Source organism: Clostridium isatidis, from assembly GCF_002285495.1.
Classification (GTDB): Bacteria; Bacillota; Clostridia; order Clostridiales; family Clostridiaceae; genus Clostridium; species Clostridium isatidis.
The window spans coordinates 200001-257671 of record NZ_CP016786.1; the positions used below are offsets into that span (position 1 = coordinate 200001).

Annotated in this window: 61 protein-coding genes, 3 tRNA genes, 2 rRNA genes and 1 other annotated feature (2 of these 67 cut by a window edge); of the genes, 59 read left to right on the forward strand and 7 right to left on the reverse strand. The window is 32.2% G+C overall.

Annotation, left to right across the window (positions count from 1 at the left end; all coding sequences use genetic code 11):
• From BEN51_RS00945 to BEN51_RS00960, 4 genes are all read left to right on the forward strand, one after another.
• Positions 1-2217: ribosomal RNA gene (locus BEN51_RS00945) — 23S ribosomal RNA — on the forward strand (it extends 689 nt beyond the left edge of the window).
• Between the two features lie 52 nt (positions 2218-2269).
• Positions 2270-2386: ribosomal RNA gene (gene rrf, locus BEN51_RS00950) — 5S ribosomal RNA — on the forward strand.
• A gap of 7 nt (positions 2387-2393) precedes the next feature.
• Positions 2394-2469: transfer RNA gene (locus BEN51_RS00955), tRNA-Phe, on the forward strand.
• 5 nt (positions 2470-2474) lie between these two features.
• Positions 2475-2548: transfer RNA gene (locus tag BEN51_RS00960), tRNA-Cys, on the forward strand.
• Positions 2549-2582: 34 nt separating this feature from the next.
• Here BEN51_RS00960 and BEN51_RS00965 read toward each other — a convergent pair.
• From BEN51_RS00965 to BEN51_RS00975, 3 genes are all read right to left on the reverse strand, one after another.
• A complete protein-coding gene (locus tag BEN51_RS00965) occupies positions 2583-3491 on the reverse strand; it encodes a S66 peptidase family protein (RefSeq protein ID WP_119864240.1) in 909 nt (302 codons plus the stop codon).
• Positions 3492-3556: 65 nt separating this feature from the next.
• Positions 3557-4504 (reverse strand): magnesium transporter CorA family protein, encoded by a 948-nt coding sequence (locus tag BEN51_RS00970; RefSeq protein ID WP_119864241.1) that lies wholly within the window; start codon positions 4502-4504, stop codon positions 3557-3559.
• 131 nt (positions 4505-4635) lie between these two features.
• On the reverse strand, positions 4636-5787 hold the full coding sequence (locus BEN51_RS00975) for a zinc-binding metallopeptidase family protein (RefSeq protein WP_119864242.1): 1152 nt from the start codon (positions 5785-5787) through the stop codon (positions 4636-4638).
• Positions 5788-5894: 107 nt separating this feature from the next.
• On the opposite strand from BEN51_RS00975, the gene BEN51_RS00980 reads away from it, so the two are divergent.
• The 7 genes from BEN51_RS00980 (at position 5895) to BEN51_RS01010 (ending at position 9528) form a co-directional block, all read left to right on the forward strand.
• Complete coding sequence (locus BEN51_RS00980; protein ID WP_119864243.1) at positions 5895-6107, forward strand: sigma factor G inhibitor Gin; 213 nt, start codon at positions 5895-5897, stop codon at positions 6105-6107.
• 11 nt (positions 6108-6118) lie between these two features.
• The gene (gene tmk, locus BEN51_RS00985) at positions 6119-6748 is read left to right on the forward strand and encodes a dTMP kinase (RefSeq protein WP_119864244.1); all 630 of its coding nucleotides are present in this window, start codon (positions 6119-6121) and stop codon (positions 6746-6748) included.
• A 111-nt stretch (positions 6749-6859) separates the two neighbouring features.
• Complete coding sequence (locus BEN51_RS00990; protein WP_119864245.1) at positions 6860-7189, forward strand: cyclic-di-AMP receptor; 330 nt, start codon at positions 6860-6862, stop codon at positions 7187-7189.
• A 20-nt stretch (positions 7190-7209) separates the two neighbouring features.
• Positions 7210-8148 carry a DNA polymerase III subunit delta' gene (locus BEN51_RS00995; protein WP_119864246.1) on the forward strand — a complete coding sequence of 313 codons (939 nt, stop codon included), beginning with the start codon at positions 7210-7212 and terminating at the stop codon, positions 8146-8148.
• The gene (locus BEN51_RS01000; protein ID WP_119864247.1) at positions 8148-9053 is read left to right on the forward strand and encodes a PSP1 domain-containing protein; all 906 of its coding nucleotides are present in this window, start codon (positions 8148-8150) and stop codon (positions 9051-9053) included. Before BEN51_RS00995 ends, BEN51_RS01000 begins: the two co-directional genes overlap by 1 nt.
• Before the next feature lie 13 nt (positions 9054-9066).
• Entirely contained in the window at positions 9067-9270 is a 204-nt protein-coding gene (locus tag BEN51_RS01005; RefSeq protein WP_119864248.1) for a heavy-metal-associated domain-containing protein, read from the forward strand.
• An 87-nt stretch (positions 9271-9357) separates the two neighbouring features.
• Positions 9358-9528 (forward strand): DUF362 domain-containing protein, encoded by a 171-nt coding sequence (locus BEN51_RS01010; protein WP_119864249.1) that lies wholly within the window; start codon positions 9358-9360, stop codon positions 9526-9528.
• Between the two features lie 33 nt (positions 9529-9561).
• On the opposite strand, the gene BEN51_RS01015 is transcribed toward BEN51_RS01010, so the two are convergent.
• Positions 9562-10203, reverse strand: coding sequence for an MBL fold metallo-hydrolase (locus BEN51_RS01015; protein WP_119864250.1), 642 nt, complete (start codon positions 10201-10203; stop codon positions 9562-9564).
• A gap of 128 nt (positions 10204-10331) precedes the next feature.
• On the opposite strand from BEN51_RS01015, the gene BEN51_RS01020 reads away from it, so the two are divergent.
• The 7 genes from BEN51_RS01020 to BEN51_RS01050 all read left to right on the forward strand — a co-directional run bounded on the left by BEN51_RS01020 (position 10332) and on the right by BEN51_RS01050 (position 20069).
• On the forward strand, positions 10332-10787 hold the full coding sequence (locus BEN51_RS01020; protein WP_119864251.1) for a CtsR family transcriptional regulator: 456 nt from the start codon (positions 10332-10334) through the stop codon (positions 10785-10787).
• A gap of 48 nt (positions 10788-10835) precedes the next feature.
• Positions 10836-13283: an ATP-dependent Clp protease ATP-binding subunit gene (locus BEN51_RS01025; RefSeq protein ID WP_119864252.1), complete on the forward strand. Its 2448-nt coding sequence runs from the start codon at positions 10836-10838 to the stop codon at positions 13281-13283.
• A 267-nt stretch (positions 13284-13550) separates the two neighbouring features.
• Positions 13551-14489 (forward strand): thioredoxin-disulfide reductase, encoded by a 939-nt coding sequence (trxB, locus tag BEN51_RS01030; protein WP_119864253.1) that lies wholly within the window; start codon positions 13551-13553, stop codon positions 14487-14489.
• A gap of 22 nt (positions 14490-14511) precedes the next feature.
• Positions 14512-14739 (forward strand): glutaredoxin family protein, encoded by a 228-nt coding sequence (locus tag BEN51_RS01035; protein WP_119864254.1) that lies wholly within the window; start codon positions 14512-14514, stop codon positions 14737-14739.
• 15 nt (positions 14740-14754) lie between these two features.
• A complete protein-coding gene (locus BEN51_RS01040) occupies positions 14755-16224 on the forward strand; it encodes an NADP-dependent glyceraldehyde-3-phosphate dehydrogenase (protein ID WP_119864255.1) in 1470 nt (489 codons plus the stop codon).
• Between the two features lie 303 nt (positions 16225-16527).
• Complete coding sequence (locus BEN51_RS01045; RefSeq protein ID WP_119864256.1) at positions 16528-18360, forward strand: NAD(P)-binding protein; 1833 nt, start codon at positions 16528-16530, stop codon at positions 18358-18360.
• Entirely contained in the window at positions 18354-20069 is a 1716-nt protein-coding gene (locus BEN51_RS01050; protein ID WP_119864257.1) for an NADH-dependent [FeFe] hydrogenase, group A6, read from the forward strand. Before BEN51_RS01045 ends, BEN51_RS01050 begins: the two co-directional genes overlap by 7 nt.
• Before the next feature lie 35 nt (positions 20070-20104).
• Here BEN51_RS01050 and BEN51_RS01055 read toward each other — a convergent pair whose 3' ends face one another.
• Complete coding sequence (locus tag BEN51_RS01055; protein ID WP_119864258.1) at positions 20105-20332, reverse strand: glutaredoxin family protein; 228 nt, start codon at positions 20330-20332, stop codon at positions 20105-20107.
• A 108-nt stretch (positions 20333-20440) separates the two neighbouring features.
• Positions 20441-20602: a hypothetical protein gene (locus tag BEN51_RS13715; protein ID WP_164704059.1), complete on the reverse strand. Its 162-nt coding sequence runs from the start codon at positions 20600-20602 to the stop codon at positions 20441-20443.
• Between the two features lie 136 nt (positions 20603-20738).
• On the opposite strand from BEN51_RS13715, the gene BEN51_RS01060 reads away from it, so the two are divergent.
• From BEN51_RS01060 to disA, 4 genes are all read left to right on the forward strand, one after another.
• The gene (locus BEN51_RS01060; RefSeq protein ID WP_119864259.1) at positions 20739-21461 is read left to right on the forward strand and encodes a GntR family transcriptional regulator; all 723 of its coding nucleotides are present in this window, start codon (positions 20739-20741) and stop codon (positions 21459-21461) included.
• Entirely contained in the window at positions 21458-22189 is a 732-nt protein-coding gene (nagB, locus tag BEN51_RS01065; RefSeq protein WP_119864260.1) for a glucosamine-6-phosphate deaminase, read from the forward strand. Before BEN51_RS01060 ends, nagB begins: the two co-directional genes overlap by 4 nt.
• A 225-nt stretch (positions 22190-22414) precedes the next feature.
• A complete protein-coding gene (gene radA / locus BEN51_RS01070) occupies positions 22415-23782 on the forward strand; it encodes a DNA repair protein RadA (RefSeq protein WP_119864261.1) in 1368 nt (455 codons plus the stop codon).
• A gap of 18 nt (positions 23783-23800) precedes the next feature.
• Positions 23801-24865 carry a DNA integrity scanning diadenylate cyclase DisA gene (disA, locus tag BEN51_RS01075; RefSeq protein ID WP_119864262.1) on the forward strand — a complete coding sequence of 355 codons (1065 nt, stop codon included), beginning with the start codon at positions 23801-23803 and terminating at the stop codon, positions 24863-24865.
• A gap of 69 nt (positions 24866-24934) precedes the next feature.
• Here disA and BEN51_RS01080 read toward each other — a convergent pair whose 3' ends face one another.
• Positions 24935-25324, reverse strand: a complete 390-nt coding sequence (locus tag BEN51_RS01080; RefSeq protein WP_119864263.1) for a nucleoside triphosphate pyrophosphohydrolase family protein — start codon at positions 25322-25324, stop codon at positions 24935-24937.
• Between the two features lie 246 nt (positions 25325-25570).
• Here BEN51_RS01080 and BEN51_RS01085 point away from each other — a divergent pair, with 246 nt between their 5' ends.
• The 37 genes from BEN51_RS01085 to rplE form a co-directional block, all read left to right on the forward strand.
• The gene (locus BEN51_RS01085; protein WP_119864264.1) at positions 25571-26665 is read left to right on the forward strand and encodes a PIN/TRAM domain-containing protein; all 1095 of its coding nucleotides are present in this window, start codon (positions 25571-25573) and stop codon (positions 26663-26665) included.
• A 15-nt stretch (positions 26666-26680) separates the two neighbouring features.
• Positions 26681-27349, forward strand: a complete 669-nt coding sequence (ispD, locus tag BEN51_RS01090; RefSeq protein ID WP_119864265.1) for a 2-C-methyl-D-erythritol 4-phosphate cytidylyltransferase — start codon at positions 26681-26683, stop codon at positions 27347-27349.
• A 329-nt stretch (positions 27350-27678) separates the two neighbouring features.
• Positions 27679-29391, forward strand: a complete 1713-nt coding sequence (locus tag BEN51_RS01095; protein ID WP_119864266.1) for a proline--tRNA ligase — start codon at positions 27679-27681, stop codon at positions 29389-29391.
• A gap of 12 nt (positions 29392-29403) precedes the next feature.
• The gene (gene cysS, locus BEN51_RS01100) at positions 29404-30804 is read left to right on the forward strand and encodes a cysteine--tRNA ligase (protein ID WP_119864267.1); all 1401 of its coding nucleotides are present in this window, start codon (positions 29404-29406) and stop codon (positions 30802-30804) included.
• 48 nt (positions 30805-30852) lie between these two features.
• On the forward strand, positions 30853-31263 hold the full coding sequence (locus tag BEN51_RS01105) for a Mini-ribonuclease 3 (protein WP_119864268.1): 411 nt from the start codon (positions 30853-30855) through the stop codon (positions 31261-31263).
• 32 nt (positions 31264-31295) lie between these two features.
• Positions 31296-32174, forward strand: a complete 879-nt coding sequence (gene rlmB, locus BEN51_RS01110; RefSeq protein ID WP_119864269.1) for a 23S rRNA (guanosine(2251)-2'-O)-methyltransferase RlmB — start codon at positions 31296-31298, stop codon at positions 32172-32174.
• 15 nt (positions 32175-32189) lie between these two features.
• A complete protein-coding gene (locus tag BEN51_RS01115; RefSeq protein WP_119864270.1) occupies positions 32190-32702 on the forward strand; it encodes an NYN domain-containing protein in 513 nt (170 codons plus the stop codon).
• 84 nt (positions 32703-32786) lie between these two features.
• Positions 32787-33431 carry an RNA polymerase sporulation sigma factor SigH gene (gene sigH / locus BEN51_RS01120; protein WP_119864271.1) on the forward strand — a complete coding sequence of 215 codons (645 nt, stop codon included), beginning with the start codon at positions 32787-32789 and terminating at the stop codon, positions 33429-33431.
• A gap of 75 nt (positions 33432-33506) precedes the next feature.
• A tRNA-Thr gene (locus BEN51_RS01125) sits at positions 33507-33582 on the forward strand.
• 57 nt (positions 33583-33639) lie between these two features.
• Positions 33640-34833: an elongation factor Tu gene (gene tuf, locus BEN51_RS01130; RefSeq protein ID WP_119864272.1), complete on the forward strand. Its 1194-nt coding sequence runs from the start codon at positions 33640-33642 to the stop codon at positions 34831-34833.
• Between the two features lie 173 nt (positions 34834-35006).
• Positions 35007-35156 (forward strand): 50S ribosomal protein L33, encoded by a 150-nt coding sequence (gene rpmG, locus BEN51_RS01135; protein ID WP_066889817.1) that lies wholly within the window; start codon positions 35007-35009, stop codon positions 35154-35156.
• Positions 35157-35207: 51 nt separating this feature from the next.
• The gene (gene secE, locus BEN51_RS01140; protein WP_119864273.1) at positions 35208-35441 is read left to right on the forward strand and encodes a preprotein translocase subunit SecE; all 234 of its coding nucleotides are present in this window, start codon (positions 35208-35210) and stop codon (positions 35439-35441) included.
• 32 nt (positions 35442-35473) lie between these two features.
• Positions 35474-35995, forward strand: a complete 522-nt coding sequence (nusG, locus tag BEN51_RS01145) for a transcription termination/antitermination protein NusG (RefSeq protein WP_119864274.1) — start codon at positions 35474-35476, stop codon at positions 35993-35995.
• A 69-nt stretch (positions 35996-36064) separates the two neighbouring features.
• Positions 36065-36490, forward strand: a complete 426-nt coding sequence (gene rplK / locus BEN51_RS01150; protein ID WP_119864275.1) for a 50S ribosomal protein L11 — start codon at positions 36065-36067, stop codon at positions 36488-36490.
• A 53-nt stretch (positions 36491-36543) separates the two neighbouring features.
• A complete protein-coding gene (rplA, locus tag BEN51_RS01155) occupies positions 36544-37233 on the forward strand; it encodes a 50S ribosomal protein L1 (protein WP_119864276.1) in 690 nt (229 codons plus the stop codon).
• Between the two features lie 43 nt (positions 37234-37276).
• Positions 37277-37413: a sequence feature (ribosomal protein L10 leader region), on the forward strand.
• Positions 37414-37450: 37 nt separating this feature from the next.
• Entirely contained in the window at positions 37451-37954 is a 504-nt protein-coding gene (gene rplJ / locus BEN51_RS01160; protein WP_119864277.1) for a 50S ribosomal protein L10, read from the forward strand.
• A 31-nt stretch (positions 37955-37985) separates the two neighbouring features.
• Positions 37986-38354 (forward strand): 50S ribosomal protein L7/L12, encoded by a 369-nt coding sequence (rplL, locus tag BEN51_RS01165; RefSeq protein ID WP_119864278.1) that lies wholly within the window; start codon positions 37986-37988, stop codon positions 38352-38354.
• A gap of 326 nt (positions 38355-38680) precedes the next feature.
• Positions 38681-42391: a DNA-directed RNA polymerase subunit beta gene (gene rpoB / locus BEN51_RS01170; RefSeq protein WP_119864279.1), complete on the forward strand. Its 3711-nt coding sequence runs from the start codon at positions 38681-38683 to the stop codon at positions 42389-42391.
• A gap of 21 nt (positions 42392-42412) precedes the next feature.
• Positions 42413-45946, forward strand: a complete 3534-nt coding sequence (gene rpoC, locus BEN51_RS01175; protein WP_119864280.1) for a DNA-directed RNA polymerase subunit beta' — start codon at positions 42413-42415, stop codon at positions 45944-45946.
• Between the two features lie 301 nt (positions 45947-46247).
• Positions 46248-46628: a 30S ribosomal protein S12 gene (gene rpsL, locus BEN51_RS01180; RefSeq protein ID WP_119864281.1), complete on the forward strand. Its 381-nt coding sequence runs from the start codon at positions 46248-46250 to the stop codon at positions 46626-46628.
• 149 nt (positions 46629-46777) lie between these two features.
• Complete coding sequence (rpsG, locus tag BEN51_RS01185) at positions 46778-47248, forward strand: 30S ribosomal protein S7 (RefSeq protein WP_119864282.1); 471 nt, start codon at positions 46778-46780, stop codon at positions 47246-47248.
• A 79-nt stretch (positions 47249-47327) separates the two neighbouring features.
• Positions 47328-49391, forward strand: a complete 2064-nt coding sequence (gene fusA / locus BEN51_RS01190; protein ID WP_119864283.1) for an elongation factor G — start codon at positions 47328-47330, stop codon at positions 49389-49391.
• 166 nt (positions 49392-49557) lie between these two features.
• Positions 49558-50751, forward strand: a complete 1194-nt coding sequence (gene tuf, locus BEN51_RS01195) for an elongation factor Tu (protein WP_119864272.1) — start codon at positions 49558-49560, stop codon at positions 50749-50751.
• Between the two features lie 466 nt (positions 50752-51217).
• The gene (gene rpsJ / locus BEN51_RS01200; protein WP_119864284.1) at positions 51218-51526 is read left to right on the forward strand and encodes a 30S ribosomal protein S10; all 309 of its coding nucleotides are present in this window, start codon (positions 51218-51220) and stop codon (positions 51524-51526) included.
• A gap of 74 nt (positions 51527-51600) precedes the next feature.
• Positions 51601-52230, forward strand: coding sequence for a 50S ribosomal protein L3 (gene rplC / locus BEN51_RS01205; RefSeq protein ID WP_119864285.1), 630 nt, complete (start codon positions 51601-51603; stop codon positions 52228-52230).
• 23 nt (positions 52231-52253) lie between these two features.
• On the forward strand, positions 52254-52874 hold the full coding sequence (gene rplD, locus BEN51_RS01210) for a 50S ribosomal protein L4 (protein WP_119864286.1): 621 nt from the start codon (positions 52254-52256) through the stop codon (positions 52872-52874).
• Positions 52874-53161: a 50S ribosomal protein L23 gene (gene rplW, locus BEN51_RS01215; RefSeq protein WP_119864287.1), complete on the forward strand. Its 288-nt coding sequence runs from the start codon at positions 52874-52876 to the stop codon at positions 53159-53161. The genes rplD and rplW overlap by 1 nt, the downstream gene beginning before the upstream one ends.
• A 66-nt stretch (positions 53162-53227) precedes the next feature.
• The gene (gene rplB / locus BEN51_RS01220; RefSeq protein WP_119864288.1) at positions 53228-54061 is read left to right on the forward strand and encodes a 50S ribosomal protein L2; all 834 of its coding nucleotides are present in this window, start codon (positions 53228-53230) and stop codon (positions 54059-54061) included.
• Positions 54062-54126: 65 nt separating this feature from the next.
• Positions 54127-54411 (forward strand): 30S ribosomal protein S19, encoded by a 285-nt coding sequence (gene rpsS, locus BEN51_RS01225; protein WP_119864289.1) that lies wholly within the window; start codon positions 54127-54129, stop codon positions 54409-54411.
• 21 nt (positions 54412-54432) lie between these two features.
• Positions 54433-54768, forward strand: a complete 336-nt coding sequence (gene rplV / locus BEN51_RS01230; RefSeq protein ID WP_119864290.1) for a 50S ribosomal protein L22 — start codon at positions 54433-54435, stop codon at positions 54766-54768.
• A 17-nt stretch (positions 54769-54785) separates the two neighbouring features.
• Positions 54786-55457, forward strand: coding sequence for a 30S ribosomal protein S3 (gene rpsC / locus BEN51_RS01235; protein ID WP_119864291.1), 672 nt, complete (start codon positions 54786-54788; stop codon positions 55455-55457).
• Between the two features lie 17 nt (positions 55458-55474).
• Positions 55475-55909 (forward strand): 50S ribosomal protein L16, encoded by a 435-nt coding sequence (gene rplP / locus BEN51_RS01240; RefSeq protein ID WP_119864292.1) that lies wholly within the window; start codon positions 55475-55477, stop codon positions 55907-55909.
• Positions 55909-56121, forward strand: a complete 213-nt coding sequence (gene rpmC / locus BEN51_RS01245; RefSeq protein WP_119864293.1) for a 50S ribosomal protein L29 — start codon at positions 55909-55911, stop codon at positions 56119-56121. Before rplP ends, rpmC begins: the two co-directional genes overlap by 1 nt.
• A gap of 25 nt (positions 56122-56146) precedes the next feature.
• On the forward strand, positions 56147-56401 hold the full coding sequence (gene rpsQ / locus BEN51_RS01250; RefSeq protein WP_119864294.1) for a 30S ribosomal protein S17: 255 nt from the start codon (positions 56147-56149) through the stop codon (positions 56399-56401).
• Between the two features lie 28 nt (positions 56402-56429).
• Entirely contained in the window at positions 56430-56798 is a 369-nt protein-coding gene (gene rplN / locus BEN51_RS01255; RefSeq protein ID WP_119864295.1) for a 50S ribosomal protein L14, read from the forward strand.
• A 15-nt stretch (positions 56799-56813) separates the two neighbouring features.
• The gene (gene rplX / locus BEN51_RS01260; RefSeq protein WP_119864296.1) at positions 56814-57128 is read left to right on the forward strand and encodes a 50S ribosomal protein L24; all 315 of its coding nucleotides are present in this window, start codon (positions 56814-56816) and stop codon (positions 57126-57128) included.
• A 23-nt stretch (positions 57129-57151) separates the two neighbouring features.
• Positions 57152-57671, forward strand: partial view of a 50S ribosomal protein L5 gene (gene rplE, locus BEN51_RS01265; RefSeq protein WP_119864297.1) — the 5' portion only. 23 nt of this gene lie beyond the right edge of the window; 520 of the gene's 543 nt are visible here — the first part of the coding sequence; it begins with the start codon at positions 57152-57154; the stop codon falls past the right edge of the window.

Consider the following 57671-nt stretch of genomic DNA (forward strand, 5'->3'; position numbering starts at 1 on the left):
CTAGTTGCATGCCGTAGACCCGAAACCGGGTGACCTATCCATGGCCAGGTTGAAGCGGGGGTAAAACCCCGTGGAGGACCGAACCACGTTGCTGTTGAAAAAGCATGGGATGAGCTGTGGATAGCGGAGAAATTCCAATCGAACTCGGAGATAGCTGGTTCTCCTCGAAATAGCTTTAGGGCTAGCGTCGGATATGAGTAATGGAGGTAGAGCACTGAATGGGCTAGGGGGCATATTGCTTACCGAACCTTATCAAACTCCGAATGCCATATACTATTAGTCCGGCAGTCAGACTGCGAATGATAAGGTCCGTAGTCAAAAGGGAAAAAGCCCAGATCGTCAGCTAAGGTCCCAAAGTGTAAGTTAAGTGGTAAAGGATGTGGGATTTCTAAGACAACTAGGATGTTGGCTTAGAAGCAGCCACTCATTTAAAGAGTGCGTAATAGCTCACTAGTCGAGAGATCCTGCGCCGAAAATGTCCGGGGCTCAAACTTACCACCGAAGCTACGGGTTCACACTTCGTGTGAGCGGTAGAGGAGCGTCGTAATCGGGCTGAAGTCGTACCGTAAGGAGCGGTGGACTGATTACGAGTGAGAATGTTGGCATCAGTAGCGAGATGTAAGTGAGAATCTTACAGGCCGAAAATCTAAGGTTTCCTGGGGAAGGCTCGTCCGCCCAGGGTTAGTCGGGACCTAAGCCCAGGCCGAAAGGCGTAGGTGATGGACAATTGGTTGATATTCCAATACCACTATTATCGTTATTATCGATGGTGTGACGGAGAAGGATAGGATGTGCTAGCCGTTGGTCGTGCTAGTCTAAGCATTTAGGGAGTCAGGATAGGCAAATCCGTTCTGACAATCCTGAGGTGTGATGGGGAAGGTCATTATGACCGAAGTATCTGATTCCATGCTTCCAAGAAAAGCATCTAGAGAGAGAAGTAGTGCCCGTACCGCAAACCGACACAGGTAGATGAGGAGAGAATCCTAAGGCCATCGGAAGAATTGCAGTTAAGGAACTAGGCAAATTGACCCCGTAAGTTCGCGAGAAGGGGTGCCTGCGAGAGCAGGCCGCAGAGAATAGGCCCAAGCAACTGTTTAGCAAAAACACAGGTCTCTGCTAAAGCGTAAGCTGATGTATAGGGGCTGACGCCTGCCCGGTGCTGGAAGGTTAAGGGGAACACTTAGCGCAAGCGAAGGTGTGAACTTAAGCCCCAGTAAACGGCGGCCGTAACTATAACGGTCCTAAGGTAGCGAAATTCCTTGTCAGGTAAGTTCTGACCCGCACGAATGGCGTAATGACTTGGGCACTGTCTCAACTGCAAATCCGGCGAAGTTGTAGTGCGAGTGAAGATGCTCGCTACCCGCGATTGGACGGAAAGACCCCGTAGAGCTTTACTGTAGCTTAGCATTGAGTTTCGATATTGTCTGTACAGGATAGGTGGGAGACTGGGAAACTGGGGCGTCAGCCTCAGTGGAGTCGTCCTTGGGATACCACCCTGATAGTATTGGGATTCTAACTGGACGCCATGAAGCTGGTGACAGGACATTGTTAGGTGGGCAGTTTGACTGGGGCGGTCGCCTCCTAAAAAGTAACGGAGGCGCCCAAAGGTTCCCTCAGAACGGTCGGAAATCGTTCGTAGAGTGTAAAGGCAGAAGGGAGCCTGACTGCGACACCCACAAGTGGAGCAGGGACGAAAGTCGGGCTTAGTGATCCGGTGGTACCTCGTGGGAGGGCCATCGCTCAACGGATAAAAGCTACCTCGGGGATAACAGGCTGATCTCCCCCAAGAGTCCACATCGACGGGGAGGTTTGGCACCTCGATGTCGGCTCGTCGCATCCTGGGGCTGAAGTAGGTCCCAAGGGTTGGGCTGTTCGCCCATTAAAGCGGCACGCGAGCTGGGTTCAGAACGTCGTGAGACAGTTCGGTCCCTATCCGTCGCGGGCGTAGGAAATTTGAGAGGAGCTGTCCTTAGTACGAGAGGACCGGGATGGACTGACCTCTGGTGTACCAGTTGTTCTGCCAAGAGCATAGCTGGGTAGCTAAGTCGGGAAGGGATAAACGCTGAAAGCATCTAAGCGTGAAGCCCCCCTCAAGATGAGATTTCCCATAGCATAAGCTAGTAAGACCCCTTGAAGAACACAAGGTTGATAGGTTAGAGGTGTAAGTATGGTAACATATTTAGCTGACTAATACTAATAGGTCGAGGGCTTGACCAAAATAATAATGGCTATATTCATGTGCAATTTTCAGAGAACAATTTCTCTGAAATCTGGTGACAATGGCGTAGAGGAAACACTCCTTCCCATTCCGAACAGGACAGTTAAGCTCTACAGCGTCGATGGTACTGCAGGGGAAGCCCTGTGGGAGAGTAGAACGTTGCCAGGTTATATATGCCTCGATAGCTCAGTCGGTAGAGCAGAGGACTGAAAATCCTCGTGTCACTGGTTCGATTCCAGTTCGAGGCACCATTTATGGCGCTATAGCCAAGTGGTAAGGCAGAGGTCTGCAAAACCTTTATCCCCGGTTCAAATCCGGGTGGCGCCTCCAAAAAAATCCTACAAGTTTTCTTGTAGGATTTTTTTTATTCTTGAATTAATAAATATTTTTTTGAATCATATCTGAATTTAACTCCAATAGGCATGGTAATATTAGGATAATCGTGACCGAAAGGGAAATATTTTATTATAGGTATATTAAGAGGTAGTAATTTTTCTTCGATAATTTCTTCAATTGTAAGAGTATTTTTAGTACTAGTACAATCTGTAAAATGACCAAGAATTATAGCTTGTAGCTTATCAAGTTTTCTGCTGCATATAAGTTGAGATAACATTCTATCAATAACATAGGGACTTTCGTTAACTTCTTCTATTAATAGTATATTATTTTTAAATTTTATTTCATAAGGAGTTCCTATTGTAGAGCAAATAATAGATAAGTTACCGCCTACTAACCTTCCTTTGAAATCTCTTGAGTTATAAACTTTTAAATTATTATTACAAATACTTTTTAAATTGTAGGTTATTTTATTGTTGATGTTTTCTAATATATTTGTAAAGTAATGCTCTGTTATAGGATCATCAAAATCTGAATTAATCATTGGTCCATGAAAAGTTGGAAATTTACATTTTTTATTTATATAGTTTAGTAGTAAGGTAATATCACTATAACCACAAAAGATTTTAGGGTTTTTTTTGATGGTATTTAGGTCTAAATAATTAGCTATTCTAATAGATCCATATCCACCCCTATAACAAATAATAGCATCTACTTCTTTGTCAGCAAACATTCTATTAATATCATCTGCTCTTTCTTTATCAGTACCTGCTAGATATCCATAAGAATTGAATATGTTTTTTCCTAATTTTATTTTATAGCCAAGTTTTTTAAATAGAGTAATATTTTTATTTGCTTTTTCAATATCATCTGTAGAGGCTGGAGCTATAATTCCAATAGTCGAACTTTCTTTATTAATAGATTTTAGCTTAATCAAGGTTTCACCTACTTATATTATTTTATAATATTATATATTATAAAATAAAAAGGATATGTTCCTTTTTATGAGAACATATCCTTTTTGTAAAGAAGATAAGCTGTACCAATAGTTAAAAATAGTATTATGACACTAATTATCTCAAAGCCATAAGGATGATTTATTAGAGGCATTTTGTCAAAGTTCATACCAAATATTCCACCAAATATTTCTGGTATAGCCATTAATATAGTAACAGAGGCTAGAACCTTCATCACTATATTTAAATTATTAGATATAACAGAAGCAAAGAAATCCATTGTACTAGCTAATATATTGCTATATATCTCTGTCATTTCAATAGCTTGTTTATTTTCTATAATAACATCTTCCAAGACATCTTTATCTTCTTCATACTTTTGCATAATATCGAGTTTTAACATTTTTTCCAAAGTTATTTCATTAGCTTTTAGTGAAGTAGAAAAGTAAACTAAAGATTTTTCTAATGAATGTAATTGAATAAGCTCCCTGTTTTTCATTGATTTATGGAGACGCTTCTCTATCATTAAGCTTTTTTTATCTATTTGTCTTAAATAAAGTAAGTAATTTGATGCAATCTTACTTAATATTTGAAGAATAAATCTAGATTTTTTAAAGGTAAAAAAGGATTTAACTTTTCCGTTAATAAAATCTGATAATATTCTGCTGTTTTTTAAACAAACTGTTATTATTTGCTTGTCAGTATGTATTATTGCTAGAGGATAGGTATCATAGGTAAGTGAATTTTCCTCCATTTCAGTAAAGGGAATATCAACTACAACTAATAAGCAATTATCTTCTATATCTATACGAGAGGTTTCTTCGTCATCTAAAGGTGCTTTTAAAAATTCTAAAGGAACATTAGTCTTTTTAGAAATTAATATTAATTCTTCATCAGATGGAGCAACAATATTAATCCAGCAGCCATTCTCTATATTTTTTAATGTTTTTAAGGTTGGATTTTCCTCGCTTACACTTTTATAAATTTGAATCATATTTGACCTCCATATATGAATTACTCCTTTAATTATACTATAATATAAAATATTAAATAAGGGAAATGATTAATTTAATAATTATAATAAACAGTAAGGGGAAATATAAAAGTAGGCTCTAGTTTAAGAGCCTACTTATTGTAAAATTCATTTTTTACTTCTGCTAATAAATTTTCATTAACTATAATATCATATCCAGTAAAGGCAAGAGATAGAGCAGCTTTCATAGCTTCATTAAAGCCATGTTCAGAAATTGTAGCCTTTGCAAATTCTTTTGTTCCATATTTAATTGATTCATCTTTTATTATTGAGAAATATGGATGAATTGTAGGAACTTTTTTACTTACAATTCCAAGACTTAAACCTGATTTAATATCTCTAGGTGCTTGAATATTTATTATTCCATTTTCTTTAAGATTATGGCTAAACAACCTATTTAATGTTCTATTTGTACGTAATTCTTCGCTTTCTGGTTCGTATAATGATATAGAATATTGAATTCTAATCAGTTTTGATACATATATTACTATTTCTCTAATTTTATTTTCTACTACCCGTACTACATCCATTTCTTTTCCCCTAATATAAAATTTTGCTTCAGCTTCTGGAGGAACTAAAAGCGGGGTGTATCCTCCTTTAGATAATATTGAGTTTATTTCAATATCTTTGGGAAATCCTTTTTGTAAAGAATTTAGTATGTTAAAGGTTAATAAAATTCCGTCTAGAGAGTTATAATCTTCTTTATTTAAAAAACTAAATCCATTACTGCTTAAGAATTTAACTTGCATAGGAACTATTGCTGAAGAACTGCCGCTTTCAGAAGTAATTACATCTGGGTGCGATACTAAAACAGCATCTATATCATCAAAAACTCCTTGTTTTGTCATTATAGACTTTGTTCCACCTAAATATTCTCCTGGGCATCCAATTATTATTACAGAGCCATTAATTTTATGTATAATTTCTCCTAAAACAATAGCGGCAGCAATGGAGGTGGCGGTTAGGAGATTATGACCTGTTAAGTGACCTTCATTTAATACTGCATCATATTCACATAAAAAGCATATTTTTGGATGTCCATTTCCCTTAGAAGCAAAAAAGGATGTATTTAAATCTAAGAAGTTTTTTTCTATTTTAAAATTATGTTTACTTAAAAATTCACATATATAATTGCTGCTATTTACTTCTTTATAGCTGGCTTCCGGATTATTAAATAAAAATTCATTTAATGATTTAATATCTGTTTTAGATTTTTCTAAAGCAGAAATCATACAATTTTTCATATTACACTCCTCCTAACTTTCCATATATTTATTTTTCTTTAAATGATTATAAATATACCTAAGTGTCGAGAATAATAATAAATTTATGATTAGGAAGGGATTATAATATGGATTTATTAATTAAGGGAATAGATAATAACGAAAATAAATGTATAATTTGTGGAAAGGAAATATATAGTGATATAATTATTAATAAAAGTTTAGTATGTAATTCATGTTATGATAATATTTCTCTATTAAATGTAGATGATTTTGAATATAATTATTATAAAAATAAAATAAAAGTGTGGTTAAAAAGAAAATATAAAATAAACATATGAGGGAGATATAAATGAAAAAAGGAAAGTTTATAGCCTTTGAAGGTGGAGAAGGCTCAGGGAAAAGTACAATATTAGAGATGATTTATAATTATTTTATTGAAAATAATGTAGAGTGTATAAAAACAAGGGAACCTGGTGGAATTAAAATTTCAGAGGATATTAGAAAAATAATTCTTGATAAAAATAATACTCAAATGGATGCTAAAACAGAAGCTCTTTTATATGCAGCAGCAAGAAGACAGCATCTAGTAGAAAAAGTTATTAAAGAATTAGAGCAAGGAAAAATAGTTCTTTGTGATAGATTTGTTTACTCTTCATTGGTTTATCAAGGTTATGCTAGAGGATTGGGCATAGAAGAAATATATAATATTAATAAGTTTGCAATAGATGAGTACATGCCTGATTTAAATATTTTTTTTGATGTAAGTCCTGAGGTGGGACTAGCAAGAATAAATAAAAACAAAGATAGAGAAGTAAATAGACTGGATTTAGAAAAGATGGATTTTCATTATAAGGTGAGAGAAGGCTATATTAAACTATGTGAAGCAAATAAAGAAACTTTTATAAAAATTGATGCAGAAAAATCAATTGATGAAGTTTTTGAAAGTGTAAAAAGTAAAATAATTAAATTTATAAAATAAGATAGCATATTCAGGAAGTTTTTGCTGGCAATTAGATTATAAATTTTTGCTTAATTTATAATCTAATTATGATAAAATATAGATGATAGTATTATTTATGGAGGGTTATATATGAAATTAGTAATAGCCATAGTTCAAGATGATGATTCAGCAGAATTAATTGATTCTGTAACAGAAGCAGGTTTTAGGGTTACAAAACTAGCTACTACTGGGGGATTTTTAAAAGCTGGTAATACAACTTTAATTATTGGAGTTGAAGAAGAAAAGGTAAACTATGTTATTAGTTTGATAGAAGATACATGCAAAAAACGCAAGCAGATAATAAATACTACAACACCTATTACTGGTAATGTGGATATCTTTATGTCTTATCCTATAGAAGTTGAAGTAGGTGGAGCAACTATATTTGTTTTAGATGTAGATCAATTTATTAGGGTATAAATAAATTATTGGAGGATATCATGGGGGAATTTATTGGACATAGCAGAATATTAAATAATTTAAATTTAAGAATCAGCAGTGGAGAAATCTCCCATGCCCACATAATAGTTGGAGAAGACGGAATTGGAAAGAGCCCTTTAGCTATTATAACAGCTAAAAATATATTAGGGCTTAGGAATAATAGGGAATCTGTAGATATTATAAATTATAGATTAAAAAAAGCTTCTTTTGGGGTTGATGAAGCTAGGGAAATTATAAATGAGATTAATAAAAAGCCCTATGAGGGAGATAAGAAGATAATTATAATTCATGATGGAAATAAATTAACCGTTCAAGCTCAAAATGCTCTTTTAAAAACTATAGAGGAGCCTCCTAAGGGTGTTTATATTATTTTATTATGTGAGAGTTTAGAGCTGATTCTAGATACAATAAAATCTAGATGTGAAATACATAAGCTAACTCCTTTATCAAATGAAGAAGTGAATTTATATCTAAAAAATATAGGCATTTCTGAATATAAAGAAGAAGAAGTAAGCGCAGCTATTTCATATGCAGAAGGAATACCTGGAAAAGCTGAAGCTTTTTTAAAGGATTCATCATTAAAGAATTTACGGGATATATTGATTGATTTATTATATAAAATTGTAAAAGGTGATATTAGTAATTTATTAGAATTTGAAGATAAATTTTCATCATATAAAGAGAAAAAAGAAGAGATATTAAATATTTTATCATCCTTTGTAAGAGACATAATGGTTTTCAAAGAAATAAATAATGAAAAGGGAATAATAAACAAAGATAAAATAAATGATATTAAGCAATTAGCTATTGAAATGTCCTATAAGAAACTTACTAAGATTATTGATAAAATAGGAGAGTGTAGATACAATCTGTTAAAAAACTCTAATTTTTTATTAACCGTTAGAGTTATGCTTATAGGTTTTATGGAGGTTAAATAATGATAGAAGTTGTAGGTGTAAGATTTAAGAAGGCAGGTAAAATATATTATTTCGATCCAAATAATTTAGAAATAAATGCTGGGGATTTTGTCATAGTAGAAACTGCAAGAGGAATAGAATTTGGAGAATGTGTTATTGGAATTAAGGAAATACCTGAATCTGATATTGTAGCACCTTTAAAAAGCGTAATAAGAGTTGCAGAAAAAGAAGATATTAAAAAACATAAAGAAAATAAAGTTAAAGAAAAAGATGCTCTAGAAATTTGTTTAAAGAAAGTAGAAGAGCATGGATTAAATATGAAACTAATTGATGTAGAATATACATTTGATAATAATAAAGTAATATTTTATTTTACAGCAGATGGAAGAGTAGATTTTAGGGAATTAGTAAAGGATTTAGCTACTATCTTTAAAACTAGAATAGAGCTTAGACAAATTGGTGTAAGAGATGAGGCTAAGATGTTAGGCGGATTAGGAGCTTGTGGAAGAACTCTTTGCTGCTCAACATTTTTAGGAGATTTTGCATCGGTTTCTATAAAAATGGCTAAGGAACAAAATCTTTCATTAAATCCAACAAAAATATCTGGAATATGTGGAAGATTAATGTGCTGCTTAAATTATGAGCAAAGTACATATGAAGATATAAGACAAAGATTACCTAAAGTGGGGTCTATTGTGAGGATAGATGATATAGAGGGGGAAGTTGTATCTAATAGTACAGTAAAAGAAAGTGTAAAAGTAAAATATAAAAGGATAGACGAAGAAATAATAGAAGAATTTAAAATAGATAATATTGAATTAGTAGAAGGAAGTTATGAAGATGCTGTTGATGATACAGAAATAAAATTAGAAGTTGAGTCACCAGAAGATAAAAATTTACTTAAGGATCTTATAGAGGAAAATTAGGGGGAGAATAGATATGAAGTCCTTTTTAAAGGTTCCTAATATGAAAGATAATAAAGATGTTGCTATTATTAGAGAAGCAATAGCTAAAAATATTGGTGTAATAGCCTGTGAAATATTACTATCTAAAAAAGAAGTTACTATATTCTATGATGAATCTAGTATAACCTTAGATGATTTAATTTCTTCAATAGAAGATATGGGATATACGGTAATTTAAATTAAATATAAAACTTAACACTTTAAAATTTATAATCCCTATGTTAGAATAGTAATGAAATATTCTTATTTGTAGGAGGTGCTTTATATGGCATATAGAATAGAAGATTCATGCATAAGCTGTGGTGCATGCGCTGCAGAATGCCCTGTTGAAGCTATAACTCAAGGAGATACTCAATTCATCATTGATGAAGATACTTGCATAGATTGTGGAAACTGTGCAAATGTTTGTCCAGTAGGAGCTCCAGTAGAAGCTTAATTTAAATAAAGAACCGCTAGTAATAGCGGTTCTTTATTTTTGTTTTGATAACACTATTATAGTGCATGGTTCATCAAATAATAGCTCATCAGTATGTATTATATCTTTTTCTATTAAAGGAGTATTTTTCATTGATGATAGAAACTTATGAGGTCCATCAAGAAAAAAATAATCTGAAGAACTTTTATAAGCCATTGGAATTACATATTTAGGATTAATATTCTTTGCTAGTTTAGCTGCTTGTAAACCATCTAAACAAAAGTGCCCGCCAATAGGAATAAATAAAAAATCACAGCCATATATTTTAGACAATAAATCAGCATCTAAACAATGGCCTAATGAACCCAAATGACACACTTTATAATCATCAATATTAAAGTAATATATAATATTTTCTCCTCTTTTATACCCATTTAGGTCATCTCTATAACTTTTATAGCCTTCAATTGTTATAAATTCATTAGTAAAGTTACAGGGAGAAGTTATAACAGTAGAATTATTATTTATAAAGTCATTAATAATTTCATTATTATGTAAATGACTAAAAGTAATTATATCTGGATTAAAATCATACTTTTCTATTAAAGGGTGAATTTGTATAGGATCTAAAAGAATTTTCTTGCCCAGAGAAGTTTTTATTAAGAAACTTGTGTTACCTATCCACTTAATCTCCATATTTTTATCACCTCAATTATAGTTTTGACAAAAGTTGATAGAATTAACAAATAGACAATTAAAAAATAATAATATATAATAAAAGTCAAAGAAGGTCAATAAAAATTTTAGTTTAAGAAGGTGAGAAAATGGCAAGAATTTCTGATGTAATAGAAAATTTTATAAAAGATATGATAAGTGAAGAGGAAAAAAGTATAGTTTCTATTCGTAGAAACGAATTAGCAGATAAATTTTCCTGTGCACCATCTCAAATTAATTATGTTTTATCAACAAGATTTACTTATGAGAAAGGATATGTTATAGAAAGTAAAAGAGGTGGTGGTGGATGCATTGTTATAAAGAGAATTAATTATCATGACAATAGAGAAAAATTAAAGTTAATAGGTGATTCAATTGGGAATAGCATCACCTATAATGGAGCTTTATCTATATTAAATCATTTAAAGGAAATAAATTTAATTACCAAAAGAGAATATGAAATAATGAAAATAACTTTAAATGATAGAACAATAGCATCCTCTGATTACAAGAATGAACTTAGAGCTGATATTCTTAAGGGAATGTTAGCTATTATCTTATCATAATTTATAAAATTTAATAGTGTAATAAAATAATGTGGATTGGAGGTATATATGGTTTTTGGGAATTTTACAGAGAGGTCTCAGCAGGTTTTAGTAGAAGCTCAAAGGGAATCACAATATTTTAAACATGGTTATATAGGAACAGAGCATATTCTTTTAGGGATATTAAAGGAAGGCGGATATGCAAAGGAAGTTCTTTATAATAATAAAATAACAATTGATGATGTTAGAAGGGTAATAGAAGATTATTTGGGATTTGGAGATATTGATATTTCTATTGGAGAGATGTTATTAAATCCCAAAACAAAAAAAGTTCTTGATGATAGCTTAATTAAAGCAAAAGCCTTTAATCACAACAATGTAAAACCAGAACATATTTTATTATCATTATTAGATGATAAAGAGGGAGTAGCTTATTATATTTTAGAAACTTTAAAGTTTAATTTTAACTTAGCAAAAAATAAATTGCAAACCTATCTTTATGAAAACAAATTAGGAGAAGCTAATATTGAAAATAAAGCTAAGAAAAAAAATTCTAAATTAGCAATGCTTAATCAATATGGGGTAAATCTTACTGAACTTGCAAGAGAAGGGAAACTTGATCCTGTAATTGGAAGAGAAAAAGAAAATCAAAGAATATTAGAAATATTATGCAGGAGAATAAAAAATAATCCTTGTCTTATTGGTGAACCGGGAGTAGGAAAAACAGCTGTTGTTGAAGGTCTAGCTCAAAGAATAGTTAATAATAATGTTCCTGATATTTTAATAGATAAGGAAATAATATCTTTAGACCTAACCTCTATGATTGCTGGAGCAAAATATAGAGGAGAATTTGAGGAAAGATTAAAACGAGTAATGGAAGAAATTAAAATGTCTCAAGATATTATAATTTTTATAGATGAAATACACACAATAGTAGGTGCTGGAGCAGCAGAAGGAGCCATAGACGCTTCTAATATTTTAAAGCCGGCTCTAGCAAGAGGTGAAATAAAATGTATTGGAGCCACTACTATAGATGAATATAGAAAGTATATAGAAAAAGATCCTGCCTTAGAGAGACGATTTCAGCAAGTAAGGATTGATGAACCAACAAAAAAAGATACACTTCTAATTCTTAAGGGTATAAGAGAGAAATATGAAATACACCATAATGTAAAGATAGAAGATGAAGCTTTAGAAGCTGCTGTAGAATTAGCAGATAGATATATTACAGATAGATACTTGCCAGATAAAGCAATTGATTTAATAGATGAAGCTTCAGCAAAAGTAAGAATAGAGAACTTAAATAATTCTGCAGATATTAAAAATATAGAAGATATAAAATTCGAAATAGAAAATATAGTTAAGGAAAAGGAAAATTCAATAATAAATCAAGATTTTGAAAAAGCAGCTTATTTAAGGGATAAAGAGCAGGAGTTAAGAGAGAGATTAAATAATTATAGAGTTAATTCAAATAATGAAATAAATTGTAATTATATAGTCAATAGAGAAAAAATAGCTAAGGTTGTATCTGCCTGGACAAAGGTTCCATTAGAAAAACTTACAGAGAAGGAATCTGAGAAGTTATTACGTCTAGAAGAAACTTTACAAAAAAGAGTAATAGGCCAAAAGGAAGCTATTTTAGCAGTTTCTAGAGCTATAAGAAGGGCAAGGGTTGGTTTAAAAGATCCTAACAGACCTATAGGAACATTTATATTCTGCGGACCAACAGGTGTTGGAAAAACTGAGTTATGTAATGCCTTAGCTGAAGCTATGTTTGGAAATAAAAGAAATTTAATAAGAATAGATATGTCTGAATATATGGAAAAACATTCTGTTTCAAGGCTTATTGGGGCTCCTCCAGGCTACGTTGGATATAATGAAGGGGGGCAGCTAACAGAAGCTGTAAGGAGAAATCCATACTCAGTAATATTACTTGATGAAATTGAAAAGGCCCATGAAGATATATATAATATATTGCTTCAGATAATGGAAGATGGACGATTAACAGATAATATGGGAAGAAATATCAACTTTAGAAATTCAATAATAATAATGACATCTAATATTGGAGCCCATAATATTAAGAAGCAAAGTTCTGTTGGTTTTTTAATTAGTAATGACTTAGAAAAAGATGAATATGAAAAAATGAAAAGAAATATTATGGAAGAAGTTAAAAAGAAATTTAAGCCAGAATTTCTAAATAGAGTTGATGATATAATAGTATTTCATAAGCTAAAAGAAAATGACATATTAAAAATAGTTAATTTAATGCTAAACAATACAATAAGTAAGCTTAAAGAGAGAGAAATAACCTTGAGTTTAGACGAGGAAAGTAAAAGGTTCTTAGTAAGTAAAGGTGTCGATACAACTTATGGGGCAAGGCCTTTAAGAAGGGTAATTACTAAGGAATTAGAAGATAAATTAAGTGAAGAAATGTTAAAGGGCTTTATAAAAGTTGGAGATAATTTAGAAGTTTATTGTGGAGAAAATGGACTTAAGTTTAAACACATCTCATAAACAATTACAATGGAGAATTGGCAATGGGCAATTAAGGAGGAACTTCAAATAAAAAAATTTAAAATTATTTTCAAGTTGTTTTTGGCTGTTACGCAGTTTTGTGTAACGGCTTATTTTTTAATAATAATTTGTTTATTAGTGAGAATAATAAAAATATAAAATGACTAATAAAATGAGAAAAAATATTAATTATTAGTTGCATTTTATATATAGTAACTATATAATGGAAATAAGATATACCCCTGGGGGGTAGAAAGAGGAGGGAATATGAGTAAGGAAGTTAGAAATAAAGATTTAGTAATCATAGGCGGCGGTCCAGCAGGATTAACAGCAGCCATATATGCAACTAGAGCAAAACTAGATATGATTTTATTAGAAGATCAAATAGTAGGCGGTCAAGTTAGAAATAGCTACACTATTGAAAATTATCCTGGATTTAAAGAGGTTTCAGGTTCAGAATTAGCTGATAAAATGCAGGAGCAAGCAGAGGCTCTTGGAGCTGAAATAGATGAGTTTGATATGATTGAAAAGGTAGATTTTAGTGTAGATCCCAAAATAATTGAGACTACTAATTATATATATAAAACAAAAGCAGTAATAATAGCTACTGGTGCAACTCCTAGAAAGCTACCTATACCAAATGAAGAGAGATTTTCAGGAAAGGGAGTACATTATTGCGCAGTATGTGATGGAGCAATGTATGAAAATAAAATAATAGGAGTTGTAGGTGGAGGAAATTCTGCTTTAGAAGAAGCCTTGTTTTTAAGTAAATTTGCTTCAAAGGTAGTTATGATAAGAAGATATGACTACTTTAGAGGAGAAAAATCTACTCTTGATGAGGTAATGAAAAACCCAAAAATAGAAATTCTATTTAATGAAGATTTAGTAGATGTAAGGGGAGAAAATTTTGTTGAAAAGGCCTTAATTAGAAATGTAAAAAATAATACTGAAAAAGAAATTCCAATGGATGCTGTATTTGGATATATTGGAACAGAGCCTAAAACAGTACAATTTAAGGATTATATAAATTTAACTCCTAATGGTTATATTATAACTGATGAATTAATGAACACTAATATAAAGGGAGTTTATGCAGCAGGAGATGTTAGGGAAAAGCAGCATAGACAAATAACAACAGCAGTTGCTGATGGTACAATAGCAGCCCTTGAAGCAGAAAAATATATAGTAGAAAGTAAAAGAAAATAACTAAAATCTAGAGGTGATAAATATGATAAGAATTTATTCAACATCATGGTGCCCATCATGTATAAAAGCTAAAAAGTTTTTTAAAATGAAAGGATGGGATTATACAGAAATTAATGTTGCAGATGCAAAAGAAGATAGAGAAGAAGTGTTTAAGGTTTCTGGACAAAGAACAGTTCCAGTAATTGATATAGATGGCAAAGTAATAGTTGGCTTCGATCAAAAAGCTATAGAAGCAGCTATACAAAAATAAAGGGCAGGTGATAGTATGTTTAGTAATATTAAGGATCAGGAATTAATATTTAGAAATTTAATAAATGGTAACTGGACAAATAGTAAAAGTGGAAAGTTTATTGAAATATATTCACCAATAGACAATAGCCTTGTAGGTAAAGTTCCAGCTATGACTACAGAAGAAGTTGACTATACTTTTGAATGTGCTAGAAAGGCACAAGAGAATTGGAAAAATACACCTATAAATAAAAGAGCAGAAGTTCTTTATAAAGCAGCAGATATATTAGAAGATAAGGTTAAGGATTTAACTTATATAATGATGTTGGAAATAGGTAAGGATAATAAAAGCTGTGAATCAGAAATTTTAAGAACAGCAGATTTTATTAGATTTACTGCAGATGCATCAAAGAGTTTATCAGGAGAAAGTATCCCAGGAGATAGTTTCCCAGGATTTAAGAGAAATAAGATATCAGTGGTTACAAGAGAACCTTTAGGTGTAGTATTAGCGATATCTCCTTTTAACTATCCAATTAACTTAGCTGCATCTAAAATTGCCCCTGCAATAGTAGCAGGAAATACAGTGGTTTTAAAGCCTGCAACTCAAGGAAGTCTTTGTGGATTATATTTAGCAAAAGTTTTTGAAGAAGCAGGAGTTCCAGCAGGAGTTTTAAATACAGTTACAGGAAAAGGAAGCGAAATAGGAGATTATATAGTAACTCATAGGGATGTAGATTTTATAAACTTTACAGGTAGTACAGAAATAGGAACAAGAATCTCTAAGATAACATCAATGGTACCATTACTAATGGAATTAGGTGGTAAGGATGCTGCTATAGTATTAGAAGATGCAGATTTAGATTTAACAGCTTCTAATATAGTATCAGGTGCTTATTCTTATTCTGGTCAAAGATGTACAGCAGTTAAGAGAGTTTTAGTTGTTGATAAGGTTGCTGATGCTTTAGTTGAGAAGATAAAAGAAAAGGTTGAAAAATTATCAATTGGAAATCCTTTAGAGATTGATGATGTAAATATAGTTCCTTTAATTAATAGCAAAGCAGCAGATTTTGTAGTTGAACTTATAGAAGAAGCAAAAGAAAAAGGAGCTAAGTTATTAGTTGGAGGAAATAGAGAAGGAAATCTTGTTTATCCAACATTATTTGACTATGTAACTACAGATATGAGATTAGCTTGGGAAGAACCATTTGGTCCAGTATTACCAATAATAAGAGTAAAAGATAAAGATGAAGCTATAGCTATAGCAAATGAATCAAAATATGGTTTACAATCAGCAGTGTTTACAGAAAATATAAATGAAGCATTTTATGTAGCTGATAGGTTAGAAGTAGGTACTGTTCAAGTTAACAATAAAACTGAAAGAGGACCAGATCATTTCCCATTCTTAGGAGTTAAAGCTTCGGGTATTGGAACTCAAGGAATTAAATATTCAATAGAAGCAATGACTAGACCTAAGGCTACTATTATTAATTTAGTGGAAAGAAAATAATATGATAATATATTAAAGGTTTTTTTGTAAAAAAGAAGGTTGTTATCAATCTTCTTTTTTTATTATTGAGCCTTTATTAATTAATGTTCAAAACGATTACATGTTTTATTTTTATATAAGTCATAGTATAATGAAATAAAAGTAAAGTTGACTAAAATTTAACAATATATTCAATAAGAACATATCTATAAAGTTTCTAACGTAATATATATTCTCCAATAAATATAAAACAGTCGAGTAGTATCTATAGTAAAGATTTGTTCGTTAATTAATAAACAAACAATATTTAAGGGGGAAGTTTAAATGAGTAGACTCAGTATTATTACCAAGGACAGAGCTCAGCAAACTATTGAAAATCTTTACAAAGACCTTGAAAGACGTATTGTAGCAAGTCCTCCGGGACTATGTCCTATAGACTTAACAGCATCATTTTTAAAGATGTGTCATGCTCAAACCTGTGGGAAATGTGTTCCTTGTAGAATTGGTTTGGGAAAATTAACTACTTTATTAGAAGATGTATTAGATGGTAAAGGGGATTTAAAAACTATTGACCTTATTGAAAAGACTGCAGAAACTATTTATTATTCAGCAGACTGTGCTATAGGTTATGAAGCAGCAAATTTAGTATTACAGGGAATTGAAGGCTTTAGGAAAGATTTTGAAGAACACATTTTGCGTGGTAGGTGTACTTGTGAATTGAAACAAGCAGTTCCTTGTGTATCTCTTTGTCCAGCTGGAGTGGATGTGCCAGGTTATATTGCATTGATAAAGGAAGGAAGATATGCAGATGCAGTTAGACTAATTAGAAAAGATAATCCTATGCCTGTTGTTTGTGCTTTAGTTTGTGAACATCCTTGCGAGAGAAGATGTAGAAGAAATATGATTGACGATGCTATTAATATTAGAGGTCTAAAACGTTATGCAGTAGAAAATGCAGGAGATGTTACTGTTCCAAAAAGAGCAGCTTCTACAGGAAAGAAAATTGCTATCATAGGAGCAGGTCCAAGTGGATTAAGTGCAGGATATTATTTATCTTTAATGGGACATGATGTAGAGATATTTGAACAAAGAAAACATTTAGGCGGAATGTTAAGGTATGGCATACCTAATTATAGACTTCCTAGAGAAACCTTACAAAAAGAAATTGATTCAATTCTTTCAACAGGAATTAAAGTTCATACAGAGGTTTCTGTAGGTAAAGATATATCTTTAGAGGAATTAAGGGATAAGTTTGATGCTGTTTATATAGCTATTGGAGCTCATATAGATAAAAAGATAAATCTTGGAGATGGAGAAACTAAAGGAATGATTTCTGCTGTTGAGTTACTAAGAAAGAGCGGAGATAATATACCTGTTAATTTAGAGGGTAAGAATGTTGTAGTAATAGGCGGTGGAAATGTAGCAATGGATGCGGCACGTTCTGCTGTTAGACTTGGAGCTAAAAAGGTAAGTATTGTATACCGTAGAAGAAAAGTGGATATGACAGCAATGCCAGAAGAAGTAGAAGGAGCTATAGCTGAAGGTTGTGAAGTGTTTGATTTATATACTCCTGGAAAAGTTGAAAAAGATGAGAATAATAATATAACAGCTCTATGGGTTCAACCTCAAATAATTGGAAAGATATCTAAAGGTAGACCGGTTCCTAATGATGCATCAGTAGAAGCTATAAGAATTGAGTGTGATGTGCTAATTACAGCTGTAGGACAAGGAGTAGAATCTAAGAGTTTTGAAAAGTATGGAATTCCAGTAGTATGGGGAGTAATTGATGCACTAGAATGGAGTGGAGTAAGAGATGTTCCAGGCTTTTATGCAGGTGGTGACTGTGTATCAGGGCCTGCAACTGTAATAAGGGCTATAGCAGCAGGAAAAGTAGCAGCTGCCAATATTGATGAATATTTAGGCTTTAATCATATTATTGAATCTGATGTAGAAATACCAGCACCTAGATTAGATGATAGAATACCTTGTGGTCGTGTTAATTTAAGAGAAAGAGATGCAGCTGAAAGAGTTAGAGATTTTGAGCAAATTGAAATTGGCATGACAGATGAGGAAGCTAAACAAGAAGCCAATAGATGCTTAAGATGTGATCACTTTGGACTTGGAGTATTTAAGGGAGGTAGAACATTAAGATGGTAAGTTTGATTATTGATAATAAAAAAATAGAGGTGGCTGAAAATACAACAATTCTTGATGCTGCAAATGAAAATGGAATAAATATTCCAACCCTTTGTTATTTAAAAAATTTAAATGAGATAGGTGCTTGTAGAGTTTGTGTAGTTGAAGTAGAAGGAATTAATAGGCTTATTACAGCTTGCAATAATACAGTAAAAGAAGGAATGGTAGTTTATACAAATAGCCCAAAGGTTAGAGAAGCTAGAAGGACTAATGTAGAGTTAATACTTTCCGAGCATAATTCAAAATGCGCTGTATGTGTTAGAAGTGGAAATTGTAGTTTACAGGCAATATCAAATGATTTAGGAATAATTGACATCCCTTATGAAGAAAAGTTATCTCATAGAAAATGGTCCAAAGATTTTCCTTTAATTAGGGATTCGGAAAAATGTATTAAATGTATGAGATGCATTCAAGTCTGTGATAAAATTCAGGGCTTAAATGTATGGGATCTATCCTATACAGGTTCAAGAACCAATGTAGATGTTTCTCGTAATAGAAGAATTGAAGAGGCAGATTGCGCACTTTGCGGTCAATGTATTACTCATTGTCCAGTTGGAGCTTTACGTGAAAGAGATGATTTAGACAAGGTATTTAAAGCATTAGCTCAGAAGGATAAAATTACAGTTGTTCAAATTGCACCAGCTGTTAGAGCTGCTTGGGGAGAAACTTTAGGAATAGATAGAGAATATGCAACAGTGAATAGACTAGTTGCTGCATTAAGGCAAATTGGTTTCGATTATATATTTGATACTAATTTTGGAGCAGACCTTACTATTATGGAAGAAGGAAGTGAGTTCTTACAAAGATTTAAGAATAAGGAAAATGAGAAATGGCCAATGTTTACTTCTTGCTGTCCAGGCTGGGTACGATTTATTAAAACTCAATATCCAGATATGGTAGGTCAACTTTCAACTGCAAAATCACCTCAACAAATGTTTGGAGCAATATCAAAAAGCTATTATGCTGAATTACTTGGAGTCGATCCATCAAGAATATTTAATGTTTCAATAATGCCATGTACTGCTAAAAAATATGAAGCTGGAGTTTCAGTATTAAAAGATGCAGGAGTTGGTCAAGATATAGATGTTGTTTTAACAACTAGAGAAGTTGCTAGAATGATTCGTTCAGAGCATATTAATCTAGAGGGACTAGAAGAAGAGGAATTTGATATGCCTTTAGGTGTAAGTACAGGGGCTGCAGTTATATTTGGTGCAACAGGCGGAGTTATGGAAGCTGCCTTAAGATCAGCTTATTATTTAGCAACAAAAGAAAATCCAGATCCAGATGCATTTAAAGAGGTAAGAGGAAGAGATGGCTGGAGGGAAGCAAGCTTTGATTTGGCAGGTTCAAAAGTAAGGGTAGCTGTAGCAAGTGGGCTTGGTGATACTAGAAAATTGATTGAAGCAATTAGAGCAGGAAAGGTTCATTATGATTTTGTTGAAATCATGGCATGTCCTGGTGGATGTGCTGGCGGCGGTGGACAGCCTATTAAAGATGGTAGTGAATTAGCAGGAGAAAGAGCAGATGTATTATATGGATTAGATAAGATAAATAATCTTCGTTTTTCACATGAGAACCCATCTGTTATAAAATGTTATGAAGATTATTTAGGAGAACCACTATCACATAAATCTCATATATTACTTCATACTAATCAAAAGGATTGGTAATTAAAAGGTGCTGTCTTAAGACAGCACCTTTTAAATTAAAGCTTTAAAGCCTCATCTATAGCAGGCTTATCGAAACCAACAATGATTTTTCCGTTTATATCTAAAACAGGAACTCCCATTTGTTTTGATTTATTAATCATTTCTTCTCTTGCTTCCATATCATCTTGTACATTATATTCTTCAAATTCAATATTCATTGATTTTAAATAATTTTTAGCTTTCACACACCAAGGACATGAAGATGTACTATATACTTTAACCATTTAAATTCACTCCTTCAAAAGTAATTAATATTATTTAATATTAATTTTATACTAATTATTAGATATTTACAATACACATATTATGTTATCCGGAAATAAAAAAATTTTCTATCTTATTAAGTTATCGTTATTTAGATTAGAATTTAAAATCATATTGCTTAAAAGGTCTGTTGAAGATATATTGTTAAGGTCTTTGGACAATATTTTTTTATCTTCTTCTCTAATAGTATTTTTAGGTGGAATATTTTTTAAATAATTTTTATTAATCATAGAATCATCTCCTTGTATAATAGAATCAAGTATATTTTTTGTAAAAATATTTTTTTTATAACAATAAATAAAATTTTACAACTGGTCTAGACATCTATAACAATTATGAGTATAATATGATTAGGAGGATTAATAAATGATAGACAAAAATAGTCCAATTCCCGTTTATTATCAATTAAAAAACGATTTAATTAAAAAAATATCTGAAGGATTATGGAAGCCTGGTGATTGTATAGCTAGTGAAAGGGAGTTATGTGAACTTTATGGAGTAAGCAGAATGACAATAAGGCAGGCTATAGGTGAGTTAGTACAAGAGGGCATCCTTATGAGGATAAAAGGCAAGGGTACCTTTGTATGTGACCAAACCTTAAAGCAACAGGATATTATGAGTTTTACAGATATAATTAAGAAAACTGGAAAGACTTTAGAATCAGAGGTTTTAGAATTTATTGAAATAGATACCCCTGAAAAATATCAATCAATATTTTCGTCAGATAAACTATTTAAAATTAAAAGAAAAAGAATAGTTGATAATGAATGTATAGCTTTAGAAACAGTTTATATTCCTAAGGAATACTGTGAAAAAATAGATAAAAGTATGTTAAAGAATTCTTTATTTAAAATTTTAGAGAGCTCTGGTTATAGTATTGAGTACTCAGAATCATCTATTGGAGCTATTTTAATGGATGATGAATTAGGAAGAATATTTAATGTAGAAAACATGGTACCAATGTTAAAAATATCAAGTAAGACATTTGACCAAAGGAATAAGATAATCTTTTTAGAAGAAGCTATTTATAGGTCAGATAAATTCTTATTAGAAGTTAATATATCAAGAAGAGAGGGAAAGATAACATGAGATTAATAATTACAAAAAATTATGATGAATTAAGCAAAAAGGCTGCTGAAATAATAGCAGAAACAATAAAGGAAAAACCAAATGCAGTATTAGGTTTAGCAACAGGTAGTTCACCAGTTGGTTTATATAAAGAATTAATAAAAATGCATAAAGATGGAGAAGTAGATTTTTCAAAGGTAACAACAGTTAACTTAGATGAATATGTAGGTCTATCCGGAGAACATCCTCAAAGTTACAGATACTTTATGAATGAAAATTTATTTAATCATGTTAATATTGATAAAAACAATACTTACGTTCCAAATGGTCTTGCAGAAGATGCAGAAGAAGAAGGAAGAAGATATGATGCTAAAATAGAAGAGCTTGGAGGAACAGATCTTCAATTATTAGGTATTGGGAATAATGGGCATATTGCCTTTAATGAACCTGCTGAAGAACTTGTTTTTGGAACACATTTAACAGATTTAACTGAAGAAACAATTAAGGCTAATTCAAGATTTTTTGCTTCAATTAAAGATGTACCAACTCAGGCATTTTCAATGGGAATCGGCGGAATAATGAAGGCTAAGAAAATATTACTAATTGCAAGTGGTGAAGAAAAAGCAGAAGCAGTAAAAGGTATGATAGAAGGAAATATTACTACTAAGCTTCCAGGATCACTTCTACAATTACATCATGATGTAATTGTTATAGTAGATGAAGCTGCAGCAAAATTACTTTCAAAATAATAATTAATTAGTAAAATAACAAAGATTAATATAAGATTAGCTAGAGATTAGATAATTAATAAGAATTGTCTAATCTCTTTTTATTGTAAAGATTATTTTTACATAAAAATTGGTATTAAAAAAATACTTATGGTATATTAAATATTAGTGTTAAATTTTGTACAAATAAGGTTATAATAATAAATAGCAATAAAAGTAAAAATATAAGATAGGTAGGTAGATAAAATGCCTAAAATAAAATCGGTATATGTTTGTCAGGAATGCGGATACGAGTCGGCAAAATGGCTTGGGAAATGCCCGGATTGTAATAATTGGAATACTTTGGTGGAGGAAGTTAGAGATAATAAAAAAGAACTAAAAAGTGCAATAAATACAGTAAGAATATTAGAAAATTCTCCTAAAAGCATAGGAGATATACAATCAGGTGAAAAGAAAAGATATAATACTGGATTAGAAGAATTAAATAGAGTGTTGGGAGGAGGACTTGTGAGAGGATCTTTAACCTTGATTTCAGGAGATCCCGGAATAGGTAAGTCAACACTTTTACTTCAAACATCAAATTATATTGCCAGCAATTATGGTAAAGTTTTATATGTATCAGGGGAGGAATCTGAGGAACAAATAAAAATTCGAGGCGATAGGCTTGGTGTTAATTCAAATAATTTATACATACTATCAGAAACAAACCTAGATTTAATAGAAGCACATATAGAAGAATTAAAACCTGTCTTTGTAATAATAGATTCGATACAAACAGTATATAAGGAAAGCATAACTTCAGCACCAGGAAGTGTATCTCAAGTAAGAGAATGTTCAAATGCAATAATGAGAATAGGAAAAAACAATAATATTCCTTTATTTATAGTTGCTCATGTAACAAAGCAGGGAGAACTTGCAGGGCCAAGGGTATTAGAGCATATAGTAGATACTGTATTGTATTTTGAAGGAGAACGTACTGAAGAATTTAGGGTTTTAAGAACAATGAAAAATAGGTTTGGTACAACTAGTGAAATTGGCGTCTTTGAAATGTCTGAGGAAGGTTTAGTGGAAATATATGATCCGTCAAAGATATTTTTAGAGGAAACAAATTTCAATCAGGAAGGTTCATCAGTTATAGGAATAATGGAAGGTACAAGACCTATTTTAGTAGAAATGCAGGCTTTAGCTACTGAAACTAAGATGAACATTCCAATAAGAACTGGTATAGGAATAGATTTTCAAAGGCTTAGACTAATAATAGCCGTTTTAGAAAAAAAGCTAAGAGTACCTTTTTATAAATATGATGTATATGCAAATGTTGTTGGTGGCCTTAGATTAGAAGGAACAACAGGTGATTTAGGGTTAGCATTATCTTTGATATCAAGTATTAAAAATAAACCTTTTAAATTAGAGAAAGTTTTAATAATAGGAGAAGTTGGACTTACTGGAGAAATTAGACCAGTTGCATCTTGTGATAGGCTTATAAGAGAAGCAGAAAAAATGGGTTTTAAACATGCTATTATTCCAGAGAGAAATAAAGATAAGGTAAAAAGTAAAACAATAAGCATAATTGGAGTAAATAATTTAACTGAGGCAATTAATAATATATTCTAAAAAAGATTAGGTGAGTATATGAGAATAAAAGATGATGAAAAAATGAAAGATATTTTGAAAATTATGAGTCCCGGTACACCATTAAGAGAAGGTTTAGAAAATATTTTAAGAGCTAAAACGGGAGGATTAATTTTAATTGGTGATAGTGAGGAAGTAATGAATTTAGTTGATGGCGGCTTTAAAATAGATGCAGACTATTCACCAGCTTATATATACGAATTAGCTAAAATGGATGGTGCCATTGTAATAAGTGAAGATTTAAAAAAGATTATAAGAGCTAACACTCATCTAGTTCCAGAGCATTCTATTACTACTTATGAAACAGGAACTAGACATAGAACTGCCCATAGAATGGCGAAGCAGACAGGAAAAATTGTAATTGCTATTTCTCAAAGAAGAAATATTATAACTGTCTATAAGGGAGATTTAAAATATGTCCTTCAAGATACTAGTGTTATTTTAAGTAGAGCTAATCAAGCCATTCAAACTTTAGAAAAGTATGTAAAAGTATTAGATAAAGTAATAAGTAATTTAGACATACTAGAATTTCAAGATTTAACAACTGTCTTTGATGTAGTTACAGCTATACAAAGAACAGAAATGGTAATGAGGATTGTAGAGGAAATTGAAAGGTATATTGTAGAACTTGGAAATGAAGGTAGACTTGTTTCTATGCAGTTAAATGAATCTATTAGATTTATAGAAAGAGATGGAATACTACTTATTAGAGATTATTGTAGGTCTGATTTAGATTATTGCGAAGTATATGAAGAAATACAAAAGTTAAGCTCAAGCGAATTATTAGACTTAGAGACAATAGCAAAGATTATAGGCAGACAGGGAACTTCCTTAGTGGATTCTTTAATATCTCCAAGGGGATACAGAATACTTTTCAAATTACAAAGAATTCCTATATCTGTTATAGAAAACTTAGTAAAGCATTTTAAAAAATTAAAATATGTATTAGAAGCCGATATTGAAGAATTAGATAATGTAGAAGGTATAGGAGAAGCAAGAGCTAAAATGATAAAAAGCGGCTTAAAAAGAATAAAGGAGCAAATCTACTTAAAAAGTGAAATTTGACAAAATTATGAATAATAACTAATAATATGGTTAATAATATGAAAGCAGGTTTAAAACCTGCTTATAATTTTATTCTAAATTAAATTTTCCAAGAATATTAAGTTTAGCAGATTCCTTTAGTAGAACATCATATAAACTAATATCTAATGTATTGCACAGAGCACTTAGATAAAATAGGCTATTTCCTATTTCAGCTTCTATAATTTCTCTGCAATTATCACATATTTTCCCCTTTAAGTGGCTTTCAAGGGAAAATCTAAAATCGTCTAAGTTTTCAGGTAATTCTTGTTTTTTTGCAGAGATTTTAATACAGCCGCAGTTAGTTACGGATTTAGCAACTGCCCTGTTTACCCTTGAAGAAGCTTCACTATATTTAGTTATAATATCCAAAATGCTTTTATGACGAAGTAGCAATTCATTTACATCATTTTGAAAAGCATCAAAAATTATGTCTTTCATAAGTTCCTATCTCCTTAATAAAAGAATTATTAGTTATATAAGTTAATTTATAAAATAAATAAGGTAAATAAATTTCTTTGTGGATTAGCTTAATATAATAATATAAAATAATCCTAATATTTTATAGGGGGTATTTTAAATTAATAAGATTTTAATAATTTATAAGTGTAGGGAATGGCTTTATATGGTATAATAATAAGGAATTTTATAGTTATTAATTATAAAAATAAATAGGAGGTGAAATTTATGCTAAAAAAGATTATAAGAGCTATATTTACTATTATAGGCTTAATAAGCGGCTATATTGTAAGTGGATTAATATCTGAAATTGCTGCTTTACAAGAAATATCTTTTTTATCTAAATCAATTGGAATTATATCTTTACGTATCTTTATAACTGTATTATTTGGAATTATGTTTTATATTATATCTCCACGTATATATAGCTCTATTCTAAAACTAATAGAATATGCTGAAAAAAGTGTTCAAAACTTCACAGTTGCGGAACTAATTTTTGGGGGAATAGGAGCTTTAATATCATTAATAATAACATCTTTAATAGCACTACCCTTAAATAGTATAGATTTATATGGGTTGGGGCCAATACTTTTTGTTTTAGTTAACCTGATTTTTGCAATAATATCAGCTAATATATTTATTGAAAAGAAAGATGATATTACAAATATTCTTAGTAATATGAAAAAAGGTACAAGTAATAAAGAAAAAAAAGGAAAAGCAAATATAAAAGGCATTCCTAAGGTGTTAGATACATCAGTAATAATAGATGGTAGAATTTTTGATATATGTCAAACAGGATTTATAGAAGGACCTCTTGTAATACCAAGTTTTGTATTAGATGAGCTTAGACATATTTCTGATTCAGCAGATGCCTTAAAAAGAAATAGAGGAAGAAGAGGTCTTGATATATTAAATAAAATTCAAAAGGAATTAGAGATAGAAACTCAAATTTGGGAAGGTGATTTCCCTGAAATTACAGAAGTAGATAGTAAATTATTGAAACTTGCTCAAAAACTAAAAGGAAAAGTTATAACAAATGATTTTAACTTAAATAAAGTGGCAGAATTTCAAGGAGTTCCAGTTCTTAATATTAATGAATTAGCCAATTCCATAAAACCAGTAGTTTTACCTGGCGAAGAAATGAAAGTTATAGTTGTAAAAGACGGAAAAGAAGCATCTCAAGGTATTGGCTATTTAGATGATGGAACTATGATAGTAGTTGAAGATGGAAGAAGGTTTATAGGAGATCAAATAGTAGTAATAGTTACATCTGTACTTCAAACTGCAGCAGGAAGAATGATATTTGCTAAACCAAAGGAATAGTTAGTAGGTGTTAAGATGGTAAGTGCTATAATTTTGGCAGGGGGAAAAGGTAAAAGAATGGGATCCAAGGTGAGTAAGCAATATATACAGTTAAAAGGAAAACCCATTTTATATTATACCCTAACAAAATTTATTAATTCCCATTATATAGATAAAATAATTTTAGTTTTACCAAAAGATGAAATAGAATATTGTAAAGAGAATGTTTTAGATAAGTATTCCTTGAAGATTGATAAAATAGTTGAAGGTGGAAAAGAGAGACAAGATTCTGTTTATAATGCCTTGAAGGAAGTTGATGATTCAGAAATTATTTTAATTCATGACGGTGCAAGACCTTTTACAAAAAACAGCATAATAGAAGATGGAATAAAATATGCAAGGCGATATGGGGCGGCAGCTCCAGGAGTTACGCCAAAGGATACTATTAAGATAATTGATGAAAATGGATTTTCTAAATTCACACCAGTAAGAAATACTTTAGTGGCTATACAAACTCCTCAGGTATTTAAGGCAGAAATAATAAAGGAATGTCATAAAAGAATAAAAGAAGAGGGCATATCCGTTACCGATGATACTATGGTTGTTGAAAGATATAACAATAAAGTATATTTATATGAAGGTGACTATGAAAATATAAAGGTTACTACTCCAGAAGACTTGATTTTAGCGGAAAAGCTAATATAATGGTAATAACTTTATTGACAAGATTTTTTGTAAAATATATAATAAATTAAGCTAAAAGTTAATATTACCAAAACGTTGAAGAAGAATAGTAGAATCCGATGTTCAGAGAGAAAATTCATAGGCTGAAAAATTTTCAATAGGGTTTGAACCAGCTTTGGAGTATAGGTAAAAACTATCGGTTTAATACCGTTATCATTTTAGAGAACAAATTTAGGTGGTACCGCGATACAAGTTCGCCCTAATGCATTAGGGTGAACTTTTTTTATTATACTGTATTTTAAATAAATGATTTAAATTTATATAAAAATATACATTAGGAGGAAGCAAATATGAAAATGTCCAATATGTTAATATCAACATTAAGAGAAGTTCCAGCAGAAGCAGAAATAGATAGCCATAAACTAATGCTAAGAGCTGGTATGATAAGAAAAATGGCTTCAGGAATATATAATTATATGCCATTAGGTTTAAAGGTTTTAAAGAATGTTGAAGATATAATAAGGGAAGAAATGAATAATGCAGGAGCTCAAGAATTTTTAGCATCAGCAATTATTCCAGCAGAACTTTGGCAAGAATCAGGAAGATGGGGAGCTTATGGAGCAGAAATGTTTAGGTTAAAAGATAGAAATGATAGAGATTTTTGTCTTGGACCAACTCATGAAGAAGTATTTACTGATATAGCAAGAAATGAAATAAAATCCTATAAACAATTACCATTAAATCTTTATCAAATACAAACTAAGTATAGAGATGAAAGAAGACCAAGATTTGGCGTTATGAGATCAAGAGAGTTTGTAATGAAGGACGCATATAGCTTTGATAAGGATCAAGATGGATTAGATATTTCTTACAATAAAATGAGAGATGCTTATATCAAAATTTTTGAAAGATGCGGAATAGTAGCTAAGCCAGTTGATGCTGATACAGGAGCTATTGGAGGATCTGGTTCTGCTGAATTTATGGTTAAATCAGAAGTTGGAGAAGATGATGTAGTGTTCTGTACAAATTGCGATTATGCAGCCAATATAGAAAAGGCACCATCAACTCCAGAAAAAGCTGAAAAGGAAGCTTATAAAGAAATAAACAAGATAGAAACACCTAATGTAAGAACTATAGAAGATTTAATTAAATTCTTTAATACAACAGAAAAGAAATTTGCTAAAACCTTGATATACAATGCAGATGGTAAAATAGTTGCAGTTATGGTTAGGGGAGACAGAGAAGTTAACGAAGTTAAGCTTTCTAATGCCTTAGGCGGAGTTGTTGATTTAAGTATGGCAAGTGCTGAAGAAGTTATGAAGGCCACAAGTGCACAAGTAGGATTTGCAGGCCCTATAAATTTAAAGGTTGATACTTTATTAGTAGATAAAGAAGTAGCTAATATGTATAATTTTATTGTAGGAGCTAATGAAACTGGATATCACTTTGAAAATGTTAACTATGGAAGAGATTTTGAAGGTATAGTTGGGGATTATAGAAATATAACAGAAGGTGAAAATTGTCCTGTTTGTGGTGGAAAAATAACAATATCAAAGGGAACAGAAGTTGGTCATATATTTAAGCTTGGAACAAAGTATTCTGAAGCTATGAATGCAAAGTTTATAGATGAAAATGGAAAGGAAGTTCCATTTGTAATGGGCTGCTATGGAATAGGTGTAACAAGAACAATGGCATCAATAATAGAACAAAATCATGATGAAAATGGAATAATATGGCCATTATCAGTAGCTCCATATCATGTTAATGTTATAGCAGTAAACATAAAAGATGAAATGCAGATGAAGGTTGCAAATGAAATATATGAAGAACTAAAGGCTTTAGGAGTAGATGTTATTTTTGATGATAGAAATGAAAGAGCTGGAGTAAAATTTAAAGATTCAGATCTTATGGGAATCCCAATGAGAATAACTGTTGGTAAGAAGGTAACAGAAGGTCAAGTAGAATTTAAATTAAGAACTTCAGAAGTTGAAAATATTAAGATAGAAGAAGTTGTAGCTAGGGTAAAAGAAGAGTTTGAGAAAAATAAAATATCTATTAGATAGGGGGTATTAAAAATGAAGATTTATAATAGTTTAACTAGAAAAAAAGAAGAGTTCGTCCCTATTACTCCAGGAGAAATAAAGATGTATGTTTGTGGCCCAACTGTATATAATTATTTTCATATAGGGAATGGAAGAACTTTTATAATTTTTGATACTATTAGAAGATATTTTGAGTATAGAGGTTATAAGGTTAAATATGTACAAAACTTTACTGATATTGATGATAAAATGATAAAGAGAGCAAATGAAGAAGGTACGACTGTAAAGGATGTTGGAGATAAATATATTCAGGAGTACTATAAAGATGCAGATGGCTTAAATATAAAGAGGGCTTCTATTAATCCTAGAGCAACAGAATTTGTAGAAGATATTATTGAATTTATTAGTGGCTTAATTGAAAAAGGCTATGCTTATGAAGTAGATGGAGATGTATATTTTAGAACTAATAAATTTGAAAGTTATGGTCAGTTAATAGGTCAAAATCTTGAAGATTTAAAAGTAGGAGCAAGAATTAATGTAGATGAAAGAAAAGAAGACCCAATGGATTTTGCATTATGGAAAGCTCAAAAGCCTGGTGAACCAGCTTGGGATAGTCCATGGGGAAAAGGAAGACCAGGATGGCATATAGAATGCTCCTGCATGGCAAAAAAATTATTAGGAGAAACTATAGATATTCATGCTGGAGGAGTAGATTTAACCTTCCCTCATCATGAAAATGAAATAGCTCAAAGTGAAGCTCTAACAGGTAAAAAGTTTGCAAACTACTGGATGCATGGTGCTTTCTTAAATATAAACAATCAAAAAATGTCTAAGTCTTTAAATAACTTTTTAACTGCAAGAGAAATATTAAAAGATTATAGTGCAGATGTTGTAAGATTTTTAATGTTATCAGGTCACTATAGATCACCTTTAAATTTTAGCGATGATCTTCTTGAATCAGCTAAATCATCAGTAGAGAGAATGTATAATGCTATAAGTAATTTAGAAAACCTAATAGATGAAGTTGAAAAAGAAAAAATGGATGATAATGAAAGAGAATATCTAAAATCTCTAGATGTATATAGACAAAAATATATAGAAAAGATGGACGATGATTTTAATACAGCAGATGCTATAACAGCCATTTTTGATTTAATTAAAGATATAAATACAAATATTTCAATCAATTCTTCAAAGGAACTTTGCCAAGAAGTGTTAAGCCTAATTAGAGAATTAGGATCTCCTCTTGGAATACTTCAAAACTCAACAAAATTAAGTTTAGAAGATGAAGTGGAGGAACTAATAAGACAAAGACAAGAAGCAAGAAAAAATAAAAATTTTGCTTTAGCTGATAAAATAAGAGATGATTTAAAAGCTAGAAATATAATTTTAGAAGATACTCCACAAGGAGTAAGATGGAAAATTATAAAGTAATGCTAAGAAGGCTGCAATATTGCAGCCTTTATTTAGAGGAGTGATAAAATGCTGGATGATTTAAGAACAAGAGAATTTACAAAAGAAGAAGCCAGGAGATTAAACCCCCTGCAGTTAGCTTTAATAGGAGATGCAGTTTTTGAAATCTTTATAAGGAATTATATCTTATCCAATAATGTAGAGTTATCTGTTCATAAAATTCATGTTAAGGCAATCCATTATGTTAAAGCTCAAGCTCAATCAAAGATAATTAAAACTATCGAAGAAAGCTTGGAGGAAGATGAATTATATATTTATAAAAGAGGAAGAAATACAAAATCAGCAACAATCCCCAAAAATGCAGATGTAATAGATTATAGAAATGCAACCGGTTTTGAAGCATTAATTGGATATCTTTATTTAAGTGGAAATAAAACAAGATTATCAGAAATATTAGAAAAAAGCTTGGAAATAATATAAGCAGATGAAAATAATATGAAGGAGTGATTATAATGACAAAAGGTAATAGAGAAGCTAGACTTAGGGCTAGAATGGAAAGAGAGCTTTCAGAAGGAAAGACAAAAGTGAAAGGTCAAAGAGGAAGAGATATAGAAAATCAATTTGATGATAATTTAACTTCAATAGATACAAGAGAAGATTTAGTAATTGGTAGAAATGCAGTTATGGAACTATTAAAGGGGAATAGAACTATAGAATGTATTTATATTGCTAGTGGAAATATGGAAGGTTCTATAAAAGCAATTATTAATATAGCAAAAGAAAAAAAGGTAGTATTAAAAGAAGTTGATAGGAAAAAGCTTGATGCAATGAGCAATGGAATGAGTCATCAAGGTGTTATAGCACAAGTTACTCCTTTTGTTTATTCTGAAGTAGAAGATATGATTAAGCTTGCAGAGAAAAGAAATGAGGATCCGTTTATAGTTATTCTAGATGAAATAGAAGATCCTCATAATTTAGGATCTATAATAAGAACTGCAGAATTATGCGGGGTTCATGGAATTATCATTCCAAAGAGAAGAAATGTAGGAATAACTGCAACAGTTTATAAATCTTCTGTTGGTGCTATTGAGCATATGAAAATAGCAAAGGTTACAAATATAAATTCTACAATTGATAAATTAAAGGAAAATGGACTTTGGATATATGGAGCAGATATAGAAGGAAAAGAATATAGTTATGAAGTAAACTTTTCAGGACCTTGCGCAGTAGTTATTGGAAGTGAAGGAAGAGGGATATCAAAACTTACCTTAAAAAAATGTGACAAACTTGTGAAAATCCCTATGATAGGAAAAATTAACTCTTTAAATGCTTCAGTTGCAGGTGGTATAATGATGTATGAAGTATTAAAAGGAAGATTATTAAATAAGTAAGGCAAAGAGGTAAACGTGAGAATTATATTTGTTGATGGTTATAACGTAATAAATAGTTGGCCGAATTTAAAAAAAGAAAAGAAATATAGCTTTGAGGGAGCAAGGCAAACTCTTATAGATATATTACATAACTATTCTGTATATGAAGAATGTAAAATAGTAATAGTTTTTGATGCCCATATGGTAGCTGGAAGCATTGAAAAAAAAGAAGAGATATATAAGAATGTCAGCGTAGTATTTACAAAGGATGGAGAAACAGCAGACTCATATATAGAAAGGGAAGTACATAATATTGGGAGAAAGTTTGAGGTATACGTAGTTACTTCGGATTGGCTTCAGCAGCAGATAATTTTTCAAAGAGGAGCTGTAAGAATATCATCTATAGAATTTTATAATGAAGTTTTAAAAACACAAAATAAAATTACTAGTGCAAAAGGCAGTTCTGAAAGCAATGTGAAAAATAATTTAAGTGATAATTTAGAGGAAGATATATTTAAAAAATTTGAAGCTTGGAGAAGAGGTAAATAATAAGATAATTAGTATATTGATATTACTTAATATTTATTATACTATTAGGTTATATCATAAGGGAGTAAGTGGGGTGACGAGGTATTGGGATATAAAAAAAGGAAACTTGGTTTATTTTCAGAATTTGAAAATAAAACTGATGAAGAAGTTGTTATAGAAGCTAAAACAGGAAATACTAGAGCACAGGAGTTTTTGATTTCTAAATATGAAAACTTCGTAAAGGCAAAATCAAAATCTTATTTTTTAATTGGAGCAGATAAAGAAGATATATATCAAGAAGGCATGATAGGTTTATACAAAGCAATACGAGATTTTAATCCTGATAAGTTAACAAGTTTTAAAGCTTTTGCAGAACTTTGCATAACAAGGCAGATAATAACTGCTATAAAAACAGCTACAAGACAAAAACATATTCCGTTAAATACTTACGTATCACTTAATAAACCTATTTACGAAGAAGAATCTGACAGAACTCTAATAGATGTGCTTTCAGAATTAAAAATTACGGATCCTGAGGAACTTATAATTGGAAAAGAACAGATTAAGCATATAGAAAATGAAATGAGTAAGGTCTTATCAGATTTAGAAATGGAAGTATTACAATCTTATCTGGATGGAAAATCCTATCAAGAAATTGCAAGTGATTTAGACAGACAGGCTAAATCTATAGATAATGCTTTACAAAGAGTTAAAAGAAAGCTTGAAAAGTGTCTTTATTCAGGGAAATAAGTCGCTAAATTTTTATTGACAAATTTTTTAGAAAATAGTAAACTTTATAATTGGTATATAAACATATATATAACTGCTCACGTAGCTCAGTAGGCAGAGCGTCGCCTTGGTAAGGCGGAGGTCGTCGGTTCAATCCCGATCGTGAGCTCCAATTAATATTACAAAACGCTAGGCAAAGTTTATTAAGAAAATAAAAGGAGGATTTACAATGGCAAAGTCAAAATTCGAAAGAAGTAAACCACACGTAAATATTGGTACAATTGGTCACGTAGACCACGGTAAGACAACATTAACAGCTGCAATAACAACTGTTTTATCAAAAAAAGGATATGCAGAAGCATTTGATTATGCATCAATCGATAAAGCACCAGAAGAAAAAGAAAGAGGAATCACAATAAATACAGCTCACGTAGAATATCAAACAGACAACAGACACTATGCACACGTTGACTGTCCAGGACACGCTGACTACGTTAAGAACATGATTACTGGAGCTGCACAAATGGACGGAGCAATTCTAGTTGTATCAGCAGCAGACGGTCCAATGCCACAAACAAGAGAACACATACTACTAGCATCAAGAGTTGGTGTTGATTACATAGTAGTATTCTTAAATAAGGCAGATATGGTAGACGACGAAGAATTATTAGAATTAGTTGAAATGGAAGTTAGAGAATTATTAAGCGAATACAACTTCCCAGGAGACGATATTCCAATAATTAAGGGATCAGCTTTAAGAGCATTAGAAAACCCAACTGATCCAGAAGCAACAGCTTGTATTCTAGAACTTATGGATGCAGTAGATAGCTACATCCCAACTCCAGAAAGAGCAACAGATAAGCCATTCTTAATGCCAGTAGAAGACGTATTTACAATCACTGGTAGAGGAACAGTTGCAACAGGAAGAGTTGAAAGCGGAATTCTTAAGCTAAGCGACGAAGTTGAAATAGTAGGATTAAAAGAAGAAAGCAGAAAGACAGTAGTAACAGGAATAGAAATGTTCAGAAAGTTACTAGATGAAGCTCAAGCAGGAGATAACGTAGGGGTTCTATTAAGAGGTATCCAAAGAACTGATATCGAAAGAGGTCAAGTATTAGCAAAACCAGGTTCAGTAAAACCTCATCAAAAATTCATAGGTCAAGTATACGTACTTAAGAAAGAAGAAGGTGGAAGACATACTCCATTCTTTGACGGATACAGACCACAATTCTACTTCAGAACAACAGACGTTACTGGAACAATCAAATTACCAGACGGAATGGAAATGGTTATGCCAGGAGACCACATTGATATGAACGTTGAATTAATCACTCCAGTTGCAATGGATGAAGGATTAAGATTCGCTATCAGAGAAGGTGGAAGAACTGTAGGTTCAGGAGTTGTTACTAAGATAGTTGAGTAATTAAATTTTGGTGATTATTGGAGGGATTGGGTTTTAATACTTAATCCCTTACAAAATCTTATATATTGACACAAATTATCTTTTGTGGTAATGTGTTTAGGTAATTAACGAAAATACATTAAGATAAACATAGTAAGTTTTATATTATTTACTGTAAACTGGAGGTGCAGACTGTGAGAGTGAAAGTGACTTTAGCATGCACAGAGTGTAAGCAAAGAAATTATAATTCAATGAAGAACAAAAAAAATAATCCAGACAGATTAGAAATGCATAAATACTGCAAGTTCTGTAAAAAGCATACACTTCATAAAGAAACAAAATAATTAGCTGATAAAGTGATGACATATACTCACAATAATTAAGGATGTGAAGTAATGGCTGTTAAGGAAAATGTAAATTTAACTAAAAATACACCGAATAAAGGTGGAATATTTAAGTTTTTTAGAGAGGTTAAGGCAGAAGTTAACAGAATAACTTGGCCTTCTAAAAATGAAACTAAAAAAGCGTTAATTGCAGTTGGCGTATACATACTAATATATCTTATATTAGTAGGCGGGTTAGATTATATTTTTCAAAACCTCTTTGAATGGATTCTTAGATTAAAGTAAGGAGGTTAAGGTGATATTCACCTAAAGAAAATATGAGCGAAAAAGCAAGATGGTATGTTGTACACACATACTCAGGCTATGAAAACAAAGTTAAAGCAAATCTTGAAAAGACCATTGAAAATAGAAATCTTCAAAACTTACTTCAGGATATACAAGTTCCTATGGAAGAAGTTATAGAAGAAAAAGATGGAAAGCAAAAGATTACTTTAAAAAAGAAGTTTCCTGGATATGTGTTAGTAAAAATGCTAATGACAGATGAATCATGGTATGTGGTTAGAAACACAAGGGGTGTAACAGGTTTTGTTGGCCCAGCTTCTAAACCAGTTCCTCTTACCGATGAAGAAGTTGAATCTATGGGAGTTAAAGAAGCTCCTGTTGAGATTGATTTAGAGGTAGGGGAATCAATAAGAGTTATCTCAGGACCGTTAAGAGAGTTTATTGCAACGATTCAAGAGATAAATTTAGAAAAACGTAAGATAAAGGTATTAATTGATATGTTTGGCAGAGAAACTCTTGCTGAACTTGATTTTACACAAGTTGAAAAATTAGTTTAATATAAACTGATGTTTTAATAAAGTGGGAGGACAAAAAGTCCGCATTACCACAGTATAGGAGGAATATACATGGCTAAGAAAGTAACAGGAATAATTAAACTTCAACTTCCTGCAGGTAAGGCAACACCAGCACCACCAGTAGGACCAGCATTAGGTCAACATGGTGTTAACATTATGGGATTCTGTAAGGAGTATAATGCAAAAACTGCAAACCAAGCTGGATTAACAATTCCAGTTGTAATTACAGTTTACCAAGATAGATCTTTTAGTTTCGTACTAAAAACTCCACCAGCTGCAGTACTAATTAAGAAAGAATTAGGTATCGAAAGTGGTTCAGGAGTACCAAACAAGAATAAAGTTGGTAAGTTAACAAAAGATCAAGTTAGAAAAATTGCTGAGTTAAAGATGCCTGACTTAAATGCGGCTTCAATAGAAAGTGCTATGAGCATGGTAATTGGAACTGCTAAGAGTATGGGAGTAACAGTAGAAGAGTAATTCGTAAAAAAAGTGGGAGGTAAAAACCGTTAATACCACAAAGGAGGCAAGTTATGGGAAAAAATTATATTGAAAGCGCAAAGTTAATTGACAAAAGTGCATTATATGAACCAAAACAAGCTTTAGAATTAGCTGTTAAAACTGCTAAAGCTAAGTTTGATGAAACAATAGAACTACATGTAAGATTAGGGGTTGACCCAAGACATGCAGATCAACAAGTAAGAGGAGCAGTTGTTCTTCCAAACGGAACAGGAAAAACTGTAAGAGTTTTAGTTTTTGCTAAAGGAGCTAAAGTTGCTGAAGCTGAAGCTGCTGGAGCAGATTTCGTTGGAGGAGAAGAATTAGTTCAAAAGATTCAAACAGAAAACTGGTTCGATTATGATGTAGTAGTTGCTACACCAGATATGATGGGTGTTGTTGGTAGAATAGGTAGAATTTTAGGACCTAAAGGATTAATGCCAAACCCAAAATCAGGAACTGTAACATTTGATGTTGCTAAAGCAATAGCAGATATTAAAGCAGGTAAGGTTGAATATAGAGTTGATAAAACTGCTATAGTTCACTGTCCAATCGGAAAGAAATCATTTGGAGTTGAAAAACTACATGAAAACTTCCACACTTTAATGGATGCTTTATTAAAGGCTAAGCCAGCAGCTGCTAAGGGACAATACGTTAAGTCTGTATCAGTTTCTAGCACAATGGGACCTGGAGCTAAAGTAAATCCACAAAAAGTTTTAGATTAGTATTGACATATAGGTAGTTATGTTGTAAAATAACTACTGTTGTAAAAAAAGAATACTAATTCCAAAGACAGTAGGTGCCGTAAGGTTTAAATTAATTGCCTACCGAGGAATACCAAGGTAAGTAATTAATTTATTTATTGGTCTTCCTATGTCTATGGGAAGGCCTTATTTATTATAAAATAGCAGTTAAAAACTGTGAGGAGGTGGACACACAGTAATGAATAATAACAGAAGAATTAAAGAAGCTAAAGTAGCTGAAATCAAAGAAAAGTTACAAAACTCAAAAAGTATTGTTTTAGCTGATTACCAAGGTTTAACTGTTGAAGAAGACACAAACCTAAGAAAAACATTAAGAGAAGCTGGTGTTGAATACAAGGTTTATAAAAATACTTTAGTATTACTAGCAGCTAAAGAATTAGGTATTGAAGGTCTAGAACAATATTTAGAAGGACCTGTTTCTATAGCATTTGGATATGAAGATGCTACTGCTCCTGCAAGAGTATTACATACATTTGCTAAGGATCACAAGAAATTAGAATTAAAAGCTGGTGTTGTGGAAGGAACTTTATATAATAAAGAAGAAATTGAAAAAATCGCTACAATACCATCAAAAGAAGTTCTTATCGCAAAACTTCTTGGAAGCTTCAAAGCTCCATTATCAAACCTTGCATATTTATTAAATGCAATTAAAGAAAAGAAAGAATCAGAATCAGCTGAATAAAACTGATAAAAAATTTGGAGGTGCAATTTAAATGACAAGAGAAGATATAATTCAAGCTATAAAAGAAATGACTGTTTTAGAATTAAACGAGCTAGTTAAAGCTTGTGAAGAAGAGTTTGGTGTAAGCGCAGCTGCTCCAGTAGCAGTAGCAGGTGGTGCAGTAGCAGGTGCTGCAGCAGCAGAAGAAAAATCAGAATTTGATGTTGTATTAGCTAACGCTGGTGCTAACAAGATTAAGGTAATCAAAGTAGTTAGAGAATTAACTGGATTAGGATTAAAGGAAGCTAAAGAAATAGTTGACGGAGCTCCTAAGACAATTAAAGAAGGAGTTTCTAAAGAAGAAGCTGAAGAAATGAAAGCTAAACTTGCTGAAGTTGGAGCTGAAGTAGAACTTAAGTAATTTAAAAAGGTGCTGTTTAAAGCACCTTTTTAATTCTAATAAAATAAAATCATATAAAATATTAATTTCCTGGTATACTTTATATGGTTTTATAAATAAGGTATCTTTTTGATTAAGGCTGTTTATATAAATATATTGACATAGCTTTAATTGTATGATACTATCATTAAATGTACTAATTCAATGTGGGATATTATAATCATATTGAGAAATTGCATAACCAGTATAAAAATGGTTATACTAATAAGTGTTGCTATCCGAAAGCAAGTTTCCTTAGGGAAGCTATGCTTTGGGTTATTTTAGTTTAATGCAAGGGGTGAAAATTCATGGTACATCCTGTCCAAAATGGAAAAAGAACTAGAATGAGTTTTGGTAAGGTTAAAGATGCGACCGAAATGCCAAATCTTATTGAAGTACAATTAGATTCGTATCAGTGGTTTTTAGATGAGGGGCTTTATGAAGTTTTTGATGACATAAATCCGATTTCAAATTTCACTGGGAATCTTGTACTAGAATTTGTTGATTACAAACTTGATATGGATAGTATTAAGTATTCAGTGGAGGAGTGTAAGGAAAGAGATGCTACTTATGCTGCGCCACTAAAAGTTTCTGTAAGACTACAAAATAAAGAAACTGGTGAAATTAAAGAACAAGAAGTATTTATGGGAGATTTCCCTCTAATGACTGAACAAGGAACTTTCATCATTAATGGTGCTGAAAGAGTAATAGTAAGTCAGTTAGTAAGATCTCCTGGAGTTTATTACAATTATAATGTTGATAAAAGTGGTGAAAAGCTATTTTCATCAACAGTAATACCAAATAGAGGTGCTTGGTTAGAATATGAAACAGATTCTAACGGTGTTATCTATGTAAGAATAGATAAGACAAGAAAGCTTCCTATTACTATATTAGCTAGAGCTATGGGATATGGAAGTGACCAAGAATTATTAGGATTCTTTGGGGAAGAAGAAAGATTAAAGGCTACAATAGAAAAGGATAATACAAAGACTAGAGAAGAAGCCTTATTAGAAATATATAAGAGATTAAGACCGGGCGAACCACCAACAGTGGATAGTGCTGTTTCTCTTATAGATTCCATATTTTTTGATCCAAAAAGATATGATTTATCAAGGGTTGGTAGATATAAGTTCAACAAAAAACTAGCTTTAAATATTAGACTAGTTAATCAAATTGCAGCAACTGATATTGTTAACCCAGAAACAGGAGAAATCATAGTAGAAAAAGGTCAAAAAATTAATAGAGTAAAAGCAGAAGAAATACAAAATGTAGGTATTAATTCTGTTGATGTATTAGTTGAAGACAAGGTGGTAAGAGTAATTGGTAACCACTTTGTGGATATTAATAAGGTTGTACCATTTGATATAAGTGATTTAAACATAAAGGAAATGGTTCATTACCCAACTTTAAAAGAAATACTAGAAAATTATGACGATGAATCTACTATAAAGGAAGAGATTAAAAAGAATATAATTAATCTTATTCCAAAACATATTATAAAAGATGATATATATGCAACTATAAGCTATGAATTAGGCTTACGTTATGGTATTGGATATGTTGATGATATCGATCATCTAGGAAATAGAAGAATTAGATCTGTTGGAGAATTATTACAAAATCAATTCAGAATTGGTCTTTCAAGAATGGAAAGAGTAGTTAAGGAAAGAATGACAATTCAAGATCAAGAAGCAATAACTCCTCAGATGTTAATAAATATAAGACCTGTATCAGCTGCTATCAAAGAATTCTTCGGTAGTTCCCAATTATCACAATTCATGGATCAAATCAATCCATTATCAGAATTAACACATAAAAGAAGATTATCAGCTTTAGGACCTGGTGGGCTTTCAAGAGAAAGAGCAGGTTTTGAAGTTAGAGACGTTCACTATTCACACTATGGTAGAATGTGTCCTATAGAAACTCCAGAAGGACCAAATATAGGGCTTATAAACTCATTATCTACCTTTGCAAGAGTAAATGAGTATGGATTTATAGAAACACCATATAGAATTGTTGATAAAGAAACAGGTGTTGTTACTGATGAAATTAGATACTTTACAGCTGACGAAGAGGACTTATATTATGTAGCACAAGCTCAAGAACCTCTTGACGAAAATGGAAGATTTATAGATAAGAGAGTAACTGTTAGATACTTAGATGAAGTATTAGTAGTAAATTCTGAAGAAGTAGATTTAGTAGACGTATCTCCAAGACAAATTGTTTCTGTAGCAACTGCAATGATTCCTTTCCTTGAAAATGATGATGCTTCCAGAGCACTTATGGGATCAAACATGCAACGTCAAGCAGTTCCATTATTGAAGCCTGAAGCACCAATAGTAGGAACAGGAATAGAGTACAAGGCGGCTTACGATTCAGGAGTACTTCGTAAGGCTAAAAATGCTGGTAAGGTTGTATATGTAAGTGCTAATGAAATTAGAATAAGAAGAGATTCAGATGGCGGAATAGATACTTATAAATTGTTAAAATTTAAGAGAAGTAACCAAGGAACATGTATAAATCAAAGACCTATCGTTGAAAAAGGTGATATAGTATTCAAAAATCAAGTGATTGCAGATGGTCCTTCTACAGATTTAGGAGAAATATCACTAGGTAAAAATATCAGAATGGGCTTTATAACATGGGAAGGTTATAACTACGAAGATGCTATGCTGATATCTGAAGAATTAGTAAGAGATGACGTATTTACTTCAATTCACATAGAAGAATATGAATGTGAAGCAAGAGATACAAAATTAGGACCTGAAGAAATTACAAGGGATATTCCAAATGTAAGTGAAGATGCATTAAAAGATATAGATGATAGAGGAATAATAAGAATTGGTGCTGAAGTTAGATCAGGTGACATTCTTGTAGGTAAAGTAACTCCTAAGGGAGAAACTGAATTAACTGCAGAAGAAAGACTACTAAGAGCTATATTTGGAGAAAAAGCAAGAGAAGTAAGAGATACATCTTTAAGAGTTCCGCATGGAGAAGCAGGTATAATAGTAGATGTTAAGATATTTACTAGAGAAAATGGTGATGAATTAAACCCGGGAGTAAATGAATTAGTTAGATGCTATATTGCTCAAAAGAGAAAGATTTCCGTTGGTGATAAGATGGCGGGACGTCACGGAAACAAAGGGGTTATTTCAAGAATATTACCAGAAGAAGATATGCCTTTCTTACCAGATGGAAGACCGCTGCAAATATGCTTAAACCCATTAGGGGTTCCATCTCGTATGAATATAGGTCAAGTACTTGAAGTTCATTTAGGATGGGCTGCTAGTAAATTAGGCTGGCATGTTGCTACTCCTGTATTTGATGGAGCAACTTATGAAGATATACAAGAATGTTTAGAAAAAGCTGGATATCAAGCAAATGGTAAAACTATTCTATATGATGGTAGAACAGGAGAGCCATTTGATAATGAAGTAACTGTTGGTATAATGTATATCTTAAAGCTAGCTCACTTAGTTGATGATAAGATTCACGCAAGATCAACAGGACCATATTCATTAGTTACTCAACAACCACTAGGTGGTAAGGCACAATTTGGTGGTCAAAGATTCGGGGAAATGGAAGTTTGGGCTCTAGAAGCATATGGTGCAGCACACACACTACAAGAAATTTTAACTGTTAAGTCAGATGATATTGTAGGTAGAGTGAAGACCTATGAAGCTATTGTTAAGGGAGAAAATATCCCAGAACCAGGAGTTCCAGAATCCTTTAAGGTATTAATAAAAGAACTTCAAGCTTTATGCTTAGATGTTAAAGTTCTAAATGAAGAAAATGAAGAAGTAAAACTTAAAGAGTTTATTGATACAGATGTAGAAGATTTAGATGTTAACATAGAAGGTACAGAAGATGTTACTACAGATAATGTAGAGATTGATGATAGTTATAAATTATCAGAAGATGAAACATTAGAGGACGACAGCGATTTTGATGATTCCTTATTAGAGGGATTTCATGCGGAAGGTCTAGGATTTGATGATTTTGTAAATGATGAAGACTAAATTTGAAGGGAGGATATACCCTTGTTTGAATTAAATAATTTTGATGCATTACAAATAGGTTTAGCTTCACCTGACCAAATAAGAGAATGGTCTAGAGGAGAAGTAAAAAAACCTGAAACTATAAACTATAGAACTTTAAAACCAGAAAGAGATGGTCTATTCTGTGAAAGAATATTTGGACCTACAAAAGATTGGGAATGTCATTGTGGTAAATATAAAAGAGTTAGATATAAGGGAATTGTATGCGACAGATGTGGAGTTGAAGTTACAAAGTCTAAAGTAAGAAGAGAAAGAATGGGGCATATAGAACTTGCTGCCCCAGTTTCTCACATCTGGTACTTCAAGGGAATTCCATCAAGAATGGGATTATTACTTGATATGTCACCAAGAGCATTAGAAAAAGTACTATATTTTGCTTCATATATCGTAATAAATCCTAAAGAAACTCCGCTTTTAAAGAAACAACTTCTTACTGAAAAAGAATATAGAGAAGCTGTTGATAAATATGGCGAAGATAGCTTTGTAGCAGGAATGGGTGCTGAATCAATTCAACAATTACTTGCAGAAATTGATTTAGAAGCTCAAGCAAAGGAATTAAAAGAAGAACTAAAAAGCAGTACAGGTCAAAAGAAAGTAAGAATAATTAGAAGATTAGAAGTTGTAGAATCCTTTAGAAAATCTGGCAATGAACCAAAGTGGATGATTATTAATGTTATACCAGTAATTCCACCAGAATTAAGACCAATGGTTCAACTAGATGGAGGAAGATTTGCTACTTCAGATTTAAATGATCTATATAGAAGAGTTATAAACAGAAATAATAGATTAAAGAAACTTTTAGATTTAGGAGCACCAGAAATAATCGTTAGAAACGAAAAGAGAATGCTTCAAGAAGCAGTTGATGCTCTTATAGATAACGGTAGAAGAGGAAGACCAGTTACAGGTCCAGGAAATAGACCTCTTAAGTCTTTATCAGATATGTTAAAAGGAAAGCAAGGTAGATTTAGACAAAACCTACTAGGAAAAAGAGTTGACTATTCTGGTAGATCAGTTATCGTTGTAGGACCAGAGCTTAAGATGTATCAATGTGGACTTCCAAAAGAAATGGCATTAGAATTATTTAAGCCTTTCGTAATGAAGAAGTTAGTTGAAGAAGGAATAGCTCATAACATAAAAAGTGCAAAAAGAATGGTTGAAAGAGTAAATAATCAAGTATGGGATGTACTTGAAGAAGTAATTACAGATCATCCAGTTCTATTAAACCGTGCACCTACTCTTCACAGATTAGGAATTCAAGCTTTCCAACCTGTATTAGTAGAAGGTAGAGCAATAAAATTACATCCATTAGTTTGTACAGCTTACAATGCTGACTTCGATGGTGACCAAATGGCTGTTCACTTACCTTTATCAGTTGAAGCTCAAGCAGAAGCAAGATTCTTAATGCTAGCTGCAACAAATATTATGAAGCCTTCAGATGGTAAGCCAGTTTGTGTTCCTACACAAGATATGGTTTTAGGTTCATATTACCTAACAATGACAAAAGAAGGATGTAAAGGTGAAGGAAAAGTATTTGCATCTAAAGAAGAAGCTATAATGGCATATAGACTTAATGAAATAGATATTCATGCTGCTATTAAAGTAAGAATGTTTAGAGAAATAAATGGTGAAGTTAGACACGGAATAATTAATACAACAGTTGGAAAAATAATCTTTAATGAATCTATACCTCAAGATTTAGGTCTTGTTGATAGATCAAATCCAGAGAATGAATTTGCTCTAGAAGTTGATTTCTTAGTAAGTAAGAAAACTCTAGGAAAAATTATAGATAAGTGCTACGAAGTTCATGGCCCAACTGAAACTGCAATAATGCTAGATAAAATTAAGGCGGTAGGATATCATTATTCAACAATTGGAGCAGTAACAGTAGCAGTATCAGATATGAGCGTTCCAAAGCAAAAATATGATTTATTAAAAGATGCAGATGAAACTGTTAGCAAAATAGAAAAGATGTATAAGAGAGGTTTCATATCTGAAGATGAAAGATATGAAAGAGTAATAGAAAAATGGACTAAAACAACAGAAGATATCGCTGATGCCTTAATGGAAAGTATGGATAAGTTTAATCCAATATTCATGATGGCAGACTCAGGAGCCAGAGGTTCTAAGTCTCAAATTAAGCAATTAGCAGGTATGAGAGGACTTATGGCGAGTCCTACTGGTAAGATTATTGAATTACCAATCAGGGCATCTTTCAGAGAAGGTCTAGGAGTTTTAGAATACTTTATATCAACTCACGGGGCAAGAAAAGGTAATGCTGATACAGCTTTAAAAACTGCTGACTCTGGTTACTTAACAAGAAGACTTGTTGACGTATCTCAAGAAGTTATAGTAAGAGAAGAAGACTGTGGAAGTGCTGAAGGATTATATGTATCTGAAATAAAAGAAGGTAACGAAGCAGTTGAAGGATTAGCAGAAAGACTATATGGAAGATATACAGCTGAACCAGTTATTCATCCAGAAACTGGGGAAGTGCTATTAGAAGCTGATCAATATATTGAAAAGAGCATGTCAGAGAAAATTTCAGCTCTTGGAATAAAGAAAGTGAAAATTAGATCAGTATTTACATGTAAATCTAAAGTTGGTGTTTGTGCTAAGTGCTATGGTATGAATATGGCAACAGCACAAAAAATCAATATTGGTGAAGCAGTTGGTATTATAGCTGCACAATCAATAGGGGAACCAGGAACCCAACTTACAATGAGAACATTCCATACAGGTGGAGTTGTTGGAGCAGATATTACACAAGGTCTTCCAAGAGTTGAGGAATTATTTGAAGCTAGAAAACCAAAGGGATTAGCAATCGTAAGTGAAATATCAGGTACAGTAAGAATAGAAGAAACAAAGAAAAAGAGAACAGTTTACGTTATTGGTGATGATGGAGAAGAACGCAGCTATGAAATACCATTTGGTTCAAGACTTAAAGTTTCAAATGGTGATGTAATTGAAGCTGGAGATGGAATTACAGAAGGTTCTATAAATCCACATGATATAGCTGCTATCAAAGGAATTTCTGGAGCAAGAGATTACTTATTATCAGAAGTTCAAAAAGTATATAGACTACAAGGTGTTGATATTAACGATAAGCATCTAGAAGTAGTTATTAGACAAATGACAAGAAAAGTAAAAGTTCTTGATTCAGGAGACACAGATCTATTACCAGGTACAATGATAGATATGTTTGATTTCGAAGCAGAAAATGAAAGAATTAGAGCCTTTGGTGGAGAAGAAGCTAAAGGAGAACAAACTCTATTAGGTATAACAAAGGCAGCTTTAGCTACAGACAGCTTCTTATCAGCAGCATCATTCCAAGAAACAACAAGAGTTCTAACAGATGCAGCTATTAAAGGTAAGAAAGATCCATTGGTAGGATTGAAAGAAAATGTTATTATTGGTAAGTTAATTCCAGCAGGAACTGGATTAATGAGATATAGAAATATAAAACTAGATGTTCCAGCGGATTTAGTAGAAAATGAAGCTTTAGAAACAATAGAATAATAGGGTTTATTGTTATTGACATGCATATTCATAAATGATAAAATACGAGTTGTGTGATTTTGCAAAATAAATAATTTGGCATTTATTATTTTCATGAAGACAGAGAAAATCTCTTGTCTTCATGAAATTTGAATGTTATAAACAAAATAAATATTTTATTAACTTTTACCAAAGTTAATATAGATATAATTACAAATTAAAGAATAAATTAATGAATTTATATTTGATAGTTTGTAAGGGATTTAAATAAGCTTTTATCTTAATTTTATTATAGATAAAAAATTTTTCAGGAGGTGAAAAGATGCCAACTATTAGTCAATTAGTAAGAAAAGGTAGAAAGTCTGCTGTTTACACTTCTGCAGCACCAGCACTTAATAATTGTCCACAAAAAAGAGGGGTTTGTACTGTTGTTAAAACAACTACTCCTAAGAAGCCTAACTCAGCGTTAAGAAAAATTGCCAGAGTAAGACTTACACATGGATATGAAGTAACTGCTTACATCGGTGGTGTAGGACACAACTTACAAGAACACAGCGTTGTTCTAATAAGAGGTGGTAGAGTTAAGGACCTTCCTGGGGTTAGATACCATATCATAAGAGGAGCACTTGACTGTGCTGGAGTAGCTAACAGAATGCAAGGAAGATCAAAGTATGGTGCTAAAAAGCCTAAGGCTAAGAAGTAATTATTGATTAAATTGCAATAGTGTTGGTTTCAACATTTACATAGATTTATAAAATAAGTTTATATAGATGAAGAGCGACACTTTACGGCAATGAAATTATTGCAGAGTACCAATGAACTTAAATTTATTATGTTAAGGAGGGAAGAAAAGTGCCAAGAAAAGGACATATCGCTAAGAGAGATGTATTACCAGATCCAATGTACAATTCAAAAGTTGTTACAAAGTTAATCAACAACATAATGGAAGATGGTAAAAAAGGAGTAGCACAAAAAATATGCTACAAAGCCTTTGATATAGTTGCACAAAAAACTGGTAAAGATGCTTTAGAAGTGTTTGAAGAAGCTTTAAACAACATAATGCCTTTACTAGAAGTTAAAGCTAGAAGAATAGGTGGAGCTAACTATCAAGTTCCAATCGAAGTTAGACCTGAAAGAAGACAGACTTTAGGAATAAGATGGCTTTTAACTGCTGCAAGAAATAGAGGCGAAAAAGTAATGGCTGAAAGATTAGCTGGAGAATTAATGGATGCAGCTAACAATACTGGAGCAGCTGTTAAGAAAAGAGAAGATACACATAAGATGGCTGAAGCAAATAAAGCATTTGCTCATTATAGATACTAATATTTTCAAGAGACTGTTTTGGCTAAGTCCAAAACAGTCTTGTCGAATTTAAATTACTCACTGAGAGGAGGAAATACACATGGCAAGAGAATATCCATTAGAAAAATTCCGTAACTTTGGTATAATGGCTCACATAGATGCTGGTAAGACAACAACTACTGAGCGTATACTATTCTATACAGGTAAAACTCACAAAATAGGTGAAACACATGAAGGTGCTTCACAAATGGACTGGATGGTTCAAGAACAAGAAAGAGGTATAACAATTACTTCTGCTGCAACAACTTGTTACTGGAAAGGTCATGAATTAAATATAATTGATACTCCAGGACACGTAGACTTTACAGTTGAAGTTGAAAGATCTTTAAGAGTTCTTGACGGAGCTGTTACAGTTCTAGATGCAAAGAGCGGTGTTGAACCACAAACTGAAACTGTTTGGAGACAGGCAGACAAATATAAGGTTCCAAGAATGATATATGTTAATAAAATGGATGCTACAGGAGCAGACTTCTTTAGATGTATAAAGACAGTTAGAGATAGATTAAATGCTAATGCAGTTCCAATACAAATTCCAATTGGTTCTGAAGAGAACTTCAAAGGAATGGTAGACTTATTAACAATGAAAGCTATTGTTTTCTATAATGACTTAGGAACTGATGTAAGAGAAGAAGAAATTCCAGCTGATTTAGCAGATCAAGCTGAAGAATACAGAAGCTTAATGGTAGAAGCAATTGCTGAAACAGATGATGAATTAATGGAAAAATATTTAGAAGGTGAAGAACCAACATATGATGAATTAGTAGCAGCTTTAAGAAAAGCTACTATATCAAATGAAATAGTTCCATGTATCTGTGGATCATCTTACAAGAACAAAGGTGTTCAACAAATGATAGATGGTGTTGTTAGTTTCTTACCTTCACCACTAGATATTCCTGCTGTTAAAGGAACAACTTTAGATGGAGAAGAAGCTGTAAGAGAAGCTTCAGATGATACTCCACTAGCAGCTTTAGCATTCAAGATTGCTACTGACCCATTCGTTGGTAAATTAGCATTCACAAGAATTTATTCAGGAATTATGCAAAGCGGTACTTACGTTCTTAACTCAACTAAGGGTAAGAAAGAAAGAGTTGGAAGACTTGTTAAGATGCACGCTAACTCAAGATCAGAAGTTGAAACATTAGAAGCAGGTGAATTAGGAGCTATAATTGGATTAAAGAATACTACAACAGGAGATACTCTTTGTGTAGAAAGTGATCCAATAATCCTTGAATCTATGGAATTCCCAGAACCAGTTATTTCTGTAGCTATAGAGCCAAAGACAAAAGCAGGTCAAGAAAAGATGGGCTTATCATTAGCTAAACTTGCGGAAGAAGATCCAACTTTCAAGACTTATACAGATCAAGAAACAGGTCAAACTATTATATCAGGTATGGGAGAACTTCACCTAGAAATTATAGTTGATAGATTACAAAGAGAATTTAAGGTTGAGTGTAACGTTGGTGCTCCACAAGTTGCATACAAAGAAACTATTAGAAAAGCTGTTAAAGCTGAAGCTAAGTATGCGAAACAATCAGGTGGTAAAGGACAATATGGTCACTGCGTTATCGAAATGGAACCATCAGAAAATGGATATTCATTTGAAAATGCTATCGTTGGGGGAGTTATTCCAAAGGAATACATTCCAGCTATAGACAATGGTATTCAAGAAGCTGCTCAAAGCGGTATAATAGCAGGATATGAAACTATTAACTTCAAAGTTAAGTTAGTTCATGGATCATACCATGAAGTTGACTCATCTGAAATGGCCTTCAAGATAGCAGGATCTATGGCATTTAAGGAAGCTATGGCTAAAGCTGATCCAGTACTTCTTGAACCAATAGCAAAGGTTGAAGTTACAGTTCCAGAAGAATACATGGGAGATGTAATTGGAGATCTTAACTCAAGAAGAGGTAGAATTGAAGGAATGGAAGCAGTAAATGGTGCTCAAGTAATTAGATCATTCGTTCCAATTTCAGAAATGTTTGGATACGCAACTACTTTAAGATCAAGAACTCAAGGTAGAGGTGTTTATTCAATGACATTTGACCACTATGAAGAAGTTCCAAAGAACATTCAAGAAAAAATAAAGGGTGAAAAAAAGTAATTCTTTATTAAATAAATTATAATGTTCATAAATTATTTATGAACATTATAATGATTTATATAATAATATAATAAATTTTATGTTAAATGTAGAAAATTCAAGGATAATTAGATATAATAACCAAGAAGGTTAATATAAATATATTTCCATAAAGGAGGATTTTACAATGGCAAAGTCAAAATTCGAAAGAAGTAAACCACACGTAAATATTGGTACAATTGGTCACGTAGACCACGGTAAGACAACATTAACAGCTGCAATAACAACTGTTTTATCAAAAAAAGGATATGCAGAAGCATTTGATTATGCATCAATCGATAAAGCACCAGAAGAAAAAGAAAGAGGAATCACAATAAATACAGCTCACGTAGAATATCAAACAGACAACAGACACTATGCACACGTTGACTGTCCAGGACACGCTGACTACGTTAAGAACATGATTACTGGAGCTGCACAAATGGACGGAGCAATTCTAGTTGTATCAGCAGCAGACGGTCCAATGCCACAAACAAGAGAACACATACTACTAGCATCAAGAGTTGGTGTTGATTACATAGTAGTATTCTTAAATAAGGCAGATATGGTAGACGACGAAGAATTATTAGAATTAGTTGAAATGGAAGTTAGAGAATTATTAAGCGAATACAACTTCCCAGGAGACGATATTCCAATAATTAAGGGATCAGCTTTAAGAGCATTAGAAAACCCAACTGATCCAGAAGCAACAGCTTGTATTCTAGAACTTATGGATGCAGTAGATAGCTACATCCCAACTCCAGAAAGAGCAACAGATAAGCCATTCTTAATGCCAGTAGAAGACGTATTTACAATCACTGGTAGAGGAACAGTTGCAACAGGAAGAGTTGAAAGCGGAATTCTTAAGCTAAGCGACGAAGTTGAAATAGTAGGATTAAAAGAAGAAAGCAGAAAGACAGTAGTAACAGGAATAGAAATGTTCAGAAAGTTACTAGATGAAGCTCAAGCAGGAGATAACGTAGGGGTTCTATTAAGAGGTATCCAAAGAACTGATATCGAAAGAGGTCAAGTATTAGCAAAACCAGGTTCAGTAAAACCTCATCAAAAATTCATAGGTCAAGTATACGTACTTAAGAAAGAAGAAGGTGGAAGACATACTCCATTCTTTGACGGATACAGACCACAATTCTACTTCAGAACAACAGACGTTACTGGAACAATCAAATTACCAGATGGAATGGAAATGGTTATGCCAGGAGACCACATTGATATGAACGTTGAATTAATCACTCCAGTTGCAATGGATGAAGGATTAAGATTCGCTATCAGAGAAGGTGGAAGAACTGTAGGTTCAGGAGTTGTTACTAAGATAGTTGAGTAATTATTTTAGAAGTAACTTAAAATAATATATATTATAAAATTAATAAAAATGTGATCACATTTAGAGGGTAGAGGGACGCTTCTGCCCTCTTATTTTTTTCTACGCAGTAGCTGCTTAAAAAATTAATTCTGAGGATCGATTACAATAAAAAAGGCTATTGAAAAAAGTATAAAATAAAGATAGAATATAAACGTTGAATTAATGAAGTGAATAACTATAAAATTATAAAAAAGTGTTGAAAAAAATAAATAAAAATAGTATAATGTAATAGTTGTATAGCAAACAGCGATGAATCAAGAGGTTGCCGGACTTCCGGGTAAATTCTTGATGAGCATGTTAGGATCTAGAATCCAACGACAGGGATTGTATAAACATGGTGTTATTTATGAAACACCAGGAACAGTTTATAGAACATCCGCTGTTGTGCGTTAGAAGTAAAGCGTACATGAAAAGGAGGGAAACCAAGATGTCAAAACAAAAAATAAGAATCAGATTAAAGGCTTTTGATCACACAATATTAGATCAATCAGCTGAAAAAATCGTTGAAACAGCAAAATCAACAGGAGCAAGGGTTTCAGGACCAGTTCCACTACCAACAGAAAAAGATGTTGTAACAATATTAAGAGCTGTTCATAAGTACAAAGATTCTAGAGAACAATTCGAAATCAGAACTCACAAGAGATTAATCGACATAGTTAATCCATCACCAAAAACTGTTGATGCGTTAATGAGATTAAACTTACCAGCTGGTGTTGATATCGAAATCAAACTATAATAACAAAGAATAAATAACATTTGAACTGTTAAGACTGCAAAGCAGTCCGCTGATATGTTTAGGAGGTGTAATACATGAAAAAAGCTATATTAGGAAAGAAGATAGGAATGACTCAAATCTTCGATGCGAATGGAAAAGTAGTTCCAGTAACAGTAGTAGAAGCTGGCCCATGTGTTGTTGTTCAAAAGAAAACTGTTGAAAAAGATGGTTATGATGCAATACAAGTAGGCTTTGGAGACGTAAGAGAAAAATTAGTTAATAAGCCTAAGAAGGGTCACTATGCAAAAGCTGGTGTTTCTTTAAAGAGAAAGCTTAAGGAATTTAGATTAGAAGATTGCTCTGCTTATGAAGTAGGTCAAGAAATCAAAGTTGACATATTTGAAGTTGGAGAAAAAGTTGACGTATCAGGAGTTTCTAAAGGTAAGGGATTCCAAGGCGTTATTAAGAGATGGAATGCAAATAGAGGACCAATGTCTCACGGTTCTAAGTTCCACAGAGCAGTAGGTTCTATGGGAGCTTCATCAGATCCATCAAGAACTTTCAAAAACAAACAAATGCCAGGACATATGGGAGCTGTTAATACAACAGTACAAAACCTAGAAGTAGTTAAGGTTATTGCTGATAAGAACTTAATACTAATCAAGGGTGGTATCCCAGGACCAAATAAAGGCACAGTAGTAATAAGAAACGCAGTTAAAGCTTAATTGTGTAGAAAGGAGGAAACAGGATGCCTACAGTAGGATTATTTAATCAAGAAGGAAAACAAATTGGAGATATCCAATTAAATGACAAAGTGTTCGGAGTTGAAGTTAACGCTGATGCAATACATCAAGTTGTAGTAGCTTTATTAGCTAACAGAAGACAAGGAACTCAATCAGCTAAAACTAGAGCTGAAGTAAGAGGAGGCGGAATTAAGCCTTGGAGACAAAAAGGAACTGGTAGAGCAAGACAAGGTTCTATAAGAGCTCCACAATGGGTAAAAGGTGGTATAGTATTTGCACCAAAGCCAAGAGATTACAGAATGTCTGTACCAAAGAGCATGAGAAGAGTAGCTATGAAGTCTGCTTTAACTAGCAAGGTTCAAGACGGACAAATGATAGTACTTGACTCATTAACTCTAGAAGCTCCAAAAACTAAAGATATGGTTCAAGTATTAAAGGCTTTTGATGCTAAGAAGACTTTAATAGTAACAGCTGAAGCTAATGAAGTACTATATAAATCAGCTAGAAATATTGCTGGAGTTAATATAATGCCAGCTAACAACATCAATGTTTATGATTTATTAAAAGCTGATAAATTAATCATAACTAAGGATGCTGTATCAAAAATTGAGGAGGTGTACGCATAATGACAAGCTATGATATTATAAGAAAGCCTGTTATCACTGAAAAGAGTATGAATGCTATGGCAGACAAAAAGTACACTTTCATAGTTCAAATTAACGCTAACAAAGTTCAAATAAAAAGAGCTGTAGAAGAAATTTTCGGTGTTAAGGTTAAAGATGTTCAAACCATGAGAACTATGGGAAAAACTAAGAGAATGGGCGTACATGTAGGAAAGAGAGCAGACTTCAAGAAGGCTATTGTTACTTTAACTGAAGATAGTAAGAATATTGAATTCTTTGAAGGAATGTAATAAGCATAGAAAAGCGTATTATTGGCACTAGAGTGCCAGAGAAGCTAAAGTTAGGAGGGAATTTACATGGCAGTTAAAAAGTTTAAGCCAACTACTGCATCAAGAAGAAATATGACTATGGCTACTTTTGAAGAAATCACTACAGATCAACCAGAAAAGTCACTTCTTGTTTCATTAAAGAAAAATGCAGGTAGAAATGCACAAGGTAAAATAACTGTTAGACACCACGGTGGTGGCGCTAAGAGAAAATATAGAATTATTGATTTCAAAAGGAATAAGGATGGTATTCCAGCAAAAGTTGCTACAATAGAATACGATCCAAACAGAACAGCATACATTGCTTTAGTAGTATATGCTGATGGTGAAAAGAGATATATAATAGCACCAGTTGGATTAAAAGTTGGTGATGTTATAGTATCAGGACCAGATGCTGATATTAAGGAAGGAAATGCTCTTCCATTAAAGAACATACCAGTTGGTACTTTTATTCACAATATAGAATTACAAGCTGGAAAAGGTGCTCAATTAGTAAGATCAGCAGGAGCATCTGCTCAATTAATGGCTAAAGAAGGTAACTATGCAACATTAAGATTACCTTCAGGTGAAATGAGATATGTAAGACTTGAATGTAGAGCAACTATAGGTCAAGTTTCAAACACTACTAATGCTATTATCAATATAGGTAAAGCAGGTAGAAAGAGACATATGGGATGGAGACCTACAGTAAGAGGTTCTGTAATGAACCCTAACGATCACCCTCACGGTGGTGGAGAAGGTAAGTCACCAGTAGGTAGACCAAGTCCAGTTACTCCATGGGGTAAACCAGCACTTGGATACAAGACTAGAAAGACTAAGAAGTATTCTGATAGATTCATAATAAAGAGAAGAAACGATAAGTAGCAGAAGAGAATGTAATTCTCTTCATGGCTTGTCATCCTAAAGATTATGAAGGGAGGCAAATTATAGTGAGTAGATCAACAAAAAAAGGACCATTTGTACATGAAGGACTTTTAAAGAAAATCGAAGAAATGAATGCTAGTGGAGATAAAAAGGTTATTAAAACTTGGTCAAGAAGTTCAACAATATTTCCACAAATGATAGGTCACACAATCGCTGTTCATGACGGTAGAAAGCATGTTCCAGTATATATTACAGAAGATATGGTTGGACATAAGCTTGGTGAGTTCGTTTTAACAAGAACTTACAGAGGACACGATTACGATGAAAAAGCAGCTAAAAAAAGAAAGTAATCCGAGAAAGGAGGAACATAAATGGAAGCTAGAGCTATAGCTAAATATGTTAGAATGTCTCCAACTAAAGTAGGAGTAGTTCTTGATTTAATAAGAGGAAAGAATATTCAAGAGGCTTTCGCTATCTTACAATACACTCCAAAGGAAGCAGCCGTTGCTATAAATAAAGTATTAAAATCAGCTGTTGCTAATGCTGAAAACAACCATGATATGGATGTTGAAAAATTATATGTAGCAGAAGCATACGTTGGAGCTGGTCCAATATTAAAGAGATATAGACCAATGGATCATGGAAAAGCATTTAGAATTAACAAAAGAACAAGTAATATAACACTTGTTGTTAAAGAAAGAGCTTAAAAGAAGGAGGGAAATAAATGGGTCAAAAAGTACATCCTCATGGACTTAGAGTAGGAGTTATCAAAGATTGGGATGCAAAATGGTATGCTGATAAGAAAAACTTTGCAGATAACCTAATCGAAGATAACAAAATAAGAGAATTCATTAAGAAGGAACTTTACTCAGCTGGTATTTCAAAAGTAGAAATAGAAAGAGCAGCTAAGAGAGTTAAGATAAATATATATACTGCTAAACCAGGAGTTATCATTGGAAAAGGTGGAGCAGGAATAGAAACATTAAAAGCTAAATTAGCTAAAATAGTTTCTGATAATAAAAACATACTAATCAACATAGTAGAAGTTAAAAATGTAGAAACAAATGCTCAATTAGTAGCAGAAAATATAGCTGCACAACTTGAAAAGAGAATATCATTCAGAAGAGCTATGAAGCAAAGCATTCAAAGAGCTATGAAACTTGGAGCTCAAGGTATTAAAACATCTTGTTCAGGTAGATTAGGTGGAGCTGAAATGGCAAGAACTGAATCATATCATGAAGGAACAATTCCACTACAAACTTTAAGAGCAGATATAGATTATGGATTTGCTGAAGCTGATACAACTTATGGAAAAATCGGTGTTAAAGTTTGGATATATAATGGAGAAGTTCTTCCAACTAAAAAAGTTGAAGAAAAGGAAGAAATTAACGCATAAGAAAGGAGGACTTAGTCATGTTAATGCCTAAAAGAGTTAAGCGTCGTAAGGTTCAACGTGGTAGAATGAAAGGAAAAGCTACTAGAGGTAACTTCCTAGCATACGGAGATTTTGGTATTCAAGCAATGGAATGTGGTTGGATAAGAAGTAATCAAATAGAATCTGCCAGAATTGCTATAAATAGATATATTAGAAGAGGAGGAAAACTTTGGATAAAGATTTTCCCAGATAAGCCAGTAACTCAAAAAGCTGCTGGAACAAGAATGGGTTCTGGTAAAGGTAATCCAGAATACTGGGTAGCAGTAGTTAAACCTGGTAGAGTTTTGTTTGAGTTATCAGGGGTTAATGAAGAAGTTGCAAGAGAAGCAATGAGACTTGCATCACATAAGCTTCCTGTTAAGACTAAATTCGTAACAAGAAGAGATTTTGAGGAAATGGGTGGTGAAGAATAATGAAGGCTAGAGAATTAAAAGAGTTAAGAGCAAGTAATCCTCAAGATTTAAAGGTTAAATTAAATGACCTTAAAGCTGAATTATTCAACTTAAGATTCCAATTAGCTACAGGTCAATTAGAAAATCCTATGAGAATTAAAGAAGTAAAGAAATCTATAGCCCAAATCAAAACCATCATAAGAGAAGAAGAGATCAGGGCTTTCGAACAGTAGAAGCTGAAAGGAGGTAACCCTTAATATGGAAAGAGGATTAAGGAAAAAGAGAATAGGTAAAGTTGTTTCAGATAAAATGGATAAAACAATAGTTGTTGCCGTTGAAACAAAGGTTAAACATCCACTATATGGAAAGATTGTTAACAGAACAACTAAGTTTAAGGCTCATGATGAAAACAATGAAGCTAAAATAAACGATAAAGTATTAATTATGGAAACTAGACCATTATCTAAAGATAAGAGATGGAGACTTGTTGAAATAGTTGAAAGAGCTAAATAAGCTTTAAAACTGAAAGGAGGGTAATTCAATGATACAACAACAATCCTTATTAAAGGTAGCTGATAACTCAGGTGCTAAAGAAATTATGTGCATAAGAGTTTTAGGTGGATCAAATAGAAAGTTCGGTAACATTGGAGATGTAATAGTTGCTAGCGTTAAAAGTGCAACACCAGGCGGAGTTGTTAAAAAAGGTGACGTTGTAAAAGCTGTTATAGTTAGATCAGTTAGAGGATTAAGAAGAGCTGATGGTTCATACATAAAGTTTGATGAAAATGCAGCTGTTATTATAAAAGAAGATAAGCAACCAAGAGGAACTCGTATTTTCGGACCAGTTGCTAGGGAGCTAAGAGATAATGAATTTTACAAAATTTTATCATTAGCGCCAGAAGTTCTATAAGAGGAGGTGTCTTACTTGAAGGTACATGTTAGAAAGAACGATACGGTAGTGGTGATTTCTGGAAAAGATAAAGGAAAAACTGGAGAAGTTTTAAAGGTATATCCTAAAACAGGCAAAGTTATTGTTCAAGGAGTTAATATAATAAAGAAACATCAAAAGCCAAATAGAGCTAATGTTGAAGGCGGAATAATAGAAAGAGAAGGAGCTATATTCAGCTCAAAAGTAATGTTATACTGCACAAAATGTAAAAATGCTACAAGAATTAGCAATAAAATTTTAGATGACGGTACAAAAGTTAGAGTTTGTAAAAAGTGTGGAGAAACATTCTAAAATCTGAAAGGAGGTACTAAATAATGACAACAAGACTTCAAGAAAAGTATGAAAAAGAAGTAGTTCCAGCTATGATTGAAAAGTTCGGATATAAAAATATAATGGAAGTTCCAAAGCTTGAAAAAATAGTTATCAACATGGGAGTTGGTGAAGCTAAGGACAATCAAAAATTCCTAGAAGCTGCAGTTAATGATTTAACTATAATTGCAGGACAAAAGCCAATCTTAACAAGAGCAAAGAAATCAGTTGCAAACTTTAAGTTAAGAGAAAATATGGCAATAGGATGTAAAGTTACATTAAGAAAGACAAAAATGTATGAATTTGCAGATAAATTTATGACAATAGCTCTACCAAGAGTAAGAGACTTTAGAGGAGTTTCAAGTAAATCTTTCGATGGAAGAGGAAACTATTCAATAGGAGTTAAAGAACAATTAATATTCCCAGAAATTGAATACGATAAAATCGATAAGGTTAGAGGAATGGATATTATCTTCGTTACAAGTGCAAACACTGACGAAGAAGCAAGAGAATTATTAAGATTCC

What these genes read in the sequence shown, in the direction of transcription:
- BEN51_RS01095 (WP_119864266.1), top strand. Translation starts at nt 27,679, where the DNA reads ATGAAAATGTCCAATATGTTAATATCAACATTAAGAGAAGTTCCAGCA.
- BEN51_RS00980 (WP_119864243.1), top strand. Translation starts at nt 5,895, where the DNA reads ATGGATTTATTAATTAAGGGAATAGATAATAACGAAAATAAATGTATA.
- rpmC (WP_119864293.1), top strand. Translation starts at nt 55,909, where the DNA reads ATGAAGGCTAGAGAATTAAAAGAGTTAAGAGCAAGTAATCCTCAAGAT.
- BEN51_RS01005 (WP_119864248.1), top strand. Translation starts at nt 9,067, where the DNA reads ATGAAGTCCTTTTTAAAGGTTCCTAATATGAAAGATAATAAAGATGTT.
- tmk (WP_119864244.1), top strand. Translation starts at nt 6,119, where the DNA reads ATGAAAAAAGGAAAGTTTATAGCCTTTGAAGGTGGAGAAGGCTCAGGG.
- BEN51_RS00995 (WP_119864246.1), top strand. Translation starts at nt 7,210, where the DNA reads ATGGGGGAATTTATTGGACATAGCAGAATATTAAATAATTTAAATTTA.
- BEN51_RS01050 (WP_119864257.1), top strand. Translation starts at nt 18,354, where the DNA reads ATGGTAAGTTTGATTATTGATAATAAAAAAATAGAGGTGGCTGAAAAT.
- rplW (WP_119864287.1), top strand. Translation starts at nt 52,874, where the DNA reads ATGACAAGCTATGATATTATAAGAAAGCCTGTTATCACTGAAAAGAGT.
- tuf (WP_119864272.1), top strand. Translation starts at nt 49,558, where the DNA reads ATGGCAAAGTCAAAATTCGAAAGAAGTAAACCACACGTAAATATTGGT.
- rplN (WP_119864295.1), top strand. Translation starts at nt 56,430, where the DNA reads ATGATACAACAACAATCCTTATTAAAGGTAGCTGATAACTCAGGTGCT.
- fusA (WP_119864283.1), top strand. Translation starts at nt 47,328, where the DNA reads ATGGCAAGAGAATATCCATTAGAAAAATTCCGTAACTTTGGTATAATG.
- rpsC (WP_119864291.1), top strand. Translation starts at nt 54,786, where the DNA reads ATGGGTCAAAAAGTACATCCTCATGGACTTAGAGTAGGAGTTATCAAA.
- BEN51_RS01105 (WP_119864268.1), top strand. Translation starts at nt 30,853, where the DNA reads ATGCTGGATGATTTAAGAACAAGAGAATTTACAAAAGAAGAAGCCAGG.
- BEN51_RS13715 (WP_164704059.1), bottom strand. Translation starts at nt 20,602, where the DNA reads ATGATTAATAAAAATTATTTAAAAAATATTCCACCTAAAAATACTATT.
- tuf (WP_119864272.1), top strand. Translation starts at nt 33,640, where the DNA reads ATGGCAAAGTCAAAATTCGAAAGAAGTAAACCACACGTAAATATTGGT.
- trxB (WP_119864253.1), top strand. Translation starts at nt 13,551, where the DNA reads ATGAGTAAGGAAGTTAGAAATAAAGATTTAGTAATCATAGGCGGCGGT.
- rpsJ (WP_119864284.1), top strand. Translation starts at nt 51,218, where the DNA reads ATGTCAAAACAAAAAATAAGAATCAGATTAAAGGCTTTTGATCACACA.
- disA (WP_119864262.1), top strand. Translation starts at nt 23,801, where the DNA reads ATGAGAATAAAAGATGATGAAAAAATGAAAGATATTTTGAAAATTATG.
- rplV (WP_119864290.1), top strand. Translation starts at nt 54,433, where the DNA reads ATGGAAGCTAGAGCTATAGCTAAATATGTTAGAATGTCTCCAACTAAA.
- rplJ (WP_119864277.1), top strand. Translation starts at nt 37,451, where the DNA reads ATGAATAATAACAGAAGAATTAAAGAAGCTAAAGTAGCTGAAATCAAA.
- radA (WP_119864261.1), top strand. Translation starts at nt 22,415, where the DNA reads ATGCCTAAAATAAAATCGGTATATGTTTGTCAGGAATGCGGATACGAG.
- BEN51_RS01035 (WP_119864254.1), top strand. Translation starts at nt 14,512, where the DNA reads ATGATAAGAATTTATTCAACATCATGGTGCCCATCATGTATAAAAGCT.
- rplP (WP_119864292.1), top strand. Translation starts at nt 55,475, where the DNA reads ATGTTAATGCCTAAAAGAGTTAAGCGTCGTAAGGTTCAACGTGGTAGA.
- rplD (WP_119864286.1), top strand. Translation starts at nt 52,254, where the DNA reads ATGCCTACAGTAGGATTATTTAATCAAGAAGGAAAACAAATTGGAGAT.
- BEN51_RS00975 (WP_119864242.1), bottom strand. Translation starts at nt 5,787, where the DNA reads ATGAAAAATTGTATGATTTCTGCTTTAGAAAAATCTAAAACAGATATT.
- nusG (WP_119864274.1), top strand. Translation starts at nt 35,474, where the DNA reads ATGAGCGAAAAAGCAAGATGGTATGTTGTACACACATACTCAGGCTAT.
- BEN51_RS01015 (WP_119864250.1), bottom strand. Translation starts at nt 10,203, where the DNA reads ATGGAGATTAAGTGGATAGGTAACACAAGTTTCTTAATAAAAACTTCT.
- BEN51_RS01055 (WP_119864258.1), bottom strand. Translation starts at nt 20,332, where the DNA reads ATGGTTAAAGTATATAGTACATCTTCATGTCCTTGGTGTGTGAAAGCT.
- cysS (WP_119864267.1), top strand. Translation starts at nt 29,404, where the DNA reads ATGAAGATTTATAATAGTTTAACTAGAAAAAAAGAAGAGTTCGTCCCT.
- BEN51_RS00970 (WP_119864241.1), bottom strand. Translation starts at nt 4,504, where the DNA reads ATGATTCAAATTTATAAAAGTGTAAGCGAGGAAAATCCAACCTTAAAA.
- BEN51_RS01000 (WP_119864247.1), top strand. Translation starts at nt 8,148, where the DNA reads ATGATAGAAGTTGTAGGTGTAAGATTTAAGAAGGCAGGTAAAATATAT.
- nagB (WP_119864260.1), top strand. Translation starts at nt 21,458, where the DNA reads ATGAGATTAATAATTACAAAAAATTATGATGAATTAAGCAAAAAGGCT.
- rplB (WP_119864288.1), top strand. Translation starts at nt 53,228, where the DNA reads ATGGCAGTTAAAAAGTTTAAGCCAACTACTGCATCAAGAAGAAATATG.
- BEN51_RS01025 (WP_119864252.1), top strand. Translation starts at nt 10,836, where the DNA reads ATGGTTTTTGGGAATTTTACAGAGAGGTCTCAGCAGGTTTTAGTAGAA.
- rpoB (WP_119864279.1), top strand. Translation starts at nt 38,681, where the DNA reads ATGGTACATCCTGTCCAAAATGGAAAAAGAACTAGAATGAGTTTTGGT.
- BEN51_RS01040 (WP_119864255.1), top strand. Translation starts at nt 14,755, where the DNA reads ATGTTTAGTAATATTAAGGATCAGGAATTAATATTTAGAAATTTAATA.
- BEN51_RS01010 (WP_119864249.1), top strand. Translation starts at nt 9,358, where the DNA reads ATGGCATATAGAATAGAAGATTCATGCATAAGCTGTGGTGCATGCGCT.
- BEN51_RS01045 (WP_119864256.1), top strand. Translation starts at nt 16,528, where the DNA reads ATGAGTAGACTCAGTATTATTACCAAGGACAGAGCTCAGCAAACTATT.
- BEN51_RS01085 (WP_119864264.1), top strand. Translation starts at nt 25,571, where the DNA reads ATGCTAAAAAAGATTATAAGAGCTATATTTACTATTATAGGCTTAATA.
- rlmB (WP_119864269.1), top strand. Translation starts at nt 31,296, where the DNA reads ATGACAAAAGGTAATAGAGAAGCTAGACTTAGGGCTAGAATGGAAAGA.
- BEN51_RS01080 (WP_119864263.1), bottom strand. Translation starts at nt 25,324, where the DNA reads ATGAAAGACATAATTTTTGATGCTTTTCAAAATGATGTAAATGAATTG.
- BEN51_RS00990 (WP_119864245.1), top strand. Translation starts at nt 6,860, where the DNA reads ATGAAATTAGTAATAGCCATAGTTCAAGATGATGATTCAGCAGAATTA.
- rplK (WP_119864275.1), top strand. Translation starts at nt 36,065, where the DNA reads ATGGCTAAGAAAGTAACAGGAATAATTAAACTTCAACTTCCTGCAGGT.
- BEN51_RS01060 (WP_119864259.1), top strand. Translation starts at nt 20,739, where the DNA reads ATGATAGACAAAAATAGTCCAATTCCCGTTTATTATCAATTAAAAAAC.
- rplA (WP_119864276.1), top strand. Translation starts at nt 36,544, where the DNA reads ATGGGAAAAAATTATATTGAAAGCGCAAAGTTAATTGACAAAAGTGCA.
- ispD (WP_119864265.1), top strand. Translation starts at nt 26,681, where the DNA reads ATGGTAAGTGCTATAATTTTGGCAGGGGGAAAAGGTAAAAGAATGGGA.
- rplC (WP_119864285.1), top strand. Translation starts at nt 51,601, where the DNA reads ATGAAAAAAGCTATATTAGGAAAGAAGATAGGAATGACTCAAATCTTC.
- rplL (WP_119864278.1), top strand. Translation starts at nt 37,986, where the DNA reads ATGACAAGAGAAGATATAATTCAAGCTATAAAAGAAATGACTGTTTTA.
- BEN51_RS01020 (WP_119864251.1), top strand. Translation starts at nt 10,332, where the DNA reads ATGGCAAGAATTTCTGATGTAATAGAAAATTTTATAAAAGATATGATA.
- rpsL (WP_119864281.1), top strand. Translation starts at nt 46,248, where the DNA reads ATGCCAACTATTAGTCAATTAGTAAGAAAAGGTAGAAAGTCTGCTGTT.
- secE (WP_119864273.1), top strand. Translation starts at nt 35,208, where the DNA reads ATGGCTGTTAAGGAAAATGTAAATTTAACTAAAAATACACCGAATAAA.
- rpsQ (WP_119864294.1), top strand. Translation starts at nt 56,147, where the DNA reads ATGGAAAGAGGATTAAGGAAAAAGAGAATAGGTAAAGTTGTTTCAGAT.